This is a genomic window from Amycolatopsis sp. NPDC043889 (assembly GCF_056435645.1).
In genome coordinates, this window is the sequence record NZ_JBWKEC010000002.1 from 194,728 (window position 1) to 249,315 (window position 54,588).

45 protein-coding genes (1 of these 45 only partly in view) are annotated in these 54,588 nt (G+C 68.9%); 14 read left to right on the forward strand and 31 right to left on the reverse strand.

Annotation, left to right across the window (positions count from 1 at the left end; translation table 11 throughout):
* Window positions 1-898, forward strand: partial view of a polysaccharide pyruvyl transferase family protein gene (locus AC0685_RS06400; protein WP_478224621.1) — the 3' portion only. It extends 326 nt beyond the left edge of the window; only the last 898 of its 1,224 coding nucleotides appear in the window; its start codon lies off the left edge, out of view; its stop codon occupies window positions 896-898.
* Between the two features lie 159 nt (window positions 899-1,057).
* Here AC0685_RS06400 and AC0685_RS06405 read toward each other — a convergent pair whose 3' ends face one another.
* The 5 genes from AC0685_RS06405 to ald all read right to left on the reverse strand — a co-directional run bounded on the left by AC0685_RS06405 (window position 1,058) and on the right by ald (window position 7,125).
* Window positions 1,058-2,497: a sodium:solute symporter family protein gene (locus AC0685_RS06405; protein ID WP_478224622.1), complete on the reverse strand. Its 1,440-nt coding sequence runs from the start codon at window positions 2,495-2,497 to the stop codon at window positions 1,058-1,060.
* The gene (locus AC0685_RS06410) at window positions 2,497-2,709 is read right to left on the reverse strand and encodes a DUF3311 domain-containing protein (protein WP_037339284.1); all 213 of its coding nucleotides are present in this window, start codon (window positions 2,707-2,709) and stop codon (window positions 2,497-2,499) included. Before AC0685_RS06410 ends, AC0685_RS06405 begins: the two co-directional genes overlap by 1 nt.
* The gene (locus AC0685_RS06415; protein ID WP_478224623.1) at window positions 2,706-4,367 is read right to left on the reverse strand and encodes an amidohydrolase; all 1,662 of its coding nucleotides are present in this window, start codon (window positions 4,365-4,367) and stop codon (window positions 2,706-2,708) included. Before AC0685_RS06415 ends, AC0685_RS06410 begins: the two co-directional genes overlap by 4 nt.
* 113 nt (window positions 4,368-4,480) lie before the next feature.
* Complete coding sequence (gene pdxR, locus AC0685_RS06420; protein WP_478224624.1) at window positions 4,481-5,944, reverse strand: MocR-like pyridoxine biosynthesis transcription factor PdxR; 1,464 nt, start codon at window positions 5,942-5,944, stop codon at window positions 4,481-4,483.
* A gap of 65 nt (window positions 5,945-6,009) precedes the next feature.
* The gene (ald, locus tag AC0685_RS06425; protein ID WP_478224625.1) at window positions 6,010-7,125 is read right to left on the reverse strand and encodes an alanine dehydrogenase; all 1,116 of its coding nucleotides are present in this window, start codon (window positions 7,123-7,125) and stop codon (window positions 6,010-6,012) included.
* A gap of 178 nt (window positions 7,126-7,303) precedes the next feature.
* On the opposite strand from ald, the gene AC0685_RS06430 reads away from it, so the two are divergent.
* Window positions 7,304-8,014, forward strand: coding sequence for a TSUP family transporter (locus tag AC0685_RS06430; RefSeq protein ID WP_478224626.1), 711 nt, complete (start codon window positions 7,304-7,306; stop codon window positions 8,012-8,014).
* A 230-nt stretch (window positions 8,015-8,244) separates the two neighbouring features.
* Here the strand turns inward: AC0685_RS06430 and AC0685_RS06435 are convergent, their stop codons facing one another.
* Genes AC0685_RS06435 through AC0685_RS06475 form a run of 9 tightly spaced genes read right to left on the reverse strand, consistent with a single transcriptional unit; the run spans window position 8,245 to window position 18,613 of the window.
* The gene (locus AC0685_RS06435) at window positions 8,245-9,714 is read right to left on the reverse strand and encodes an isochorismatase family protein (RefSeq protein WP_478224627.1); all 1,470 of its coding nucleotides are present in this window, start codon (window positions 9,712-9,714) and stop codon (window positions 8,245-8,247) included.
* Complete coding sequence (locus AC0685_RS06440; RefSeq protein ID WP_478224628.1) at window positions 9,701-10,342, reverse strand: SRPBCC family protein; 642 nt, start codon at window positions 10,340-10,342, stop codon at window positions 9,701-9,703. Before AC0685_RS06440 ends, AC0685_RS06435 begins: the two co-directional genes overlap by 14 nt.
* The gene (locus AC0685_RS06445) at window positions 10,339-10,839 is read right to left on the reverse strand and encodes a (2Fe-2S)-binding protein (protein ID WP_340688410.1); all 501 of its coding nucleotides are present in this window, start codon (window positions 10,837-10,839) and stop codon (window positions 10,339-10,341) included. The genes AC0685_RS06440 and AC0685_RS06445 overlap by 4 nt, the downstream gene beginning before the upstream one ends.
* Complete coding sequence (locus AC0685_RS06450; RefSeq protein WP_478224629.1) at window positions 10,836-13,241, reverse strand: xanthine dehydrogenase family protein molybdopterin-binding subunit; 2,406 nt, start codon at window positions 13,239-13,241, stop codon at window positions 10,836-10,838. The genes AC0685_RS06445 and AC0685_RS06450 overlap by 4 nt, the downstream gene beginning before the upstream one ends.
* The gene (locus AC0685_RS06455; RefSeq protein ID WP_478224630.1) at window positions 13,238-14,104 is read right to left on the reverse strand and encodes an FAD binding domain-containing protein; all 867 of its coding nucleotides are present in this window, start codon (window positions 14,102-14,104) and stop codon (window positions 13,238-13,240) included. The genes AC0685_RS06450 and AC0685_RS06455 overlap by 4 nt, the downstream gene beginning before the upstream one ends.
* The gene (locus AC0685_RS06460; protein ID WP_478224631.1) at window positions 14,101-15,489 is read right to left on the reverse strand and encodes an MFS transporter; all 1,389 of its coding nucleotides are present in this window, start codon (window positions 15,487-15,489) and stop codon (window positions 14,101-14,103) included. Before AC0685_RS06460 ends, AC0685_RS06455 begins: the two co-directional genes overlap by 4 nt.
* A 34-nt stretch (window positions 15,490-15,523) precedes the next feature.
* On the reverse strand, window positions 15,524-16,795 hold the full coding sequence (locus AC0685_RS06465) for an FAD-dependent oxidoreductase (protein ID WP_478224632.1): 1,272 nt from the start codon (window positions 16,793-16,795) through the stop codon (window positions 15,524-15,526).
* A complete protein-coding gene (locus AC0685_RS06470; RefSeq protein WP_478224633.1) occupies window positions 16,773-17,570 on the reverse strand; it encodes a maleate cis-trans isomerase family protein in 798 nt (265 codons plus the stop codon). Before AC0685_RS06470 ends, AC0685_RS06465 begins: the two co-directional genes overlap by 23 nt.
* On the reverse strand, window positions 17,567-18,613 hold the full coding sequence (locus AC0685_RS06475) for a 2,5-dihydroxypyridine 5,6-dioxygenase NicX family protein (protein WP_016335108.1): 1,047 nt from the start codon (window positions 18,611-18,613) through the stop codon (window positions 17,567-17,569). Before AC0685_RS06475 ends, AC0685_RS06470 begins: the two co-directional genes overlap by 4 nt.
* Window positions 18,614-18,816: 203 nt before the next feature.
* On the opposite strand from AC0685_RS06475, the gene AC0685_RS06480 reads away from it, so the two are divergent.
* From AC0685_RS06480 to AC0685_RS06490, 3 genes are all read left to right on the forward strand, one after another.
* The gene (locus AC0685_RS06480) at window positions 18,817-19,317 is read left to right on the forward strand and encodes a MarR family winged helix-turn-helix transcriptional regulator (protein WP_465455551.1); all 501 of its coding nucleotides are present in this window, start codon (window positions 18,817-18,819) and stop codon (window positions 19,315-19,317) included.
* A gap of 83 nt (window positions 19,318-19,400) precedes the next feature.
* A complete protein-coding gene (locus tag AC0685_RS06485; protein ID WP_478224634.1) occupies window positions 19,401-20,066 on the forward strand; it encodes a HEAT repeat domain-containing protein in 666 nt (221 codons plus the stop codon).
* A complete protein-coding gene (locus AC0685_RS06490) occupies window positions 20,060-21,058 on the forward strand; it encodes a HEAT repeat domain-containing protein (RefSeq protein ID WP_478224635.1) in 999 nt (332 codons plus the stop codon). The genes AC0685_RS06485 and AC0685_RS06490 overlap by 7 nt, the downstream gene beginning before the upstream one ends.
* A gap of 635 nt (window positions 21,059-21,693) precedes the next feature.
* Here the strand turns inward: AC0685_RS06490 and bluB are convergent.
* Window positions 21,694-22,341, reverse strand: coding sequence for a 5,6-dimethylbenzimidazole synthase (gene bluB, locus AC0685_RS06495; RefSeq protein WP_478224636.1), 648 nt, complete (start codon window positions 22,339-22,341; stop codon window positions 21,694-21,696).
* A 21-nt stretch (window positions 22,342-22,362) separates the two neighbouring features.
* The gene (locus AC0685_RS06500; RefSeq protein ID WP_478224637.1) at window positions 22,363-23,196 is read right to left on the reverse strand and encodes an alpha/beta fold hydrolase; all 834 of its coding nucleotides are present in this window, start codon (window positions 23,194-23,196) and stop codon (window positions 22,363-22,365) included.
* 98 nt (window positions 23,197-23,294) lie between these two features.
* Between AC0685_RS06500 and AC0685_RS06505 the strand changes: the two genes are divergently transcribed.
* Complete coding sequence (locus AC0685_RS06505) at window positions 23,295-23,708, forward strand: winged helix-turn-helix transcriptional regulator (protein WP_478224638.1); 414 nt, start codon at window positions 23,295-23,297, stop codon at window positions 23,706-23,708.
* Here AC0685_RS06505 and AC0685_RS06510 read toward each other — a convergent pair.
* Window positions 23,690-24,112, reverse strand: a complete 423-nt coding sequence (locus AC0685_RS06510) for a hypothetical protein (protein WP_478224639.1) — start codon at window positions 24,110-24,112, stop codon at window positions 23,690-23,692. The genes AC0685_RS06505 and AC0685_RS06510 overlap by 19 nt on opposite strands.
* Complete coding sequence (locus AC0685_RS06515; RefSeq protein ID WP_478224640.1) at window positions 24,109-25,332, reverse strand: hypothetical protein; 1,224 nt, start codon at window positions 25,330-25,332, stop codon at window positions 24,109-24,111. The genes AC0685_RS06510 and AC0685_RS06515 overlap by 4 nt, the downstream gene beginning before the upstream one ends.
* 182 nt (window positions 25,333-25,514) lie before the next feature.
* Between AC0685_RS06515 and AC0685_RS06520 the strand changes: the two genes are divergently transcribed.
* The gene (locus AC0685_RS06520; protein ID WP_478224641.1) at window positions 25,515-25,958 is read left to right on the forward strand and encodes a DUF1345 domain-containing protein; all 444 of its coding nucleotides are present in this window, start codon (window positions 25,515-25,517) and stop codon (window positions 25,956-25,958) included.
* A 4-nt stretch (window positions 25,959-25,962) separates the two neighbouring features.
* On the opposite strand, the gene AC0685_RS06525 is transcribed toward AC0685_RS06520, so the two are convergent.
* Complete coding sequence (locus AC0685_RS06525; RefSeq protein WP_478224642.1) at window positions 25,963-27,573, reverse strand: helix-turn-helix domain-containing protein; 1,611 nt, start codon at window positions 27,571-27,573, stop codon at window positions 25,963-25,965.
* Window positions 27,574-27,775: 202 nt separating this feature from the next.
* Between AC0685_RS06525 and AC0685_RS06530 the strand changes: the two genes are divergently transcribed.
* A complete protein-coding gene (locus AC0685_RS06530) occupies window positions 27,776-28,954 on the forward strand; it encodes a phospholipase D-like domain-containing protein (RefSeq protein ID WP_478224643.1) in 1,179 nt (392 codons plus the stop codon).
* 282 nt (window positions 28,955-29,236) lie between these two features.
* Here the strand turns inward: AC0685_RS06530 and AC0685_RS06535 are convergent, their stop codons facing one another.
* Window positions 29,237-31,660 carry a glucan 1,4-alpha-glucosidase gene (locus AC0685_RS06535; RefSeq protein WP_478224644.1) on the reverse strand — a complete coding sequence of 808 codons (2,424 nt, stop codon included), beginning with the start codon at window positions 31,658-31,660 and terminating at the stop codon, window positions 29,237-29,239.
* A 144-nt stretch (window positions 31,661-31,804) separates the two neighbouring features.
* Window positions 31,805-32,389, reverse strand: coding sequence for a TetR/AcrR family transcriptional regulator (locus AC0685_RS06540; protein WP_478224645.1), 585 nt, complete (start codon window positions 32,387-32,389; stop codon window positions 31,805-31,807).
* A 99-nt stretch (window positions 32,390-32,488) separates the two neighbouring features.
* Between AC0685_RS06540 and AC0685_RS06545 the strand changes: the two genes are divergently transcribed.
* On the forward strand, window positions 32,489-32,896 hold the full coding sequence (locus AC0685_RS06545; RefSeq protein WP_478224646.1) for a DUF6463 family protein: 408 nt from the start codon (window positions 32,489-32,491) through the stop codon (window positions 32,894-32,896).
* A gap of 55 nt (window positions 32,897-32,951) precedes the next feature.
* On the opposite strand, the gene AC0685_RS06550 is transcribed toward AC0685_RS06545, so the two are convergent.
* From AC0685_RS06550 to AC0685_RS06565, 4 genes are all read right to left on the reverse strand, one after another.
* Window positions 32,952-36,248: a fibronectin type III domain-containing protein gene (locus AC0685_RS06550; RefSeq protein ID WP_478224647.1), complete on the reverse strand. Its 3,297-nt coding sequence runs from the start codon at window positions 36,246-36,248 to the stop codon at window positions 32,952-32,954.
* 398 nt (window positions 36,249-36,646) lie between these two features.
* Window positions 36,647-36,937 (reverse strand): hypothetical protein, encoded by a 291-nt coding sequence (locus AC0685_RS06555; protein ID WP_478224648.1) that lies wholly within the window; start codon window positions 36,935-36,937, stop codon window positions 36,647-36,649.
* A gap of 46 nt (window positions 36,938-36,983) precedes the next feature.
* Window positions 36,984-37,136, reverse strand: a complete 153-nt coding sequence (locus AC0685_RS06560) for a hypothetical protein (protein ID WP_478224649.1) — start codon at window positions 37,134-37,136, stop codon at window positions 36,984-36,986.
* Window positions 37,137-37,491: 355 nt separating this feature from the next.
* Window positions 37,492-38,070, reverse strand: coding sequence for a hypothetical protein (locus AC0685_RS06565; RefSeq protein WP_478224650.1), 579 nt, complete (start codon window positions 38,068-38,070; stop codon window positions 37,492-37,494).
* A gap of 546 nt (window positions 38,071-38,616) precedes the next feature.
* On the opposite strand from AC0685_RS06565, the gene AC0685_RS06570 reads away from it, so the two are divergent.
* A complete protein-coding gene (locus AC0685_RS06570; RefSeq protein ID WP_478224651.1) occupies window positions 38,617-38,796 on the forward strand; it encodes a hypothetical protein in 180 nt (59 codons plus the stop codon).
* Here the strand turns inward: AC0685_RS06570 and AC0685_RS06575 are convergent.
* From AC0685_RS06575 to AC0685_RS06585, 3 genes are all read right to left on the reverse strand, one after another.
* Complete coding sequence (locus AC0685_RS06575) at window positions 38,771-39,664, reverse strand: aminoglycoside phosphotransferase family protein (protein WP_478224895.1); 894 nt, start codon at window positions 39,662-39,664, stop codon at window positions 38,771-38,773. The genes AC0685_RS06570 and AC0685_RS06575 overlap by 26 nt on opposite strands.
* A gap of 224 nt (window positions 39,665-39,888) precedes the next feature.
* Window positions 39,889-41,013 carry an HAF repeat-containing protein gene (locus AC0685_RS06580; RefSeq protein WP_478224652.1) on the reverse strand — a complete coding sequence of 375 codons (1,125 nt, stop codon included), beginning with the start codon at window positions 41,011-41,013 and terminating at the stop codon, window positions 39,889-39,891.
* Between the two features lie 1,241 nt (window positions 41,014-42,254).
* Window positions 42,255-45,707 (reverse strand): indolepyruvate ferredoxin oxidoreductase family protein, encoded by a 3,453-nt coding sequence (locus AC0685_RS06585; protein ID WP_478224653.1) that lies wholly within the window; start codon window positions 45,705-45,707, stop codon window positions 42,255-42,257.
* 162 nt (window positions 45,708-45,869) lie between these two features.
* On the opposite strand from AC0685_RS06585, the gene AC0685_RS06590 reads away from it, so the two are divergent.
* Window positions 45,870-46,340: an Lrp/AsnC family transcriptional regulator gene (locus AC0685_RS06590; protein ID WP_340688386.1), complete on the forward strand. Its 471-nt coding sequence runs from the start codon at window positions 45,870-45,872 to the stop codon at window positions 46,338-46,340.
* A gap of 94 nt (window positions 46,341-46,434) precedes the next feature.
* Here the strand turns inward: AC0685_RS06590 and AC0685_RS06595 are convergent, their stop codons facing one another.
* A complete protein-coding gene (locus AC0685_RS06595) occupies window positions 46,435-47,406 on the reverse strand; it encodes a helix-turn-helix transcriptional regulator (RefSeq protein ID WP_478224654.1) in 972 nt (323 codons plus the stop codon).
* Between the two features lie 56 nt (window positions 47,407-47,462).
* Here AC0685_RS06595 and AC0685_RS06600 point away from each other — a divergent pair, with 56 nt between their 5' ends.
* Window positions 47,463-49,811, forward strand: a complete 2,349-nt coding sequence (locus AC0685_RS06600; RefSeq protein WP_478224655.1) for an excinuclease ABC subunit UvrA — start codon at window positions 47,463-47,465, stop codon at window positions 49,809-49,811.
* 513 nt (window positions 49,812-50,324) lie between these two features.
* Here the strand turns inward: AC0685_RS06600 and yidC are convergent.
* Both yidC and AC0685_RS06610 read right to left on the reverse strand, forming a co-directional pair.
* The gene (gene yidC, locus AC0685_RS06605; RefSeq protein WP_478224656.1) at window positions 50,325-51,104 is read right to left on the reverse strand and encodes a membrane protein insertase YidC; all 780 of its coding nucleotides are present in this window, start codon (window positions 51,102-51,104) and stop codon (window positions 50,325-50,327) included.
* Between the two features lie 66 nt (window positions 51,105-51,170).
* Entirely contained in the window at window positions 51,171-51,479 is a 309-nt protein-coding gene (locus AC0685_RS06610) for a DUF6412 domain-containing protein (RefSeq protein WP_478224657.1), read from the reverse strand.
* A 63-nt stretch (window positions 51,480-51,542) separates the two neighbouring features.
* Between AC0685_RS06610 and AC0685_RS06615 the strand changes: the two genes are divergently transcribed.
* Together AC0685_RS06615 and AC0685_RS06620 are read left to right on the forward strand one after the other, a co-directional pair.
* Window positions 51,543-53,162, forward strand: coding sequence for an ABC-F family ATP-binding cassette domain-containing protein (locus AC0685_RS06615; RefSeq protein ID WP_478224658.1), 1,620 nt, complete (start codon window positions 51,543-51,545; stop codon window positions 53,160-53,162).
* A 127-nt stretch (window positions 53,163-53,289) separates the two neighbouring features.
* On the forward strand, window positions 53,290-54,303 hold the full coding sequence (locus AC0685_RS06620) for a YdcF family protein (RefSeq protein WP_478224659.1): 1,014 nt from the start codon (window positions 53,290-53,292) through the stop codon (window positions 54,301-54,303).
* Window positions 54,304-54,588 lie beyond the last annotated feature (285 nt).

Sequence of the window (54,588 nt, forward strand, 5' to 3'; positions counted from 1 at the left end):
GCGGTGGGACGCGGGCATCGACCTCCTCGGCCGGACCGACGTGGTGCACCTGATCGGCGGCGGCTACCTCAACGCGTTGTGGCCCCGGCACATCGGGCTGATCGCGGGCGCCGTGGCCGCCGCACGCCGATCGGGTGCCCGTACGGCCATGACCGGGCAGGGCCTGACACCGTTCCCGCCCGGGGCGACCGACCTCCTCCGCTCACTCACCGACCGCTTCGACGTCGTCGACGTCCGCGACGACCCCTCGGCGGAACTGCTCACCGGCGCCGTCCGGACGTGCGACGACGTCTTCCTGGAACCGCCCGAGCCGAGACCCACCGCGCAGGCGCGCGAATTCGTGCTGTGCGTCCAGTCCGACATCGGCGCCTTCGAGCCGTCCGCGCTGGCCGCCCAGGTACTCGGCTTGCTGCGCGCGTGGGAAGTCCACCCTGAGCAACTCGCCGTCGTCGAAGGGATCCCCCGGGTCGACCGCGCCGTTCCGGCACTGCTGGAACACGAACTCGCCGGCGCGGAATTCCACCCGTTCCGCGACATCTGGCGCCACAGCCTCCCGCTGGCGCCCGGGCAGACCTGGATCTCCAGCCGGTACCACCTGCACCTCGTCGCCGCGGCGGCAGGCGCGACCGGCCTCGCGATGAGCGTGTCGCGCGGGTACTACACGACCAAGCACCGCAGCCTGATCGATCTCGGCTCGGGCTGGACGCCGTTCGACGCCGAGACAGGCGGGACGCCGGACCGGCCGACCGGTAACGGGTTCCCGCCGCACGTCGTCCGGCGGTCCCGGGACTTGAAACTCTCGGTCGCGAAGGCGGTGTACGGAAGTCCGGTGGCCGAGGCGGCACAGCCCGCGACGCGACGCCTCGCCCTGCGCTCATGGCGGACCCGGTCGAGCTAGCCGGATGATGCGTGATTGGAGCCGGATCTCGCGTGCTTGAAGCCGTAAGACACGCGGTGCGAGAGTTCCGCCTTCAAGCACGCGAGTTACGCCTCCAATCACGCGAGTTTCGCCTTCAAGCACGCGAGTTACGTCTCTGATCACGCGAGATCGTTCGTGTCACCGGCTGAGGGAGGGCACCGCCTCGGCGTCCGAGACGCTGTCGGCCGACCGCGCCACCGGAACCCGGGCCTTGTCCGGCGCCGCCAGGCTCCAGACCGCCACCACGGCCAGGTTCACCCCGAGTGACACCAGCCCCGCGTTGAAACCGCCGAACGTCGCGCCGGTGACGTACAGGACGATCGCGGTGAGCACCCCGGTGACCATCCCGGCGGCCACCGCGGCGGTCCGCACCCGACGCACGAACAGGATCGCGAGCCAGCCGGGGACGACCTGAGCCAGCAGGTTGTAGGTCAGGTTCAGGATGGTGAGCATCAACGTCGACGCGACGAGGGTCAGTACCGCCGCCAGCACCAGGAAACTCGCCACCGCGACGACCGTCCACCGCCGTTGCGCCGCGGCCGGGACGTTCGGCGCGATGTTGCGGCAGACCATGCCGCCGATGGTGAGCGCGGTCGCGGCGAGCACCAGCACGCCCGACAGCGCGGCCCCGGCGGCGACGAGGCCCAGCAGCCAGTCCGGCAGCAATCCCTTGGCTGTCACCATGAACACCGTGTTCGGGTTCTCCAGATCCGGATGCGCGCGCACGCCGTAATAGGCGGCCAGCACCAGGAACGGGTAGATCAGCATGTACATCGGCATCCACACGGTCGAACTCTTCACCGCGCGTTCGGAACGGGCCGGGAACACGTAGGCGCCACCGAAACCGAGGTAGAACACGATGCTCTGGAAGAGGATCGTCGTCATCGCGAACGTGAGTTCCGAACCGCCCATGGTGGTCTGTGCCGCGCTCAGCACCTCGGGTCCGCTGACCTTCGCGGTGCCGCCTGCGGCGATCACGACGGCCACCCCGACGAGCACGACACCGAGCAGCATGAAGAAATCCTTGAGGATCGAGACGAACGCGGGCGACCGCACCCCCGAGACGGCGATGTAGACGAACGCCACGATGCCGGCCAGCACCACGCACTGCACGGGATCCAGCGGCAGCCCCAGATTGCCGAGCACCACCTGGAGGCCGATGAACTGGTACTGCCCCCACGGGATCAACGCGATCAGCATCGTGACGCAGGTGATCAGCTCGAGCCGCCTGCTGCCGAAATGCCGTCCGAACACGTCGGGCACGGTCATCGCGTCGTACCGTTTCGCCGCCCGCCACACCAGCGGCGCCAGGAAGTAGCCCAGTGAGTACGCGAGCAGGATGTAGCCGAGGAACCAGATCCCGTAGCTCGCGCCGTGCGCGTAGATCCCGCTGGGGAACCCGATCATCGTCCCGATGCTGTACACCTCGCCGACCGCGAGGAAGTACACCAGCCACGCCGGGAACGACCGGCCGCCGACGAGGAACTCCGAGATCCCGCCACCGCGCGTCGACCGTCCCGCCCACACCGCGAGCCCGATCGAGCCCGCCATCACCACCGCCACGATCGCGATCAGCATCAGTCGTCCTCCGGGTAGTGGGCGCGGTCGAAGAAACGCCAGCTGATCCACAGGCACAGGGTGGTCAGCGGGCAGCAGCAGAACACCCAGAAGAACAGCACCGGAATGCCCAGCACCGATGCCGTCGATCCGGAGAGCAGCAGAATTCCCGCCAGCAGGGCGAAAGCGGGAACGAACAGTCCGATGAGGACACTTGGCCAGCTGCGGATCATCGTCCTGCCCCCGTCGCCTCGCGCCGCCAGACGACCTCGCCGCCGCTGACGGTGGCGTCCACGGTCAGCTCGCGGATCCGGTCCTGGTCGATCGTGGTCGGATCGCCGGACAGCACCGCGAGATCGGCGAGCTTCCCGACCTCCAGGCTGCCCTTGACGTTCTCCTCCCCCGCCAGATAGGCGGCGTCGATCGTGTAGCCGCGCAGCGCGGCGTCCACGTCCACGGCCTGTTCCGGGCCGAGCACCTTGCCCTGCCTGGTGATCCGGCGTACCGCACACCAGATCCCCTCCAGCGGCGGCACCGGGGTCACCGGCGTGTCCGAATGCAGTCCGAAGTGGATTCCGCGCGAGCGGGCCGAGACCAGCGGGCTGATCCGGCGCGCCCGCTCGGGGCCGAGGAAGACGTCACGATGCCGGTCTCCCCAGTAGTAGACGTGTTTGACGAAGAACGACGCGAGGATGTCGTGGGCGGCCATCCGGTCCAACTGGTCTTCGCGCACCGTCTGGCAGTGTTCGATCCGATGCCGCCTGCCGGTTCCGCTCGGTGACCCCAGCCGCGAGTAGCCGTCGATGATCGCGTCGATCGCCGCGTCCCCGTTGCCGTGCACGGCGACCTGCCAGCCCACCGCGTCGAGCGCCGCGATCCGGCGGCCGAGGTCGGCGGGTTCGAGCAGCATCATGCCGTGCTCGTCCGGGTCGCACGTGTAGCCCTCCGCGAGGCATCCGGTCTTGCCCTGGATCGACCCGTCCGCGACGATCTTGACGCCGGTCATCGCGAACTTGTCGTCCACGCGGGCTTCCGGAGCTTCCGGGTCGCCCTCGTCGAGGCCGGGAAGCAGGCCGTCGAACAGGTAGCCGCGCACCCGGACGCGCAGTTTCCCGGCCCGCCGCAACAACGCGTACGCCTCAAGTTCCGCCGCTCCGCCGATGAGGCCGATCCCGGTGTCGTGCACGGAAGTCACGCCGTTGGCGAGGTATTCCTCGTCGGCGAGCAGCAGGGCTTCGGCCAGTTCGCCCGCGCTCTGACCGGGCAGCCGGGACGTGACGAGGAAGGCCGCCGTCTCGACGAGCACCCCGGTCGGCTCGCCCCGGGCGTCCCGCACGATGAGCCCACCGGGCGGATCCGGGGTCTCGGCGGTGATCCCGACTTCGCGCAGGGCGAGCGAGTTCGCGGTGCAGAAATGCCCGGAAACATGGGTCAGGACCACGGGATTGCGACCGGAGACGGGGTCGAGGTCCGCGCGCGTCGGATGACGGCCGTCCGCGAGCAGTGTGTCGTCGTAACGGAAACCGCGGATCCACTCCCCCGGTCCGAGGTCCTTGGCCGCCTGGGCGACCCGGCCGGCGATGTCGGCGATGGTGTCGTTGGGCGGGCTGCCGGCGTCGACCGGCGCGGCCAGTGTCATCCCGAAGAACGCCGGATGGTTGTGGGACTCGACGAAGCCGGGGATCACCGTGCGCTCGGCCAGGTCGAGCACGGTCGTCTCCGGGCCGATCAACCGCGAGATCTCCCGTTCGGCCCCCAGCGCGGTGATCCGCCCGCCGGACGCGGCCAGCGCGCGGACCCGTCTCCCCGCCGCGTCCAGCGTGAGCACGGTGCCGCCGAGCGCGACGAAATCGGCGGCATTCCGGGGATCTTCTCGAACGAACTCCACCACACGGACCTCCTGGCGACGTGTCCTGGCTCACGAAGGATCCCCAGACAGTGCGGCACATCTGGCCGCCTGAACAGGTCCAGAACGCTCCGGTGCGGTGGTACCAGTTGCGCGGTTCAGCCGCCGAGCAGGTCGCGGCAGGCCTCGCCGAGCAGCCGGATACCGGGGTCGATGTCGCGCAACGGCACCGCCGCGAAACCGATCCGGAAGTGGTTGCGCGGCGGCTCGTCCCCGACGAAGAAGATGTCGCCGGGCTCGATCAGGACGCCGTCGCGCTCGGCGCGTTCCATCAGCGCCCGGCAGTCCAGTTCGGACGGCCCGGTCATCCAGAGACTGACCCCGCCCGGCGGATACGCCGTCTGCGTCCACGGCAGGTGTTCGGTGACCGCGGCGCAGGTCGCCTCCCATTTCCGCATCAGCTTCGTGCGGTACCGCCGCAGGGACCGGTGGTACTCGCCGCTGTCGATGAGCAGTGCCAGCGCCCGCTGGAGGTGACCGGGCGGATGCCGCAGCACGTACCGCCGGATCTCCCGCAGTTCCCGCACCAGCTCACGCGGCCCGACCAGGTACCCCAGCCGCAGGCCGGGTGAGAGGAACTTGGAGAAGGTGCCGAGATAGATCGCATCGCCGGTGCCATCGAGCGCCTTGAGCGCGGGCGTGGGGCTGCCGTGGTACCGGAACTCGCTGTCGTAGTCGTCCTCGACGAGCACCGTGCCCGCACTCGCGGCGAGGCTGAGCAAGCGACGGCGGCGGCCGATGCTCAACGTCGCGTTCGTCGGATGGTGGTGGCTCGGAGTGAGATAGAGCAGGTCGACGCCGTCGAGTGTCTCCGGCGGGCGCAGGCCGCTCTGGTCGACGTCGACGCCACGCAGCCCGGCGCCGGTGCGCAGGAAGATGTGCCGGGCGTCGAGATACCCCGGGTTCTCCATCGCCACGACGCTGTCCGGTCCGAGCAGGGCGCGGCCGAGCAGGTCGAGCCCCTGCTGCGAACCGACGGTGATCAGCACCTCGGCCGGGTCGGCCTCGATCCCCCGCGCGGTGAGCAGCTGACGGCAGATCAGGTCGACCAGCATCGGGTCGTCCGAACCGACGCTGTCCTGGAGGCTCGGGAACACGTGCGGCCGGTACAGCGCGTCGCGCAGGCAGCGGGTCCACGACCGCGCCGGGAACGCGGTGACGTCGACCTGACCGGCGAGGAACGGGTACGGATAGGTGTGCCAGTCCACGCGTTTCTCGATATGTGGCACCCCGGCGTCCGGATACCGGCGCACCCGCGCGCTCCAGTCGATGGCCGGGCTGGTGCCGCGCTCCTGCACCGCGCAATGTGGCCGCATCTCCGCGTTGATGAACAGGCCGCTGCGCTCCCGGCTCTCCACGAACCCCTCGGCGACCAGCTCCTGGTAGGCGAGGTTGATGGTGTTGCGGGAAACGCTCAGTTCGGCGGCCAGCTCCCGCGAACTCGGCAGCCGGTGCGCCGGGTCGAACGTGCCGATCGCGATGCCGTGCTCGATCGCGCGCCGCACCTGCCGGTAGAGCGGCTCGGCGGACGTACGGTCGATTTCGATCAACGTTCGCGGCAACGGCACCTCCCTTTCGGCGACGGGGCCGGGATCTGAACCTAGCTCCAGATCCCGGCCCGCACCACCTAGCCGAGCACGTCGTCCAGCGAAACCGAGCCGATTCCGAGAGCCTCGCCGACCGGCGCGGACGTCAGCCGCCCGTCGACCGTGCTGACCCCGCCGCGCAGCTCCGGGCAGCGCGCGAGGGCGCCGGCGAGACCGTTGTTCGCCAGCTCCAGCGCGTAGGGCAGCGTGACGTTCGTCAGCGCGTAAGTCGAGGTGTGCGGAACCGCGCCGGGCATGTTGGCGACGCAGTAGAACACCGAGTTGTGCACGGCGAACGTCGGTTCCGCGTGCGTGGTCGGCCGCGTGTCCTCGAAGCAGCCGCCCTGGTCGACGGAGATGTCGACGAGTACGCTGCCCGGCTTCATCCGGGAGACGAGGTCGTTCGACACCAGGCTCGGCGCCTTGGCACCGGGCACGAGCACCGCGCCGATCACGAGGTCCGCCTCGAGCACGGCCTCCTCGATCGAGTACGCGTTGGCCGCGGCGGTGCGGATCCGGCCCTGGTACATCCGGTCGGCGGCACGGAGCTTGTCGACGTTCTTGTCGAACAGGACGACGTCGGCCCAGGTCCCGGCCGCGCCGGCGACCGCGTTCATGCCCGCGACACCGGCGCCGAGTACGACCACCCGCGCCGGGGCCACCCCGGAGACACCGCCGATGAGCACACCCCGTCCGCCATTGGCGCGCATCAGCGTCTGCGCGCCGACCTGCGGGGCCAGCCGTCCGGCGACCTCGCTCATCGGGAACAGCAGGGGCAGAGAACCGTTCGGCAGCTGCACCGTCTCGTAGGCCACCGACGTCGTGCCCGCGTCCAGCAGCGCCCGTGTGCACGGCTCGCTCGCGGCGAGATGCAGGTACGTGAACAGCAACTGGTCGCGCCGCAGCCGGTGGTACTCCTCCGCGATCGGCTCCTTGACCTTGAGCACGAGGTCTCCGGTCGCCCAGACGTCGTCGGCGCTGTCGAGTACCTTCGCCCCTGCCGCGGCGTAATCCTCGTCGCGCACGGAGGAACCTTCGCCTGCTCCACGCTCGACGAACACCTCATGCCCGGCCGAAGTGAATTCGTGCACGCCCGCGGGCGTCACCGCGACCCGGTACTCGTGGTTCTTGACTTCACGAGGGACACCGATCTTCATCTCACGCTCCCGTCTGTTCCAAAGGCAATGACGCTGAGCGTGCGGCACGGCTGGAACGGCCAGAAGTGCCAGAACCCACGCGTTCGACGGGTCCAGTTCACCGCTCATAGCGTTGGACTATGACGTCTTCGCCGGATACCGGCTTCCGGCGTTCGCAAACCGGCTCCACAATGGACTTGTGGGAACCCTGGCCATGACCTCGCTGGCGGCGGCGGCCGGGGTGGTCGCCCAGCGCCTTTCCGGGATGGGGCTTTCCCTGCTGTGCGTACCGTTCCTGGCGCTGGCGCTGGGTCCGCTCGACGCCGTCCGGCTCACCCTGCTGCTCGGCTTCCCGGTCTATCTCGCGGTCGCGATCACCCATTGGCGGGCGATCAGATGGGCACAGGTCGCGTGGCTGACCGTGCCCGCGGTGGTGTTCACCCCGGTCGTCGCGCTCGTGGTCCGCGGTGTCCCCGCGCGGCCGCTGCTGCTCGCCGCGGGCGGCTGCTGCGTCCTGGCCGTCGGCGTGCTGGCCAGCGGCATCACCAGCAGACGGCTCGCGGGCAGGACAGGCGCTGTCGGCGCGGGCGTGCTGAGCGCGGCGATGAACTCCGTCGCCGGGCTCTCCGGCCCCGCCGTGGCGGTGTACGGGGCGAGCGCGGGCTGGGGCGCGGACGAGACACGCGGGACGCTGTCGATCTACTTCTTCCTGCTCGGCCTGGTGGCGTTGCCCAGTCTCGGCTGGGTGGAGGTGCCCATGAGCGTGCTCCTCGCGGTCGCGGTCGCCGCGCTCGCCGGCGACCTGCTGGGGCGGGCGCTGAGCCGCCGGGTCGGCGAACGGTCCGTCCGCTGGTCCGTTCTGGTGCTTTCGGCGGCGGGTGGCGCGCTGACGCTGGCGCACGCCGCCTGAAGGCGCGGCTCGGTCCCGACCCGCTCAACGCTGGCGTCCGTGAAGGGCCCCTTCACTACCCTCAGGGTAGTGAAGGGGCCCTTCACGGACACCGTCGGCCAAAGAAGATGCCGGTCCCGTTGGTCGTGAGTGGCGATTCGGCTTAGAACCCGAATCGCCACTCACGACCAACGGGACCACGCACCCACACTCACCGCCACCCGTTGCGAAAGCCACCTTCGCGACATGCTTCAGAGCAGCTTCCGCAACGCCTCCCGCAGCGCGGCAAGAGCGGCCTCGGGCTCATCCCAGAAGATCATGTGCCCCGCCTCCGGGATCTCGGCGAACTCGGCCGACGGATTGCACTCGGCCGCTTCAGCCGCACCAGCGGCGGTGACTACCGGGCTCGCGCCGCCGTAAAGGAAGTAGGTCGGAGCGGGCACCTTCGACCAGTCGTCGAAGAAGTCCTCGGATTCGAACCCGGCGTGGGTGGCGACGATCGCGGAGCGGGAGCACGAAGACAGCCAGCGGGCACGCAATTCCTGTTCCCGGCGCGGCCATCGCGGCCAGGACCGGGCCACCTCGTCGGCGTCGGTGCCCCGGCGGGCCTGCGCGAGTTGCCCGAGGAAGGCGTCGAGAGTGGTGGGATACGGCGCCCGTCCGGGACCGCTCAGCGGAGGGTCGGCCAGCACCGTGCCCCGAAGTGGCCGGGTAGTGGCGGCACGCGCGGCGATCCGCGCGCCCATGGAGTGTCCGAACAGGATCGGATCACGCAGCCCGAGTCCGTCCACGACCGCCTCGACGTCCGCGGCGTAGCTTCCCAGGTCGTAGTCGGGCGCGTCATCGGACAGCCCGCGCCCGCGGACGTCGAGCACGAGTGGCCGCACGAGATCGGTGAGTTCCCGTGCCACGAAGTCCATCGTGACCGCGGGGCTGGTGATCCCCGGCAGCACGAGCACCGGGACGCCGTCGGCGGGACCGTAGTCGAGCACGTGCAGCCGGACCGGGCCCGACGTCACCCAGCGGCTGGTCGCCGGAACGTCGCCGAGATCCGCCAAGGCGGGTTGACCGAGCGTGCGGCGATCCAGATCCGCGAGATACGCCAGGGCCTCGTCGAGATCGACGACGTCCGCGTATTTCGCTCGCAGGTCGAACAAAGCGGCATCGTGCGGTCCCTGCGCGCGGTCACCGCAGGCTTCCCGCACGACGAGCGTATTGAAGCCGGATTGGACGGCGTCGACGGCGGTCGCGCGGACACATCCCGAAGTGGTCGCGCCGCAGACGACGACGGTGTCCGTGCCCAGGCTCGTGAGGAGTGCCGCCAGCGAGGTCCCGTGGAACGCCGACGCGCCCTTCTTCAGGATCAGATGGTCGCCCTGCCTCTGGTCTAGCCGCGGGTCGAGGGCGACCGCTTCGCTTCCTTCGCGCAGCGCTCGCATCCCGGGCGCTTTCCGGAGCCACGCGACGGCGTCGCCGTCCGCTTCGGCGGGTGTGTAGGAGATCGCGGTGTAGATCACCGGCACGTCCCGCCGCCGGGCTTCGGCGACGAGAGCGGCGGTCGCGGTCACCTCGGCGGTGAGGTCGGCTCCGGACGGGAAGCCGGGTTCGGTGAACCCGCGGGTCAGGTCGACCACGACCAGGGCCGGGCGCGATCCGCGCGGCACGCTCGCGCCGAAACCGGCTCGGTCGTACACGCTGTCGAGACGTTCATCGACGGGCACGCTGCAACTCCTTGATCAGTTTGTCCTGAGTACGGATCCGGCCCAGCAGCCAGCCCTGGAACAACCCGAGGGCCGCGGCGGCCGCGATCACGCCGTAGAGTTTGACGTTGTCGGGAACCAGCATCGCCAGACCGTCGAGAGCCTCGCCGCCGCCGGCCGGAGCGGGTTTCGCCACCGGCGCGGGCCGCCCTTCCAGCTGGTCCGCGAGATTGCGGGCGAACTGGTCGAGCAGCCGGGTGGAGACGGCGCCGATCGCGCCCTTGCCGAATTGGGCGAGCTTGCCGCGGATCGACAGATCGGTGCGCAACTCGATGGTGGCGCCGCCGGGTGCCTCGCGCACGGTCAGCGTGACGTCGGCCTCCGCGTCACCGTTGCCGTGGGCGTCGGCTCCCCTGGCCACCAGCCGCAGGCTGCGGTCGGCGGGGGTGACGTCGGTGAACCGCACGGTGCCCGAGTAGGCCGCGGTGATCGGGCCGACCTTGACCTTGACGCGGCCGAGATAGGCGTCGTCATGCCGCCCGTCGAGGATCGCGCCCGGCAGGCAACCGGCCACCCGTTCGACGTCGTTGATCAAGGCGAAGACCGCGTCGGGTCCGGCCGGGACGGACAGTTGGTTTTCCAGGATCACGCTGTCGCCTCCTTCTTCGCGGCGTGGCACCGGCGGGTCGCGGTCGCCTCGATCGCGTCGACGATCGTCTGATAACCGGTACAGCGGCACAGGTTCGCCGAGACGGCCTCGCGGATCTCCTCGCGGCAGGCGTCCGGCCGCTGGGCGAGGAATCCTTCGGCCAGCATGAGGAATCCGGGCGTGCAGAAGCCGCACTGCAGACCGTGGTGCTCGCTGAAAGACCGCTGCAGATCGGAAAGTTCGCCGTCCTGCCCCAGCGATTCGACCGTGCGGATCTCGGCCGTCTCCGCCTGGACGGCGAACATCAGGCACGCCCGCACCGGCTCGCCGTCGACGAGGACGGTGCAGGCGCCGCAGACCCCGTGCTCGCAGCCGACGTGGGTGCCGGTGAGCCCGAGGTCGTGGCGCAACACATCGAGCAGGGTCTTGCGCGGCTCGACGAGGGCCTCGTGCGACTCGCCGTTGACGTTCAGGACGATCAGGTGCCGGTCGCTCATGATGGGACGCTCACTTCCTGGTGGATCTCCGCGTCGAGCGCGGCGAGCACGGTCTGCGGGTGGACCGGGGTCGTGTCGAGTTCGACCCCCGTACGGCGCAGCGCGTCGTTGATCGCGTTCAGCACCGCGGCCGGCGCGCCGATGGTGCCGCCCTCCCCCGCGCCCTTCGCGCCGTTTTCCGTGAAGGCGCAAGGGGTTTCGAGGTGGGTCACGGTGATGTCGGGGATCTCCGTCGCGGTCGGGACGAGGTAGTCGATGAAGCTCGCGGCCGACGGTTCCCCATTGCCCGCGTAGGTGATCTCCTCGAACAACGCGCCGGCGATGCCCTGCGCGATCCCGCCGCGGCACTGGCCGTCGACGACCTGTGGATGGATCACCACGCCGCAGTCCTCCACGCAGGCGTAGCGCAGGATCCGGATCTGGCCGGTGCCCGGATCCGCCTCGACGACCACGGCGTGCGTGGCGTTGGAGAACGTGCCGTCGCCGGGCACGTCGAAGCTCGCCGTGGCCGTCAACGTCGGTTCGACGTCCTTGGGCAGCAGATGACTGCGCAGGTAGGCCACGTCGGCGATCTCCTCGAACGACGCGCGCCGCTCCTGGTCGTCGATCTGGACGACGCCTCCGTCACCGTCGAGGCGGACGTTGTCAGGACTCGTTTCGAGCAGGTGCGCGGCGATCCTGCACAACAGTTCGCCCAGTTTCCCGGCCGCGAGGGACACCGCCGAGCCCCCGATCGTCACCGAGCGGGAGGCGAAGGTCCCCCATCCGTAGGCGATGCGCTCCGTGTCGCCCTGGCGGAGCTTGACCTGGTCGAGGTGCAGGCCCAGCCGGTCGGCCACGATCTGCGCCAGCGTCGTCTCGTGGGACTGGCCGTGGTTCATGGTGCCGCTGGTGACCACGACGGAGCCGGTGGTGTCCATCCGGATCTCGGAGATGTCGAAGCCGGGGACCACGGCCATCTTCCGCTTGGCGAAGGCGCCCGAGCCGTATCCGGTCCGCTCGGAGAAACAGCAGTAACCGATGCCGATGTGCCTGCCCTCGGCGGCGGCACGGTCCCGGATCTCGTACCACCCCTCGTCGCGGATCGCCGCCTCGGCGAGTTCGAGCGATTCGCGGTAGGTGCCGGGGTCGTAGGTGATGGCGTTGACGCCGGTGTACGGGAACTGCGTGATCACGTTGCGCCGCCGGATCTCGACCGGATCGAGGCCGAGTTCCCTGGCGGCGCGTTCCATGACCCGTTCGATCGCCATCACGTACTGAGGACGGCTGACCCCGCGGTAGGGCGCCGTCGGTGCCTTGTTACTCGCGATGGCGCGGGCACGAACGCGGTACTCGGGCACCTGGTACACGCTCGGCATCTCGGCCGACGCCATCAGCGGCTCGATACCCGCGGTGAACGGGTAACAGGAGTACGCGCCCATGTCGCAGACGACGTCGACGTCCAGCGCGGTGATCCGCCCGTCCTCGTCGAACGCCGCCAGCGTGCGGTAACGCTGTTCCCTGGCAAGGAATCCGGCCGTGAGCGCCTCGCGCCGGTCTTCGATCCATTTCACCGGCCGGTTCAGCCGCCGGGCCGCCGCCGCGACCGCGATCTCTTCGCGGCCGACGACGCATTTCTGACCGAAACCCCCGCCCATGTCCGGAACGGTGACCCGCACGGTGCGTTCGGGGACCCGCAGCGAACGGGCCATCGCCGTGCGCACCTGATGCGGCACCTGCGTGCACATCTGGACGAGCAGCTGGTCGTCGCGGTCGTCCCAGGAGGCGACCACTCCCCGCGTCTCGAGCGGGAGCGCGTTCTGCCGTCCGCTCTTCGTGACGACTTCGACCACGCGGCCGCCGCCCGCGCGGGCCGCCTCGAACGCCGCGTCGACACCGGGTGTGTCGAACATCGAGACGTCGACCAGCACGTTGCCGGGCGCCTCGTCGTGGACGAGCGGCGCGTCCGCGGCGAACGCCGACTCCTCCGACACGATCGCCCCGAGCGGCTCGTAGTCCACCACCGCTGCTTCGACGCCGTCCTCGGCGCTGTACGGATCGCGCGCGACGACCAGTGCCACCGGTTCGCCGGTGAACCGCACCTTCTCCCTGGCGAGGATCGGCATCGCGGTCGGCGAGAACTCCTCGGGCGGGCGGTCGAGCAGGGCGACGATGTCACCGAGATCGAGGTCGGCTGCCGTGTAGGCGGCGATGACGCCGTCGACCGCCAGAGTGGCCGACAGATCGATCCCGGTGATCGTGCCGTGCGCGACCGTCGAACGGACGAAGGCCGCGTGCAGCATCCCGGGCTGCTGGATGTCGTCGACGAAGCGGCCCCGGCCGGTGAGCAACCGGGGATCTTCGCGCCGGGGCACGGACGCGCCGACCCAGCGGCCGTTACGCCCGTCGAACCGCGGAGTCATCGCGTTTCTCCTTTCTCCCAGGCCTCGTGCAGCGCCCGGGTGACGAGGGTGCGCGCCAGCCGACGGCGGTAGGCGGCGCTCCCCGCCGCGTCGTCGGGCGGATCGATGGCCGCGGCCGCGGCCTCCCCGCACTCGGCGAACAGGTCCGGTCCCGGGACACCGTCGTCGAGCAGCGCCTCGGCCTCGGGCACCCTGACCGGCGCGGGCGCGACGCCGCCGAGCACGACCCGGCCCCCGTGCTCCGCGTCGATGCTCACGGCGGCGTCGACGATCGCGAAATCGCCGTGGCGGCGGGCGAACTCGGTCAGCGCGGCCCGGGGCGACGGGCGGGTGAAGCGCACCGCGGTCACGACCTCGTCCGGTTCGACGGCCGTGGTGTAGAAGCCGTGGAACATCTCCGCGGCCGGGATCTCCCTGGGCCCGCCCGGACCTTCGGCGACGATCACCGCGTCGAGCAGCAGGGCCAGCAGGCACCACTCCGCGGTCGCGTCACCGTGGACGACGCTGCCCGCCACCGTGCCGCGGGACCGGATCGGCAGATGCCCCACCCACCGCATCGCGCGGGACAGCACGGCGAAATCCGGTCCCAGCTCGGCGACCTCCACCGCCCGATGGGTGACCATCGCGCCGATCGTGAGGCTGGAACCGTTACGCCGGAACGAGTTCAGCGCCGGTTCCCGCCGCAACGGGCCCAGATCCACCAGCGCCGTCGGCCGGGCGAGCCGGAAGTTCATCATCGGCATCAGGCTCTGGCCGCCGGCGATGAGTTTCGGGTCCTCGCCCGCCGCGGCGAGTTCGCCGAGCAGGCCGACGGCGTCGGTGACGTCGTGGGCCCGGTGGTACCGGAACGCGGCGGGCTTCACAGAGCCGGCCTGGTCTCGGCGGCAGGCTCGGCCGGGTCGACGATCCGGTCGAGTTCGCGGCCGCGGGTCTCCGGCGCGCCCGTCATCATGAACACGGCCGCGGCCACCACGAGCACACCCAGCACGGTGAAGGTGAGCGGCAGCCCGAGCACCGGCCACAGCACGCTGCCGAACAGCAGGGGCGCGAAACCGGTGATCGCCCGGCTCGACGACGACGCCCAGCCGAACCCCGAAGCCCGGAGTTCCGTCGGGTACAGCTCGGAGACGTAGGCGTACATCACCGGGATGACCACCAGCGCGAACAGGCCGAACGCGCCGATCGCCACGACCGCCGCGGCAGGCGTGTCGAGCAGCAGGGAGAACACCACCAGCGACAGTGCGGTGAGCGGACCGGCGACCATGATGATCCGCTTGCGGCCGACCTTGTCGACCAGGAGCACGGCCACCGCGACACCCACGATGCCGGTCGCGTTCATGAGCGCGGTCGACGCGAAGGCGGCGATCTCGCCGAATCCCTGCGCCCGCAGGATGGACGGCATCCAGCTGAGCGCGGCGTAGTAGACCAGCATGACGCTGATGAACAGCGACCACGCCACCGCGGTGATCCGCGGGTTGAACGCCCACACCCGGCGCAACTGATCGAACGCGGCCGCGACCGCGCCACCGCGGGTGTCCTCGACCACCGCGGGCGGGACCGAGTAGGGCTCCGGTGTCGCGCCCGTGCGGCGCACGAGATCGTCGATCACGGCGCGTGCCTCCGCCTCGCGCCCCTTGCGCACCAGGTACAGCGGTGATTCCGGGACGCCACGCCGCACCCAGAACAGCAGCAGCGCCGGCAGGATCATCAGCACCAGCATCCAGCGCCAGTTCCCCTCGACCGGGAGCAGCAGCGTCGCGGTGACGGCGGCCAGCGTGGTCCCGATCGGCCACCAGCCGTCCATCGCGGACAGCACCCGGCCTCGATGGCGGCGCGGGGAGAACTCGCTGACGATCGCGTAATCGACCGGGATACAGCCGCCGAGTCCGATACCCGCCAGGAAACGCAGGGCAAGGAACGTCTCGACGTTCGGGGCGAACGCCCCGAGCACGGAGAACAGCGCGAACAGCAGCAGCGTGACACTGAACGCCCGTTTCCGGCCGATCCGGTCCGCGACCGTGCCCCAGGCGACCGCCCCCACGGCCATGCCGATCAGGTTCGCGGTCGCCACCAGCCCCTTCGCGCCGGCGGACAACCCGAATTCCGCCCCGACCAACGGGGTGAGGAATCCGTTCAGCGCGACGTCCCAGGCGTCGAACATGTAGCCCAGCCCGCCGATGAGGAAGATCTTTCCCTGCACGCTCCAACGCCAGGGCAGGTCCTGGACGATCTGATCACCAGTACGCATGAACCACTCCGATGCGATTGCCGGCCAGCGCGCCTCAGCGGGCGAACTGGTAGTGGATGGACTCGGTGTCGGGGTCGGTGAGCGGGCTGCCGTTCCACAGCCAGTCGTAGGACACGTCGGATTCGCCGTCGAAGCGCCGTAGCTTCTCGTCCCGTTCGCGCTGATCGGGACCGTCGGGCAGGTGATAGAAGTCCATGTTCTGCAGCGAGGCGTCCTGCACCATGCCCGCGTGCTTGGCGCGCCGGTCCACGTAGCGGATCAAAGCACCGTCGATCCCGTCGCGGGTGACGCGCCCCAGTTCCTCGGCCAGCACCGCGGCGTCTTCCATCGCCTGGGACGCGCCTTGCGCCTGATACGGCAGCATCGCGTGGCACGCGTCGCCGAGCAGGGCGACCCGGCCGTCGACCCAGACCGGGTCGCGACGGCGGCGGTACATCGCCCACACCGAGACGTCCTCGTCCTTCGCCTTGGCCAGCATCGTCGGTACCCGATCGTCCCAGTCGTGGTACTCCGCGGCGAGTTCGGCGGCGGTGGCCGGGCCGCTCCAGTCCTTGGCCACCGCTTCGGTGCACGGCACGATCGCGACCACGTTGAGGTACTCCCCGCCGCGGATCATGTAGTGCACCAGGTGTTTGTTGGGGCCGTACCAGATCGTGGAGTGATAGCGGTCGGCCAGGAAGCGGGTGGCCGGGTCCTGCGCGATGAGGTCGCCGGAGATCAAGGCCCGGTACGCCATCTCTCCGGAGAACGCGAGGGTGTCGTCGAATCCGGCGAGGTCGCGCACCGAAGACCGGATACCGTCCGCCCCGACCACGATGTCACCGGTGAACCGGCGTCCGTCGGCGGTGATCACGGTCGGCCGGTCCGGCACCGACCGGTCGAGGTCGACCACCCGCGCGCCGGTCGCCACTCGCACCACCGGACCGGGGACCTCCGGATCGAGGCAGGCGTCCAGCAGCACTCCGTGCAGGTCGGCGCGGTGGTAGTGCCAGTAGGGCGCGCCGTACTGGTCGGTCACGCGCCTGCCCAGCGCCAGCTGGGCGATGATGCTGCCGTCGGCCCAGCGACGGCGCACCTGGTCCTGCGGCTCGGTCCGCACCCGCTCGAGCCGGGCGCGCAGGCCGAGCCCGATGAGGATCCGGCTGGCGTTCGGCGCGGTCTGGATCCCCGCGCCGATCTCGCCCAGCTCAGGGGCGGCTTCGACCACGGTGACGCGCAGACCCCGTTGCCGCAGGGACAACGCGGCACAGAGCCCGCCGAGCCCGCCACCGACGACAACGACCTCAAACGACTGACTCGCGGCCATGCCCGCCTCCCGTCTTCGTCATAGCTTTCGCGCCACTGAGCAAGCTGCCGGCACCGGGCACCCAAGGCTCCACGCCGAGTTCCGAGAGGATCCGGAACGTCGTGGCCGTCGCCGCCGAGAGGACCGGGATCCCGATCTCGTCCTCCACCGGCTGGATCGCGGGCAGCGAAGGCATCTGGACACAGGCGGAGAGCACCAAAGCGTCCACATCGGACAGATTCAGTCTGCGGTGGTGCTCTCGCAGCCCGGCGGGATCCAGCCGGGCGACGGCGAGATTGTCCGCCACTTCGAGCGAAAGCGCGTCGGCGACCTCGAACCCGGCGTCCTCGATGTACTCCGCCACCGCCGTGGTCAGCGGCTTCATGTACGGCGTGATGATCGCGACCTTGCGGGCGCCGAGCGCGCTCAGCCCGGACAACAGCGCGCCGGCGCTGGAGACGACCGGTGACTCGCAACCCTCTTCGCGCAGCACGCGCGTGATGTCGTCCTCGGCGGTGCAGTGGTAACCGGGCCCCTGGGCCATGATCGCCACCAGGCACGCGGTGGCGACGACGTCGGGCCGCGCGTCGGCGAGTTCGGCCGCCGCCCGCCCGGCCTGGGCGTTCATCGCCCGCAGCTGTTCGGGTTCGACGTGCCGCATCCTGGCCCTCGCGGAGTGGAACACGAACCGGTCCCCCGGCTCGGCCTCCTCCCTGGCTCGCAGCATCCGCGGCAGCTCGGTCTCCATGGTGAGGTTCGAACTGGGGACGATCATCCCGATGTGGTGGTCGCTCATCGGCGGGCCGCCGGGCGCATCTCGGCGACGGTCAGCTCACCGTTGTCGACGATCAGTTCGTCGTCCAGGTAAAGGGAATTGCCGCGCATCGGGATGTCGAAGTGGCAAGGCGTGTCGTTCGGTCCGCCGAGCTCGTTGTTGGGGCCGATGGAGAACATGACGTTGCCGTAGAAACTCCGCAGCTCCATGCCCATCCCGCCGGGGAACTGGGTCAGGCCGTGCCAGTGCGCGCGCTCGTCGAGCCCCCAGCCCACGTGGCTCATGCCGTAGCCTCGCGGATCGTCGAAGCTCTCGATGTACGAGCGCAGCAGATCCGCGTCCAGCCCGGACGATCCGGCGCCGCCGCGGATGTCCCGGATGAACCCCTGTTCGATGGTGATCTCCACCGGTGTCTGTACGTAGGTGTTGAACGGCAGCAGCACATCCCCCGGCGAAAGCACGATCTTCCCGTCGACACCGTCGTCGGCCCCGCCGGTGAACACGAACGCCGCCGGCCAGTGGTCCCAGCGGCCGGGAGTGTCGGTGTAGCCGTATTCGGACAGCGTCGGGTACACGCCGAGCTGATAGGTGACGTCGGTGCCCGCCGGGCTGGTGATCCGCATCGTGCCCGCCTTGGCGAGAAGTTCCGCGCCGATCTCCACCCGCTCGCGCAGTTCCTTCGTCGGCATGAGCCGGGCCAGCAGCTCGGGCGGTTCGACGGCGGTGAGGATCCGGGTGCCCGCGTCCTGGATGGCGAACTGTTCCTTGCTGAACAACAGGAACGTGCAGTCGACCACCATGTCCACGCTCTTGAGCGCCTCGACCGCCAGCGGAATGTTCCCGAGCCCCGAGTCGCCGACCGCCCACGCCCCCGCGGCGCTGACCGGTGACGGCAGCCGCATGTGGTACGCCGAGGCACCCAGCTGCTGGGCGGCCCACAGGAACGCGTCGGCGTACTCCGCGCGCTCCCCGCCGCGGGTCAGCACCACCACGGTCTCGCCCTCGTGCACCCCCGAGAACGTCAACTGGCGCAAGCAGATGTCGTTGAACAGGTTCCGGTCCATCCTCGACCACCTCCATATTGATCCGAGCACGTACTATCCGGGTACGCAAGAGTTCAGCCGGACCTTCATCCGAACACGTACTATCCGGATACGCAAGAGGTGACCGTGGACAGATCTCGGCGGTCTGCCACTGAGCGACCGTCCGGACACGTAGGATCACCGCGGGGGCCCGGGCAGCGGGTTGGAGCCGACAAGGAGCAGCGATGGGTGAATCGGCGCGCACGGGCCGGCGCAGGGACGACACACCGGCCGTCACTCCCGCGCCGCCGTCGGACCTGCTGGCGGCTCCCGGCTACGGCGCCCGCAGGCTGTACCAGGCGTACCTCGCCGCGTGGAACCGCCATGTGGATCCGGTGTTGACCGGTCCGCAGTTCGCGGTCCTGTCGGCGGTCCGCGCCTATCCCGGCAGCGACCAGAGTTCACTCGCGGGCGCCGTCGCGCTCGACACCTCGACGATGGCCGATTTGTGCCGCAGGCTCGAACGGCGGGGGCTCATCCGGCGTGTCGAATCCCCTCACGACGCGCGGCGCAAACTGCTTTCGCTCACCGACGAGGGCAAGTCGGTCTTGAGCCAGGTGAACCGCCGCGCCCGCCGTCTGGACAAGGCACTCCTCGACGGCGACGACGACATCGACATGGCGGCTTTGCTCAACGCGCTGGGCGCCCGCTGGGAGCGGATCGCCGAGGTCGACAAGCTGCGCTGAGGCCGACACGCCGGGTTCCGGAGCTTGAGGGTTGACCTTGACATCGTGACAAGGTCTTCACTGAAGCGCAGGAGGTGGTTCCCATGAACCCGACCACGGACACACCGCTGCTCGACGCTCTCGGTGCCGAGGACTCGTCGACGCGGCTCAAGGCCGCCATGGCCGCAGGCACTCGGCCCGACCCGCGCTTCACCGACGCCCTGGTCGCGCGATGCGCGATCGAGCCCGACTTCTTCGTCCGCGACATGCTCACCTGGGCGCTGACCCGTCTCCCGCCGTCGAGCACGGTGCCCCGGCTCCTGGTGGAGCTTCGATCCGAGCGGGCGCAAGCACGGAGCCAGGCGTTGCACACCCTGTCGAAGATCGGGGACCGCGCCGCCTGGCCCGCGATCACCGCATCCCTGTTGCACGACGCGGACGACGAGGTGGCGCGAAGCGCCTGGCGTGCGGCCGTCATCCTCGTGCCGGAGGGGGAACGAGCCGGACTGGCCGCTGAACTGGCGATCGAGCTCGGCCGTGGTGACCGGAACAGGCGGCTGAGCCTCAGCCGGGCGCTCGTCGCGCTCGGGGACGCCTGCGAGCCGGCCCTGCGGAAGGCATCGGAGAGCCGCCATGACGCGGTGCGCGCGCACGCCTTCGCCACGGAACGCCTCCTGCTCGACCCGGAAGCGGGGTTCGACGTGACGGCGGACGAGGCGAAACGGATCATGGCGCTCGGTCCGCAAGGGGCCGGAGGATCGGCGTGCTGATCGGCGAGGTGGCGCGGCGTTCGGGAGTGAGCTCCCGGATGCTGCGCCACTACGACTCCCTCGGGCTGGTGCGGCCGACGGGACGCACCGTCGGCGGCTACCGGGAGTACCAGGACGAGGACATCCGCAGGATCTTCCATGTGGAGAGCCTGCGCTCACTCGGGTTGTCCCTGCGCCAGATCTCGCGCGCGCTGGAGGATCCGACCTTCACGCCGTCGACGCTGGTCGGCGATCTCATCCGTCAGGCGGAGGACCGGTTGAACCGGGAACGGGAGCTGCTCGCGCGGCTGCGTACGGTCGACGCGTCCGCCCCCTCGGACTGGCAGGACGCCCTTCGGATCGTGGAGCTCCTGAGAGGGCTCACTTCGCCTCACGCGGCGCGCCGCCAGCAGGCCGCCCTGAACCCCGCCGAAGAAATGCCGGTTCCCGCCGACCGGATCGCCGACGCGATCCTGACCGAGGCCGACCCGAACGTCGCCGGAGCCCTGCGCTGGGCTCTCGCGCGGGCGGGCGGCGACGGGGTGGCCGAGGTGGCGGCAGGACTGCACGCGGAGGACTCGGACGTCCGGCAGCGCGCGGTACTGGCGCTCGCCGAGATCCCTGGCGAGGAAGCGGGCAAGACGCTCACGGAGGCGCTCGGGGACTCCGACGCGAGGGTGCGCGGGCCCGCCGCGCTCGCCTTGGGCGGGAGGGGCACGACCGCGGCCATCCCCACCCTCGTCGGCATGGTGGTCGACGGCACGAACGACGTCGAAGCCGCAGAGGTCCTCGGCGCGCTGATGGAGCTTCCCGGCTCCGAGGAACGGATCATGGCCGCCCTGGCCGACGCGCTCGCGGCGCACACCGGGGATTCCGCGGTCCGGGTCCGCGTGGTCCAAGCCCTGGCGGAGATTCCAGGGGCCAAGGCGGGCGGCATGCTGGAGCTGCTGGCCGGGGACCCCGATCCGGCTGTCGCGCTGATCGCCTCCGCCCTCGCCGACCGGGACCGGTGACCCACTGGGGCGCCACAGATACAGGGCCTATAGAGGGACAAGGCAAACGTTGCGCGACCGCGAGGCCCTCTGCCACGTAGACCTTTTTTGCCGGTTTCGAGGCAGAGGGCGGCCTTCGCGCCCCATTCGTCCACAAGGGACACTTCATGGCGATTGAATGTCTGATTGATACCTATATGCAGGGTTCACGAGGGGGTCGTGAGTGGCGTTTCGGGCTCTAACCCGAAACGCCACTCACGACCCCCTCGTGAAAGCGCCTATCCGTGCATCAATCGGACATTGAGTCAGCGAAAAGTGTCCTTGGTGGACACTCAGGGGCGCAGTCGGCTCCCGTCGGCAAGGGCAACCGAGCGCGTGACCTGCGGCAACCCTCACCGCTTACGATCAAGACCCCCATTCAAGATCAACTTAAGCTATGCGGCATTGCGTTCTAACCTCAAATCGGGCACTTCCACCTCGAGAAGTGTCCCTTGTGGACGGTCGAGAAGATGTCAGCTCTCCTGCGTCCGGCCGCAGGCCGGCCACCCCTCGGCACGTGCTCCCCCACGCGGTACACGACCGCCGCGCAGCCGCACCATCAGACCATCGTCGACGGCCGGCCCCTGGCAGCGCGACCGTCCTTGACGAAACGATGATCATCCACCGGATACGTACCGTTCGTAGTGCAACACGGCGTCGAGCGGAAGACGTTCCCGCCAGCCGTGCCGCTCCAGATCGGGGACGGCGGGCAGGTCTCGCACCGGGCCGACGCACAACCACGCCACCGGACGGACGTTTCCGGGGAATCCCACCAAATCGCGCAGGAACTCTTCGCGGTAGAAGCTGACCCAGCCGACGCCGAGCCCCTCGGCGGTAGCCGCCAGCCAAAGGTTCTGAATGGCCAGGCACACCGAATACAGGCCGGCGTCGGCGATCGCGTGCCTTCCCAGCACGTCGGGCGCGCCGCGTGCCGGGTCGTAGCCGACCACGATCCCGGCGGAGGACTCGACGATCCCCTCGATCTTGATGTTCGCGAAGACACGGGCCCGCTCGACGTCCAACCGGTCTTCGAACACCTCGCGTTCGGCCAGCACGTGCTCGCGAAACCGCTTTCGAAGGTCCATATCGGACACCACGACGAAATCCCAGGGCTGGGACAGGCCCACACTCGGCGCGGCGTGCGCCGCGCTCAGCACTCGGCGCAGCACCGCTTCCGGAATCGGCTCGCCGGTGAACTCGCCCCGGGTGTCCCGTCGCCGGAAGATCGTGCCGTACACCGAACCGTCCTCTGTCTCACGCGTCATGTGCCTGATCGTGCCGGGGCCTCAGAGGGCGGCGAGGAACGGGGTCAGCAGGCGAAGCAGTTCCGCGGGCCGGTCCAGCGGGATGATGTGGCCACAGTCCTCGATGAGGTGTCCGGTGAGGTCGTCGGCGACGGGACGCAATTGCCGTTCCAGCGCACGACCGACCGGGTGGGCACCGATCGTCATGGTGGGCATCGTGAGCCTGCTGCCCGCCACCGCTTCACCGATCTGGCGGGCGGTGACCGGCAGTGCGCGATAGTAGGAGAAGGCGCAGCGCAGGGCGTCCTGCCCGGTGTAGGCGTCGACGAAGGCGTCACGGATCTCCGGCGGCACACCGCGTCCGAGCGTTCCCGCCGCGAGGAACCAGTCGATGTATTCCGCCTCGTGCCCGATCAGGACCTTTTCCGCGAGACCGGGAACGGCGTGGAAGCCGAACCACCACGGCCGCCCGCCCGCCAGGAAGTCCTCGGCGCCGGGCAGCGAACCCACCAGCGACTCCATCACGACGAGCCGCCGCACCAGATCCGGCCGCCGCAGGGCGAGCAGGAAGGCGACCGGCGTGCCGGCGTCGATGGCGACGACGTCCGCCTCGGTTTCGCCAAGGGCGTCGAGGATGCCTTCGGCGTCGGTGACCAGCGTGCTCGCGTCATAGCCGTCCACGGCGCGGGTGCTGTCACCGAGCCCACGCAGATCCGGGGTGATGACCCGGTGATGCTCGGCCAGCGGGCCGCTGATCTCACTCCAGAGCCGCCAGGTATGCGGGAAGCCGTGCAGCAGCAGGACCGCGGGCCCACTGCCCGCGATGGTCACGTTGACCTCGATGCCGTTGATGCCGATCCGTCGCAGCTGGGGCACGTCGCCTCCGTAGTGGTTACCATTGGTTACCAGAAAACCGTAGGTAACTTCCGGCGTGCCGCCAAGGCGGCACTTTCCCCACAGGTGGTGAGCTCCAGGTGACCTCCCGGCAGCCGCGCTCGACGACACGGCGCGGCGATCTGTTCGACCCCGAGTGCCCTACCCGCCGTCTGCTGGACCGCATCGGCACGAAATGGACGTCGATGGCGGTCAAGGTCCTCGCGGAGGCGGCTCCGCACGAGGTGCGTTTCGCCGAGCTACGGCGCAGGATCCCTGGCGTATCCCAGAAAATGCTGTCGGTGACCCTGCACAGCCTGGTCCGCGACGGCCTCGTCGCCCGCCGGGTCGAGCCCACCGTGCCGCCCCGCGTGCACTACCGGCTGACCGACCTCGGCCGGTCGCTCGACGTGCCGCTGGCGGCCCTCCGGAACTGGGCCGAAGAGCATATGGCGCGGATCGACGAGGCCAACGTGATGGCGGACGACACCCCGGCTCAGAGCGGCTCCAGATAGGACCTCTCGGACCAGTCGTCGTCTTCGTCGTCCCGGGGACGACGGTTCCGCGCGGGCGGGTCCTGCGCCGGCGCGGACAGCTTTTCCAGCTCCGCGACGGCGTCGTCGACGTCCAAAGTGGCCAGTTCGCCGACCTGCCGCTCCAAGGACGACCAGGCTTCGCCGGCGAGCCGCTGACGTTCCTCGGCGGGCAGCGCGTCGATGACCTGCCACCAGCCTCGCGCCTCCTGGACGAACTCGTCCAGTACCGGGCCGTGGGCCAGCAGTTCGTGCGGCCGCCGTCGCCCGGCGAGCACCTCCCCCGCGAAGTCCCCGGCGGCACCGCCGGTCGCCGCCAGCAGCCGCATGGCCGCCTGCCGCGCCCGCTCGCCCTGCTCGGAGCCGAAGAGCTCGTGTCCCGTCACAGCCGCACCCGCCTGCTCTTGACCGGGCACTCGGCGTCCCGGTGTTCGTAGTCCTGCGGCCACTGCGGCGGTTCGCCCATCGCGATGGTGGCTTCCAGCAGTTCGTCGAGCGTCTTCTCGCCCGCGAAGGCGTGTGCCAGCCCCAGCGCCGCACTGATCCAGGTCTGGATGATCCCGACGATTTCGTTGAACGACAGCACCAGGTGGATGATGTCGCGCAACTCGGGGTCCTTGAAGATGTTGACGAGCTTGCCTCGGCGTCCCAGCTCGGACAGCGCTTCGCTGATCACCTCCGCCACCCGGACCCCGCGCTCCAGCCCGAGTTTCTTGCCCTTGGTGAGGATCAGCAACGCGATGTCGATCGCCGAGCTGTAGCCGTGCCTGATCTCCTGCATCATGTGGTACGCGAGCTTCGCCAGTGCCTGGATAGCCCGGCACGCGCCATGGAAGTACTGGGCCAGCTGCAGCACGCAGGCGCGGTAATCGGCCAGCCAGTTCTTCGCCCGGTCGGCGGCCTCCCCTGCCCACACCCCCTGGATCCCGAACCGGCCCTGGTTGATGTTGGCCGCGATGTTCTCCAACCCGGTCGCGGCGTCGTGGTAGAGCACCGCCTGCTCCTGCAGCACGGTCCAGTCGCCGACGAGCAGGTCGGCGAGCATGGTGATGAAGTCCTTGTCGGCCCCGGTGAGCATCTTGATCACCTCGGCGACATCGCCCAGCGATCCCCCGAGATCGAGAAGCTTCTCGCGCTCCTGCTCGGCCTTCACCGGCCACCAGGTCGGGTCGGAGATGGCCGCCGGGTCGGGTCCGCCGTAACCGACCAGGACGGCGTCGCGGAACGCCGCGGCCCCCGCCGGGTCGCGCACCTCGTCCGCCGGGATCCGCGGGGCGTCCGGCTCCGGGTTGAGCCGGTCCAGCAACTCGGCCGCGTGTGCGTCCACCACGCCGTACCAGTGCGCGACGCACCGCAGCTCGTGCCCGCCGCCCGCGGCGAGATCGGCCGCGAACCGCGACTGGCTCAGCGCCGTGCGCTGCCACTCGTCCAGTTTCGGCCAGGCGGCGGCCAGGAACCCTTCGCCGCGTTCGGTGTCGAACCCGGCCCCGGCACCGACCAGCCGATCGAACCACTGCCGATAGGTGTCCGCGCCCGCGCCCGCCCGCAGGACCAGGTCTCCGAGCGCGCGCACCGCGGCCGGCTCGACCGAGAACCCCTGCCCCATTCGTCCCCCTCGTACTCCGGAAGTGTTCCTTCGACGCTCCCGAAGTCTGACAGGTTGCCATGAAATGTCACATCACTGGAACGGAGTACCGCGTGCGAAACTGGCCCGGTCGACGGCGAAAGGAGACCACGCTGTCTCGCCAAACGGCTCGGATCTGGCTGTCCGAGCGCCGCAGGAGCGGCTTGAGCGTCGCGTTCGCGCTGGTCATCGCCGCGTTGGCGGTCGTGTTCCGCGAGGACGTGCTGTCGATCGCGATGGTCGACGCGGGTGTTCTGGTCCTTCTCGCGTATCTCGTCGGCTACCTCGTCGTGACGGTGGCCGCGTTCGGCGCGGCGACCTCCGAGCAGATCCAGGACTGGGCACGCCGGGTGCGCGCGTGGAAGTCGCGGTGGCGCTGGTCGTCGTCGGGTGGATCTGTGTCCTGGTGTCGTTCGCGATCGCCTACCACGCCGACGACGTGGTCGAACGAGGCAACGCCCTGCGGTTCCCCGGCGACGTTCGGGACGACCGACGTGGACGTCGTCTCCCGGGAGATGCGCAGGACGGTGACCACCCACGCGGCCATCGCCTTCGTGTTCAACACGGTGACCGTGGCGGCGGTCGTGTCCACTTTGAACAGCGGCTGAAGCCTCAGCCCAGTTTCAGCAGGACCGGGCTGCCGGTGACGGTGACCTCGGCGCCGGGTTCCGCCGGCGTGACGGCCCCGTCGAGGTCTTCGACCGACGTGGTGCCCTGAGCCGCCGGGATCCGCTCTGACCGGTCGATGGTCCACCAGATCAGGAAGGCTTTGCCACCCTGATCGAAACGGCACTGCCACAGGTGATCGGGTAATCCGGCCGCGTGCCCTTGCCCGCAGGAATGGATCCGGCTGCCCGACAACCAGGTGTGCAGGCGTTCCACGTGTCGCGCCGCCTTGGTGTGCGGGCCGCCTGCGGGCTGCAGCACGATGGGGACCTTGGCGCTGCCCCAGTTGTAGAAGTACATGCGGCGGTATTGCGCGTAGAGGCCGGAAAGGAAGAACCGGACAGCGTGCTGGGCACCCCGATCGGCGTCGACGGGCCGCTGCCTGTTCACGTCGTAGGCAGAGCCGGTGCTCCACAACCTGATGCCGGCGCCGGCTTCATGCAACACCTTCTCGATCTCCTGTGCCAGCGGCAGCATCGTCTCCGGTGGCTCGGAGTCGTTGCGGGGAGCCAGTTTCATCGCGGCGGCGTCGCAATGGTCGTAGCCGCCGAGCTTGGCGAACCGCCGGAACCCCTCGAACGCCGCGGGATCCCAGAGCTCGCCCATGGACGGGCAGACCACGGTGGCGGCGGGGTCGGCGGACTTGATCACCTGGCTCCCCTTGCGCGTCATTTCCACCAGTCCGGCCATCGAACCGGAGAAGAAGTCCTGATGATTGGCCATGTCCCACAGCTCGTAGGCGTCGATCCGGCCGCGATACTGCTCGACCACGGCCCGCACGAAACGTTCCCAGTCGGCGAGGTCGTCGGGCGGGCCGGTGCGGGAGTCGTCGGTGTAGACGGATTTCGGGCTGCTCGGGCTCGCCCAGGACGGGGTGCCGCCGAAGGTCAAGGCCACCGGGAAACCGGCACCACGGGCACCGTTGACGAGCCGATCGAGCGTCTTCCAGTCATAGCTGCCGCGGGCGGGCTCCAGGTTCTGCCACCGGGTGCGTGTGTTCCACAACCGGACGGATCCGACGCGGAACGTCGGCATCAGCCCGGTGTTGGAGTTCGCCGTCACCCCGACGAATTCCGGATCGAGTGTGCGTGGCGCGCTCGTCCACATCGCCGCCTGGACGGCGGGTGCCGTGACCGGCGCCTGCCGGTCCGGCGGGTTGGCCACGGCGCCTCCGGCGAGCAGGACGGCTCCGAGGACCACGACGAGCGCGACATGGGTCAGCGGCCGTCCGCGAGCGGGCTCCGCCACGTCGATCTCCCGGATGACCGGCGGCTCGGACACGGGGGTTTCGCCCAGGTCCGCACGCTCCCACACCCGGTACAGCTTCGCGAGATCCTCGCGGCTCGCGCCGCACACCGTCGCGATCGCCTCGATCGGCGCGAACGTCGTGGGCACGTTCCTCCCGGTGCAGTAGCGGTGCACGGTCGACCGGCTCGAATGCACCTTGCGCCCGAGCTGTTCGTAGCTCAGCCCACTCCGCTGTTTGTACTCGGTGAGAAGTGCCGCCAGCGTGGCAGCCGCCTCACTCGCCATCCCGCTGCGCCCCCTCCGCGCCATGTCCTGGACGGATAACAGTGTCCCATCGCGGGCCATTCGCCGCGCGAATTCGCGAGATCACGTCTCCCGGCCCGGCGTCACCGCAGGTCAGCGGCGGAGTTTCGTCCCAGCGTCCCATCCCGGGCGGTTTCGCTTGCCACGATGGGGCCGCGCTGGGGAGCGTGGACCCGCCAGCAGATCCGGCCATGGGGAGGGAATCGGCATGCAACCGCACAGGACGACCGCGCTTCGAGGAGCACTGGCAGCCGCGCTACTGGTGGCGGCGACCGGCGTCCCGGCCACCGCCGCGCCGTCGCGGCTGACCACGCGCGCGGATTTCAACACACCGGGCGGCGGCCAGATCGTCCAGCACCTCGAAAAGCTGATCCGGGGCGCACCCGAGAACTCGACCATCAAGACCGCGCAGTTCCTCTTGCGGGACAAGCCGATCACGGAGGCGCTCGCGGACGCCGCGGAGCGCGGGGTGCATGTCCAGGTCCTGGTCGACGGACGGGCGACGGACCATCCGAACTACCAAGACCTGAAGAACCGGCTCGAGAAGACCGGCGACAAGAACTCGTGGGCGAAAAACTGCGAGAACGGCCGAGGGTGCAACGGCGGGAACGCGATGCACGACAAGTTCTTCCTGTTCGACCGGACGCTGGACGCGCCGTCGGTGGTCGCGACCGGATCGGCGAACCTCAGCGAGAACACGACGGGCGGCATGGGCGGCTGGAACAGCTACTACACCGACGTCGGGAATGTCGGCCTGTTCGCCAGGTACAACGACTACTTCGCCGACCTGCGCAGGGTCGCGGACGGGGGCACGGCGAACCCCGGCTACTACGAGGCCAATCCGCCCGTCGTCACCGGCAACACCAAGAGCTACTTCTATCCGCGGCTCAAGGACGCGGGGAACGACACCGTCGAGAACTCGCTGAAGGAGGTCGGCTGTTCGGCGGAGAAGTCCAAGATCCGCATCGGGGTATGGTCACTCACCCGGATGAAGATCATCGAACGGCTGCGAATCCTGGCCACCTGGGGCTGCTCCGTGGACATAGTGGCTTTGCGGATGACCAAGGGCTCCTGCGAAGCGCTGATGAAGGGGCAGCCGGACCGCGTGCGGCTGCGTGGCTTCAAGAAGGGGAACGAGGCAGGCATCCACGAGAAGAACATGATGATCGAGGGTGACTACCTGAAGCCGGGGACCAAGGTCGTCTTCACCGGCAGCCAGAACTTCAACAACCCGTCCCTGCACGAGAACGACGAGAACGTCATCCGGGTCTTGGACAACGACGGGATCTACCGGAGCTTCGTGCGGAACTTCGAGCAGGTGGCCCAGGCCGCCGACGAGGAGATCAAGTCGCCTGGGGACTGCGGGAAGATGGTGCCGACCGACTGATCCGGCCGCGGTTGATCCCAAGCCCGGTCCGTGAAGGCCTCCTTCCCTACCCTGAGGGTTGGCAAGGAGGCCTTCACTACCTTGGTGACTGCCACGGTAGTGAAGGCCCCTTTGTTGCGCCTGGCGCAACAAAGGAGGCCTTCATGTACTCGGGCGAGCACACGACACCGATGTGCGGGTGACGGTTTCACGTGACTGGACGGACGACTCGCGGGTGGCCGGGGATCACGCGAGTCGTGAGTGGTAAGGGCGGCCGGAACCGTCCTTACCACTCACGAGGACTCAGGGCCGCCAGGTGTCGTTCAACGCCATCGTGCAGCCGCCCGAAGCGGTGCCCGCCCGGTTGGCACCCGATTCCCACGTGACGGTGCCGCCCTCCTTGCGGATGTACTTGTACTGGAAGGCGACTCCCTTCGGCATCGAGACGTTCGCCGTCCACAAGGGATAGTCGGCCGACGCCATCGGGACGGCGTTCGCCGGGTTCCACGCACCGAGTTCAGGCCGGTCGCCGACGACGAAGATGTTCTGGCCCCACGAAGTCGTGGCGTTCACTGTGAACTTCGCCGAAACGGCCGAGCACGCCGCGCTGTACCGCTGCTTGACCACCGACGGCGTCTCGACCGGGGCACCCGCGTCGATCGAATGCGCCAGCCGGACGAACTGCGCCATCGACCAAGCCAGCGGCGTCGCCGAGCCGGTGCCTTCGCCGAAGGTGAAGCCACCGGTGCTTTGCCGGTCCCAGACCTGTTCCGGAATCAGGAAACCGGAATTCGCCGAAGCGGCCATGGCCGCCAGATGCGTCGTCGCCGGGCGGCCGTTGGCCAGTTCGTACTCCCCGCGTTCGCCGGTGAGCAGCGGCCACAGCCGTCCGACGCCGGCGCCGGTGTACGGACCACCGGAAGCGGTTTCGCCGTAGCCGTCGTGATTGTAGCGGTACCACATCGGGCCGTTGGGAGTATTCACCTTCAGCGTCGAGTCCACTTCGGACAGTGAAGCGGCGACATCCGGATCGGCGGCCGGTTTCACGCCGAGGCGGACGAGGTCCAGGAAGCCCGCGTCGATGATGGCGCGTTCGTCGTGGTTTCCCCCGCCGTTCTGCAGGAAGACGTTCTGGCCGTCGTTGGGATTGCCGTTGCCGTCGATGCGGTGGAAGTACCGGCCGTCGCCGAGCGGACCGGACGTGGTGAACGTCCAGGCGCTGACCTGCGCCTGCCACCGGTCCGCGGTTTCGCGGTACCGGGCGGCCGCCGTCGTGTCGCCGTTGCGTTCGGCGATGTCGGCGGCGCAGATCAGTCCGGCGATCTCCGCGGCGATGGTGGACGGCGAGTAGCCGCCGTTCTCCTCCCAGCGTTCCTGCGGGGTGGAGGGACCGTTCGCGACGAGGAAGTCCGCGGACTTCTTCACCTTCGCCCACATCCCCGCGTCGGACCGGCCCAGCTGCCACGCGAGCACGATCGGGAAGGCGACCTCGTCCATCTGCAGGCTGGTCCAGCAATTGGTGCCGTCGAGCCGGGTGTTCTGCGGGAACGAACCGTCCGGCCGCTGCTGGACGGTGAACAGGTAGTCGACCGAACGATGGGCCGCCGCCGAGTCGCCCGCCGCGATCTGCGCGGTCGAGACCTGGTAGAGATCACGGGACCAGACCGCGTGGTACCCGCAGTCCCCCGTGCCGTTCGCGTCTTTCGCCTCACCCCAGGGATTGGTGAGCGAGGCGACGTTCGCACCCGCGTAGGTCTTGTCCTCGTGGGCCTTGAGGGTCATCAGCGCCACGTTGTACTGCGTGGTCAAGCCGGCGCCGGTGATCGAACGGGGTACCGCGGCCAGTGAGGAGAGATAGCCGCTCCAGCCGGACCGGTACGCGGTGTCCGCCGCCCCGAAACCACCGGCGAGCGAGGCCGTCGCGTTCGCCGACGCGGCGCCGCGATCACCGCCGAACCCGATCGCGAGAGTGAAGGTGGTGTCGGTCCCCACAGGGATCTGCCCCAGCTGCACCAGGTTCCCGGGCGTCGAGGCCGAGTCGTACTGTGCGCCGAGAACGTGATCACCGCTCAGGTCGACGTAGCCATCGCTCGCGGTCCCGCTGTAGCCACTGGTCGCCTTGACGAAACCGGTGGAGGCGGCCAAGGCGCTGGACACCGGCCCGTCCGAAGCGACCAGCTGCCCGCCGGCGGTGGCGCCGGTGTCCCCCATCCCGCTGTTGTTCAGGGACGGGTTGTACAACGCGTACAACTGCAGCGGCCCCCCGCTGAGCACCTCGAACCTGGTCTGGATCAGCACGGTGGACCGGGCCGGATCGGCGGTGTGGGTCTTGGTGATCCGGTACCGGCCGTTGGTGGCGGTGTTGATCTGCCGGTAGCTCAGGGAACGCGGATCGGTGAGCACCAGCTGTTTGGTGGTGTGGTCGCGTTCCAGCTGCGTGAAACCGGCACCGTCGGACACCACGTACTGCAGGTCTTGGACGTTGGCGACGTCCACGGTCGGGTAATAGATCTCGTGATTGACGCCCTGGCCGAGGGTGAACCAGACCTTCGACGCCGCGTTGGTGGCGGTGCCGAAGCCCTCCTTGCCCCCGGTCGTCCAGGCCGCCCCGGTACCCGGTGCGCCGGGCGCGTCCGCCAGCGGTGCGGCACTCACCGGCGTGGACGCCAGGAGCGCCGCCGCGGTCAACAGCGCGACTGTCGCGCGACGCCGCTTCGGAGATTTCATGTCGATCCTTCCCACAGGCTTCATCGACGGCAGGATTTGTTGTTAGCGGCAACTTATTCGCTGACCGTCTTCACCGGCAGGGCCGATCGGAGTAACCCGGACCACTCGCGCTGGTGGTCCGGTCGAGGCGGCGCGCGCCTCGGCTCACGGACCGGCGAATCGACTGGGGTCGCTGGGCGGGCCGTTGAGAATGAGATCCGCCGCGCGGGCGAGGACCTGTTCACGAGTCCGGCCGTGATGGTCCGCGGCGAGGAAGTGGCTGCCGATGGCCGCACAGAAGGCGAGCAGGGCACGGGCTTCGACCTCGTCGGAGGAGGCACAGAAGGTGCTGATCCCGTCGCGGGCCAGCTGCATGCGCCGGTTGTCCACGCGCCGCAGGCGTTCGGCCACGGCCTCGTCACGTCGAGCCCAGTCACGAACGGCAAGGTCGATGGGCAGCAGCCGGCCACCGGAGAAAGTGAGCCGACCGGCCAGCCGGACCTTGTCCCGCGCATCGCACCCCTCCCGCTCGACGCGAGCGAGGATCTCGTCGACACTTTCGTACTCCCAGGCTTCCAGCATCGCCTCCAGCAGGGCCGCACGGTCGGCGAAGTAGCCGTAGAATCCGCCTTTGGTCACGCCGAGCGCCTTGGCCAGAGCCTCGACACGCACGGCGTCCACTCCACCCTCGGCGAGGGCCCGCAAACCTTCTTCGATCCACTTCTCACGCGGTGTGCGCAATGCGCCCATGCCGTGGCCCACCTCACCTCTCCACTGGTTGTACGCCGCCGTATAACCGGTCTAACCTGAACTTATACGCCACCGTATAACATGGGCTGGGGAGTTGACATGATCAAATGGGCAGGCTGGCTCATAACGCTGTTCGGCGCGGCGCACACCTTGGGCGCCCTCACGGTGATGAAAGCCGCTCGCCATGCCGGCACGTGGTTCAGCGGGACATTGTGGAGGGACGACCTCGCCGCCATGAACCCCGCGAACAGCGCCTTCTGGCTGAGCGCGGCCAGCTTCGGCGTGCCGCTCGTCCTGGTCGGCCTGACCGTGCTGTGGCTGGACCGGCGGGGCATCACACCGCCCTTGTTCATCGCGTGGGCATTGGGGATCTGGACCCTGCTCATCGCCGCGGTCCTCCTTTTCACGCCCTGGCCGATCCTCCTGGTCGCGACCGTTCTGCTGCTGCTCGGAATCCGCCGCGGCACCCGCCCTGGCGACCCAGCCCCGGCCCACGCCGGACGATGACGGGATCCGGCCCCGCCGCGAGATGCGACGGGGCCGGATCAGGGCTTTCGTGGGATCAGCCGACCGGACGCGGCTTCAGGTTCACCTCCACCGTGTTGCCGGGACCGGAGGCGACACCGCTGACGATGTCGTTGAGGAATCCACAACCCTGCAGCGGCGGCAGGGTGTAGGAGCCGGTGAGCTTGCCACCGGCCAGCGGGTCGAAGCCGGCCTTCGACTGGAGCGGGATCTGGGCGGGCGTCTTCGTCTGGCAGGCCGGGCTCGCCGAGACCGGGAAGCCGAAGACGCTGATCCGCGGCAGCTTGACCGTCACCGCCGAGGTCGACTTGAGCACCCCGTCGGCCAGGGTTCCCGTGGTCTTGCCCGCCGAAGCGAACTCGATCTTCGCCTTGACCGGGACGAACCCCCAGAGCGTGAGGTTCGCGCTCGTCGGGTTCAGCGTCAGGTCGGCGTCGAAGGTCCCGTTCGCCAGCGTGATCGCGGCGTTGATGCCGCCGCGCAGGTCGATCGGGCCCGCGAGCTTCTTCAGCTGCGTCTTGCCGGTCAGGTCGTAGCTGTACTTGACGACCGGGGAGGTGTTCGGCTGGGTCTTCGCCGTGACCGGCGTGCTGGCGGCCGACTTGTTCCCCGCGGCGTCCTTGGCGACGACGGTGAACGAATACTCCGTGTCGGCCGTGAGACCGTCCACGATCACGGAGGTGCCGGTCACCGACTTCACCAGCGCGGAGCCGTTGTAGACGTCGTACCCGGTGACACCGACGTTGTCCGTCGCGGCATCCCACTCGAGGCTCACGCTGGTCTGCGTGGTTCCCGTGGAGCGCGGGTTGCCCGGCACGCTGGGAGCCACCACGTCGGGCGCGGCCTGCGTCCGGACGGTGACGGCGGCGCTCGGAGTCGAGAGGTTGCCCGCCGCGTCCTTCGCGACCACGGTGAACGAATACTCGGTGTCCGGCGCGAGACCGTCCACAGTGGCCGAAGTCCCCGTCACCGACTTCACCAGCGTGGTGCCGTTGTAGACGTCATAGCCGGTGACACCGACGTTGTCCGTCGCCGCGGTCCACTCAAGGCTCACGCTGGTCTGCGTGGTCCCGGTGGAGCGCGGGTTGCCCGGCGCGACGGGCGCCTGGGTGTCGGGCGCGGCCTGCGTCCGCGCCGTCGCGGCGGCACTGGGCGCCGAAGCGTTGCCCGCCGCGTCCTTCGCGACCACGGTGAACGAATACTCGGTGTCCGGCGCGAGACCGTCCACAGTGGCCGAAGTCCCCGTCACCGACTTCACCAGCGTGGTGCCGTTGTAGACGTCATAGCCGGTGACACCGACGTTGTCGCTCGACGCGTTCCAGGACAGCGCGACACTGGACTGGGTGACGTCTGTCGTGGCGAGACCAGCCGGAACGCTGGGCGCTTCGGTGTCGGGGACCGTGGCGGTCCGGGCGGTCACCGCCGCGCTGGGCTCCGACCTGTTGCCCGCCGCGTCCTTCGCGACGACGGTGAAGGTGTACTCGGTGTCGGCGGCGAGACCGTCGACGGTGGCGTTGGTTTCCGTCACCGACTTCACCAGGGTGCCGCCGTTGTACACGTCGTACCCGGTGACACCGACGTTGTCACTCGACGCGTCCCACGCCAGGCCGACGCTGGAGGCCGAGGTACCGGTGGAGTGCAGGTTGCCCGGCACACCGGGAGCCTGCGTGTCGGGCGCGGCCTGCGTCCGCGCCGTGACCGCGGCACTGGCGGCCGAAGCGTTGCCCGCTGCGTCCTTCGCGACCACTGTGAAGGTGTACTCGGTGTCGGCCGTCAGACCGTCGATCGTGGCCTGCGGTTCCGTGACCGACTTGACGACCTCGGTGCCCTTCAAGACGTCGTAGCCCGTGACACCGACGTTGTCACTCGACGCGTCCCAGGCCAGCGTCACGCTGGTCTGGGTGGATCCGGTCGAGTGCACGTTCGCGGGTGTGGTCGGCGCCTGCGTGTCCGGGGCCTTCGCGGTCCGGGCGGTGGCAGGCGCGGTGGCGGGCGAGACGTTGCCCGCCGCGTCCTTCGCCTTGACCGTGAACGAGTACTCCGTGTCCGGGGTGAGACCGTCGATCATGGCCGACGTCCCGGTCACGGACTTGACGAGGTTCGCACCCTCGTAGACGTCGTAGCCGGTCACGCCGACCTCATCGGTGGCGGCGCCCCATGACAACGCGACGCTGTTCTGGGTGACTTCGCCGACTGTCACCGCACCGGGAGCCGAGGGCGGGGTCGTGTCCGCGGCCGCGGTGACGGTGAAGGTGTGCAGCACGTTGGCCTGGCCGTTCGCGGGAGTACAGTCCGCGACGAAGGTGCCGAGGCCGGTCTCCGCGCCGGAAGCCGTCAACGGCGTCATGGTGAGCACCAGATCGTGCACCGAAAGCGTCGCCGTCCCCGGCTTGTCGAACCGCAACGACGGCGCCGCACCGCTCGCGTTGACGATCAGGTCGTTGCCCGTCGGTGGGATCGGCTGCAGTGGGACGGCTGTCGGCACGCCGACCGCGAGATGTCCCTGCGGGCTGGAGACCAGCGAGGTGGCCAGCGCCGATCCCTTGATCTTCTCGGCGCCGACGAGCCGGAGCCCTTCGGTCGCGGTCTTGCCCGCGTTGGAGACGGCCGTGATGTCGATCCTGGGCGTGAACTGGCCGACCGGGATCGTGTCGGGCAGCGTAGCGTTGATGTCGACCGTGACGTCCTGGTTCCCGATCAACGGGAACGGGCAGCTGTAGACCTGCCGCAGCGGCGGGTGGTTCCCTGTGCCGACAACGGCTTCCGGGGTGACCGGCGAGCCGGTCACCGTGTAGGTCTGCAGGACGGTCTCGGCCCCGGCCGCCAGTGTGCAGTCCGAAGTGAAGGTGCCGAGACCGGTCGGGGTGCCGTCGGCCTTCAGCGGGGTCATCACCAGCTGGAGGCCGGTCACCGCGAGCGACGCGGTGCCCGGCTGATCGAACCTCAGCGCGGGCGCGCTGCCCGTCGCGTTGACGACGAGATCGTTGCCCGCGGGCGGGATGGGCTGGTTCGGCACGTCGGAGTCGACCTTCACCGTCATCGTGCCCTGGCTGCCGGGCATCGTCACGGTCGAAGTCGCCTTCGCGGTGCCCTTGATGGACTCGGCGCCGACGAGACGAAGGCCTTCCGTCGCCGTCTTGCCCGCGTTGGACACGGCGGTGATCTCGATGGCGGGAGTCAGTTTGCCGGTCTCGATCGTCGAAGGCTGAGTGGTCTTGATGGTGACCGAGACGTTCTGATCACCGATCAACGGGAATGGACACGAGTAATTCTGCGTGAGCTCACCCGGAGCCGCGGCACTGGTGCCCGACCCTATCGCGAGTCCCAGTGCCACCAAGGCCGCCGTGCTGACGACGGCGATGCCCCCAGTGGCCAGTCTTCGACTACGTCTTCTGTGTTTCACAGGTACCTCTCCAACACATGGACCACGCCCGCCGAAACCACCGGACAAACGATTAATGCCCGCTTTCGCGGGCTCTTCCCAGCGGGCGCGTGCACATATTCACGGGTATGCCACAGGGAATTAACACACCCGCGCGGCACGCCAGGCAAGCAAAATCACAGAGCCCGCGCGACCATTCTTCGTCTTTGTCATGCGCGGTCGATTCACCGTTCGCGAATCTGTCAGCCACGACCCCAAAACGTCCGCCGCCATCTCGGCGAGGGTGGTTACTGGCCAACATGGCCGCGATCAGGTCAAGGGAGAGGGGCCGCTCCCCCGGCTTCGCCCGCTCACTTGGCCGCGCGCCAGGGCGGCACCCAGCCGAGCCGTTTGCAGACCGGGTCGGGGTCGGTCAGGCTCCGGCGGTCGGAGAGGTTCGCCGACCGCGGTCCGAGGATCTGCATTCTGTCGACGACGGGCTCGCACATGGCGCGCCTCCGCGCGGAGATCCGTTCGCGAACCTGGTCGGCGCTCTGCACGCGGGTTTCGAGACGGCGCGCGGCCAGTGCGAACATCCCGGCGACCACCGCCGCGGAGACCGATGCGACCGCTGCGATCACGGCGACGACGATGGCGGACATGTGGTCGATCCAACCATGGATCGGCGGCGGGACACCGGCCGTCGCGTCAGGTGGTCGCGTCGATCGGCTCCCGGATCGCGGCGATGCCCCTGGCCACCCGGTACGGCGACTCCGTGCCCACGGAGATGCGGACATACCGGTCGCACGACTCTCCGTACGCGATGCCCGCCACCACGCTGACCGCGCTTTCCCGCAGCATTTCATGAACCTACGAGGAAATCGAAATCGCCCATGCGGCAACGGCATCACGCCACGAGGCGGCCACCAGGACACTCGAAGACGCCGATGCCCCGCGGCGAAGGCCTTCGAGCCTTTCGCGGCGGGGCGGGAAGACCAGCGCCTGGCCCGAGCAGTCTCGGCGCGTCGAGCATGTCATCCGGTACCGACGAACCACACTTGATCATCGCGACGTTCTCTCCGCGTTCTCGCCCGCCGCGTTGCAGCGAGGCAGCGGATTCGGGCCACCATTGTCCGGATACAGGTGCCACGACGTGATCCGACACCAAGACCGTTCCGAAGCCGACGTGAACGCCAAGCCGAATGCCCGTTCCGGCTCACGGATAGGAGCCGGGAGTGCATGCCCCGTTGGCCCAGTCCCTGAAGTTGACGCCGGTGAAGTAGATCCGCTTCAGGCACAGGCCGGATTTGGGTTCAGGTGCCGGCCAACCTTGCCCGCACGAATTCGGTCCTGGCACGGGCACGAAATCCCCAGACGTCGCTACGGAGTCCTCTACCGCGCCTGACCTCGCCAGCACCATACAAAGGTTGTAGTCAGGGAGGTCGAAGGGTGCGTCATAGACCTGATCGGGAGGTCGTCCGGTCCACTGTGTAGTGGCCAGGAGGTAGACGTCCTGCGGATTCAAGATCGTGCCACTGGGGATCTGGGCGAGCATGAACATTTCCGGCCCGTGGCGAACCAGCACGCTACGGCCACCGATGTCGACCGGGACGGAGTGACGATTTCCGATTTCGATGAACTCGCCGTACGGCGGACCGGCGGCAGAGATTTCGTGCAGGTGCCCGCCGAGTGGCTGCGCTTGCCTGTCAGGCATTGCCGGGGTCGAGGCGCCGGCGGTACCTGGCGCGAGCAGCATGACGCAGGCCACGGCAAGTGCGGCATATGCGCGTCCCATGACAGAACCCCCTAGATCTTCGGCACCCACGTGCCTTTCATCGATCAACTCTCGCGGACACTTTGATCCGGTGCGCCTGAACCGTTCCGGTACCTCGGGAAAGACTGGCGCCAAATCCAGTGAGCGTTCAGAAAACCGACAAGCATAGAGGCCATGTTCCGGGCCATCCTCAAACCCCTGGCCCCGGCGCCGGTCTCGGTGTGGTCCGGGTCGACGACCCCGAGCGGCTCCGCGAGATGTTCGCCTTCACCCGCGACACCAAGGCGCCCGTGGACGCGGACGATCCTCTGCTCACCGACTCGACGTTCACCGCGATACTGCGGGACACCCACACCGCGCTGAGCTTGCGGGACGGCTGGACGCACACCGAGTACATGCTGACCGGCGACCGGCGTCGCCCCCCGGCATCCTCGCCGGCGGCGCGGCGTGCGGTCACGATCTGGACGTGCGCCCCACCAGGTGGCGAGTGGCCGGGATCCGTTTCTGCTACGTCGACCGGCGCGACACGGCCATCGCGTCGAGTCCCCGGCGACGCTACCGTCCACAGTGGACCAAGCGGTCGACGTCGCCCGGCCCGGCGCCGTGGTGCCCCCTCCACCGAAGGGAACGGTCTGGGGCCGCGTCGCCTACGTCACCGCTGTCGCCGATCCGCTCGGCGAATGCGCAAGGACGCTCGATGCCGCCCAGGCGTCGCCGCGCATCACCACCGCGTGTTCAGAGGACTGAGGATCTCGCCCAGGACGCGACGCGCGTCCACGGCTTCCTCGTCGGCGCGGCCCCTCGTCCGAGCGCAGGTGACCAGCGTCTTCCACAGCGCCCAACCGCGCCCTCGCGCCCACGTCGCACTGTCGACCGAAAGTCGTTCGCGGAACGCCTCCCGGCCGTCGGCGGTCAGCAACGTCCAGGCGATGGCCATGTCACAGGACGGATCGCCGACGCCGCAGGTGCCGAAGTCGATGACGGCCGCCAGTTCCCCGCCGTCGAGCAGGAGATTCCCCGGCGCGATGTCGCCGTGGAACCACCGGTCCGCACCGTCCCAAGGGGTACGCAGCGCGGTCTTCCAGCTCTCGCGGGCCGAGCCGACGTCGATCTCGCCGTCCAGCGCCGAGAGCGCGCGCTCGGCCAGTGTGTCGTAGGTGCGCAGGGTGGCTCCACGGAACCAGTTGTGCTTACCTGGCTGAGGACCGTCGGCGATATCGACGTTCCGCAACGCCGCGAGGAAACCGGACAGGTCGAGAGCGAACCGGACCGGGTCGGAAATACGGTCCGCGCTCGCGGGCTCACCGTCAAGCCACCGGTAGATCGACCACGGGAAGGGATAGCCAGCGCCGGGGCGCCCCTTCGCCAGCGGGACAGGAACAGGAAGCGGGAGCCTGGGAGCCAGCACCGGAAGCCAATGCTGTTCCTTGTCCACCGCCAAGGCGTACTCGGCGGCGCTCGGCAGCCGCGCCACCATTGCGTCGCCGAGACGGAAAGTGAAGTTGTCCCAACCGGACCCGGCCACAGGCCGGACCGGAAGACCGGCCCACTCCGGGAACTGCTCGCCGATCAACCGGCGCACCTGCGCCACGTCGACGGTGATCCGCCGCGGCATCGGACCGAGATCCGGCGTGCTGCTCAAGACGACTTCCTTGCTCGATGGGCTCCCCACCAAGTCTCGTCATGCCGTCCAGCGGATATTCGGCGGACTCGGGCCCGGCGGATCACGGTCGCGCCGGCCGGGTCGCGGCCCGGCCGGCGCGACCGGCAGCGTGTCGTCCGTGCACACACGTGATCAGGCGGACGGCACGCTCATCGAACGGACTCACAGGACAGCGCTTAGCCGAGTGTCCAGTACACCGCGTGGGACTTCCCGGCGGCGTTCGAGGCGACTCCGACGACGCGGCCGTTGTCGGTGATCCGATATCCCTGGCCGCGGGTGCCGCCGGGCAGCGTGCCGAGCTGCCTGCGTTCCCCGTTCCGGAACCAGACCGTCGCCTGACTCCGGAAAGTGCCGGCCACGGTGCCCTGCGCGTTGACCGCTTCGGCCTCAGCGCCGAGACCGTCGTCGGGCAGGGCGGCGACGTGGCCGTCGAGGTCCCAGATCAGGGCCGATCGGCGAGGCGGGTTGAGGTACCCGGAACCGACGACGTAACCGGTGGGGCCGATCCCGTAGATCCAGACCGAGTGGGGGCTGGGCCAGTCCATGGGATGGATCACGCCGTCCCGATCCCACTTCGCCGGGACAGGGGGCCCGCTGCTGGTCTCACGCAGGACTCCGGCGGCCACGCCGTCCTTGTTGATCCGGCCCGCCCCACTGCTCACGCCCTGCGGCGCCAGCTCGGTGATCGGCCCGCCGTTCACCCACCGCACGGCTTGGTTCGCCGCGGAGCGGACGGCGCTTCCGGCTATGATGGTGCCGTCGCCGGAGATGCCCTCGGTCATGCTCCAGGTCTCGCCGGGCAACGTGCCCAGGTCGGTGGCCGCGCCACCCGAGTCCCAGCGGAACCCGTGGAACTGGTTGTCCGGCGTCAGCCAGTTCCCGATAACGACGCCGGTGTCGCTGATCGCCCACGCGGTGGCGTTGTGATAGCCGGGCGGAAGCTGCAGCGAGGTCGCCTGGCCCGCGGCGTCCCAGCGAACCGGCACGGCGGTGGTCGCGGTCAACACGTAACCGGCGGACGCCCCGTGACTGTTGATGTCGCGCACCTGTCCCTCGGTGCCGCCTGGCGTGGGCAGCGCCATGATCCGGCCGTCGGCGTCCCAGCGAACCGGATGGCTGCGTTTCGGGGTCGGGCCCGCCAACGACAGCCCGACCATCTCCCCTTCCTCGTTGACCGCGAGGACCGTACTCTCGTCGTCCCCGGGCAACGTACCGAGATCCACCGGCCCCACCGGGGTGGCCCGCGCGGTCCCCGTCACCGCGCCGGTGACCACGACAAGAGCCGCTACCAGCGAAAGCACCCGTCTTCGCGCAACTGGCACACAATTCCTCATCACGATGACTCCCCAATCTCGATCCAGTGGCGTGCGATGTGCGGACCCCCGGTGCGACAGTAGTGCACTCCCTTCACGAATAGCTTCCACGGCGATCGCTTTCCACACGAACAGCCGACTGGTTCCGTCTCAAGGTCGTTCCTCTGACCGACGCGAATATTGACAATCGAGCTCCCGTCTCGCCGAAACCCAGCACATTCGTGACACAAGAAGGGCGGGATACCCGGAAAACGTCGTCGGGAAATACAAAAGACCGACAGCATGATTCCGGTCGGCGACCCGCCCGTTCCCGAAGCAGTGAACCCATATCGGAAATCGAGCACCGCCGTGACACGCCACGAGGAAACAAATTTTTCCGTCTGCCAGGCGTAACCTTCGGCAATGCGTCGTACGGTTTGCCGACGATCGCCGTGGACGGGCCCGCCGACGAGGCGGCCGCCCGCCAGGCCCGGAGCAGGTACTCGCCCGCCGGACTCGCCGAGATATTGAGGGGTAGGGCAAAGGTGGCATGTTGCGAAAGCCTCTTTCGCAACGTCGTGGCGGCAGGGGTGGGCGGTCGTTCCAGGTGGTCGGCGCGTGAAGGCCCCTTCACGTACTTCATTCAGGCGATCTGAGCGGTGCCGCGGTGGGCTGGTGCGGGTGTGTCGACCGTCGGGTTCGAGTGGCACCGCCTTGATCAACGGAGGATGGGGGACGTTGAGCGTCCCGGATCTTCCGTTGAGCAAGGTCCGGGACGGGGGTCACCTCGCGTCGATGAAGGAATCGGGACGTTGAGTGTCCTGATTCCTTCATCAACGGTCCCGATACCCGCGGGGATCGTCGCCCTCCTGCGGGTCAGCAGCAGGTAGGCGAACACCGGCCCGTTCCAACCGTCCTTAACACTCACGAGCCCTCGCCACCTAAGCCACCTTTGCCCTACCCCTCAACAACACCCGGCCGGGGGTGCTGGAGACCATGATCTCCGCGTTGCACGGCGAGAGGTCAACGTCATCGCGACCATCGGCCGCGACCGGGAGCGGTTCGGAGCGCGGCCCGCCGGGGTGCGTATCGAGAACTTCTTTCGCCAACGACGAATACTGCCGTATGTCGACGTGCCGCTGGTGGTCTCACCGCTGGCCAGTTCGACATGGCCGCCCGGATCGCCGCGATGCCGGAACCGCCTCCGTCCTGGATCAGCTGCCGAAGCACGCGAACCTTCCCTGAAGCCGTCAGGTGCTCGCGCCGAGCCTGTCCCCCTGCACGAGTTCGGCGAGGAGCGCGGACTGTTCCCGCCGGTAAGCCTCGACGTTCGCGAGTTTGATGTCTTCGTATCCGCGAACGAGATCGGGCAGCTCGGCCAAGGCGAGGATCCGGCCGCGATCGGCGCCTTCGGTGTTGAAGGCGGTGAGGACCGTGTCGCGGTATTGGGTGATGAGTTCCCGTTCCACCTTCCGGACCTGTGCTTTGCCGAACGGGTCCCAGCGGGTGCCGCGCAGCTTCCGCGCTGCACGTAGTGCGACGAACACCGGGCGGAACTTCGGGCCGAGTGCGATCTTCCGTTTCATGCCCAGCGCGCGCAGGAAGGGCGGGTGCAGGCGGTAGGCGTAGCGGCTGCCCACGCCGAACTCCGCCTCGATCCCGGCGAGCACGGCCGGGTCGAGCGAGAGCCGCGCGACCTCGTACTCGTCCTTGTAGGCCATCAGTTTGTGCAGATTGCGGGCCACCGCTTCGGTGACGGCGGTCGTATCCCCTTCCAGGACCCGGACTTGTTCGACGAACTCGGCGTACTCCCGCGCGTACCGCACGTTCTGATACCGGACGAGTTCGGGGACGCGGATGTCGAGCAGCCGCGCGAGTTCCGAACCCGGCTCGGCGTGGACGAGCGCGCGGGCACGCAGCGCGGCGGTCGACGGGGCGGGGGTCGCGGCGACGGTGGGCGGGGCGACGGTGGCGTGCAGGGTGGCGGGGTCGGCGACGAGTTGCCTGCCGCGCCGGAACGCCTGGAGGTTGCCCGCGACCGCGACCCCGTTGAGCTCGATCGCGCGCTCCACGCTCGCCGCGTCCAGCGGGATCGCACCGGTCTGATAGGCGGCGCCGAGCTGGAGGATGTTGGCGAACTGGTCGTCGTCGAACAGGGTTTCCGCCAGCGCCCGCGCGTCGAGCGCCACCGTCCGCGCCGCGCTGTCGGAGATCGCCCCGCGCACGGCCGCCGCGTCGGGAAACGACACGGTGGTGTCGACGACCATCCGGCCGGTCGGGACCTCGGTCGTGGAGACCACCGCGATGGTCCGGCCGGGATCGGTCACCGACAGATGCGCCGGGTCGGCGCCGACGAGGACGTCACAGGCCAGGTAGAGATCGCATTCCCCGGCCGCGAGTTTCGGCGCCTGCGGCACCGGCTCGGTGGTGATCTTCAGATCCGAGACGACAGCACCGCCCTTCTGCGCCAGCCCGGTCATGTCCAGGGTCCGGACCTGCTTGCCCTCGATCACCGCCGCGGTGGCGAGGATCTGCGCGACGGTGACCACGCCGGTCCCGCCGACCCCGGTGATCCGCACCGTGACATCAGTGCCGCCGGTGGTCTGCGGTTGGGGCAGTTCCGCGGCGGTGATCTCCCCTGGCTTGCGGTGCTGTTTCCGGCCGGTCGGTATCACCGTCATGAACGACGGGCAGTCCCCCGCCAGGCACGAGTAGTCCACGTTGCAGGACGACTGGTGGATCGCGGTCTTGCGGCCGAACTCCGTGGCGACCGGCTGCACCGACAGGCAGTTCGATTTCTCGCCGCAGTCGCCGCAGCCTTCGCAGACGCGTTCGTTGATGACGACTTTGGTGGCCGGGGTGGCCAGCTTCCCCCGACGTCGTTTGCGGCGCTTCTCCGCCGCGCATTCCTGATCGTGGATGAGCACCGTGACCCCGGGAACGCGAGCCAGTTCCTCCTGCGTGCTCAGCACTTCGTCGCGATGCCGGACCTCGACACCGTCGGGCAGCCGCACCCGGCGGAACCGGTCTGGCTCGTCGCTGGTGATGACCACCCTCGCCACACCCTCCACCAGCAGCAGCGACGCCAGCCGGTCCACCGGCAGCCCGCCGACCGCGTCCTGACCCCCGGTCATCGCGACGGTCGCGTTGTAGAGGATCTTGTAGGTGATGTTCACCCCCGCGGCCACCGCCGCCCGCACCGCGAGACTGCCCGAATGGGTGAACGTGCCGTCACCGATGTTCTGCACGAAATGCGAGGCCGCCACGAACGGCTCCATCCCCAGCCACTGCGCCCCCTCACCACCCATCTGCGTCAGCCCGACCACATCCCCGACCTGCTCCGGCTCCATCAACAACGCCATCGCATGACAACCGATACCGCCGCCCACCACGGTCCCCTCGGGCACCTTGGTCGAGGAGTTGTGCGGGCAACCGGAACAGAAATACGGCGTCCTGGCCAGCAACGGCACCGAAATCCGCTCACGACGACGACGCTGCCGCCACGCCGTCACCGACGGGATCTCATGATGCTCACCCAACCGCCCGGCCAGCACCCTGGCGACGGCGTCCGGGTCGAGCTCACCGAGTTCGGTGCACAGGGTGCGGCCGTCCGGGCCGGTCTTGCCGTACACCGGCGGCGCGCCGACAGTGCCGTACAGGATTTCCTTGATCGCCGACTCCACGAAGGAACGCTTCTCCTCCACCACGACGATCTCGCTCAGTCCGCCGGCGAACCGGCGGACGATCGACGGTTCCAACGGATGAATGACGCCGAGTTTGAGGATCCGGATCCCGTGCCGGGACAACGCTTCGGAGTCCAAGCCGAGCAGCCGCAACGCTTGCATGAGGTCCAAATAGGACTTCCCGGCGGTGACGATGCCGATGCGGTCGGCGGGTCCTTCCTGGACGATCCGGTTCACCCCGCTCGCGCGCACGTATTCGACGGCCAGCGGCAGCCGTTCGGTGTACAGGCTGCGTTCAAGCGCCATCAACGTGGTGCCGAGCAGCCGGGAACTGGGCTTGTGCCGGTACGCGGGCAGCGCCAGCTCCGGCGCCGTCCACCGGGGGCGGACGTGGGCGGTGGACGCGGCGTCGGCCACGTTCGCCACCAGCTTCATCGACGACCACAGACCACTCGCCCTCGACAACTCCACGGCGTGCAGCCCGAAATCCAGCACGTCCTGCGAATCCGACGGAAAGAACACCGGCATCGCCAGGTCGGCCAGCGCGAGCTCAGACGCACACGGCACCGACGACGACTTCGCGTTCGGATCATCACCCACCAGCGCCACCGCACCACCCGCCGGATCCGTGCCCGCGAGATTCGCGTGCCGCAAAGCATCCGTCGCCCGATCCAGGCCAGGAGCCTTGCCGTACCAGAACCCGGTCACCCCACCCAGCGACGACCCCACCGACGACGTCAGCTGACTCCCCATCACCGCCGTCGCGGCCAGCTCCTCGTTCAAACCAGGGCGGTGCACGACGTCATGCTTCTCGAGCAGGACGGAGCGGCGGCCGAGCTCGAGGTCGTATCCGGCCAGCGGGGATCCCTCGTAGCCGGAGACGAACACGGCGGGCGAGGCCCCGGCGGCGCGGTCATGCCGCACCCGGTCGAACAACATCCGCACCAGGGCCTGGACACCGCTGAGATAGACGGTGCCGTCCTCCCGCAGATACCGGTCCTCCAACGTGAACTGCTCCACCAGACCTGCCTCCTTCGGCACCCCCGCGCGACGTCACGACAGGAGACCCGACCTCGCGGGCCGCCGCAACAGGCGGCAGTCTATTGGCGCCCGGCACGCAAAAAATCCGGCCCATCTTCTCCGGTGGCCGATATCTGTTGCGTCTGCGTACCATCCTGGCTTATGGCGGACCAGCTCATCGACGAGACCGATCGCGAGATCCTCGAACTGTTGCGGGAGGACGCCCGGCGCACGCTGGGCGACATCGGGGCCCGTGTCACGCTGTCGACCGCGGCCGTCAAACGCCGCATCGACCGCATGCAGGAGAATGGCGTCATCGTCGGCTACACCGTCCAGATCGACCACGCCAAACTCGGCTGGGCCATCGAGGCGTTCACCGAGCTGCGGTTCACCGGTACCACCAAGGTCGGCGAGATCGTCCGCACCACCACCCGGATGCCCGAGGCCCAGGCGGTGTTCACCATCGCCGGCGACCCCGACGCGCTCGTCTGGCTGCGGGTGCGGGACATGGGCCACCTGCAGCAGACCATCGACGAGATCCGGCGACACCACCAGGTGACGGGCACGAAGACGCTGATGGTGCTGGACTCCTGGACGCGGGGGCAGCAGTGGCCCCACCCGGAACACCCGTGATCCCAGCCGGAAGACACGGCCCCAGCGTGTTCGCCCTCCAATCACGCGAGTTCCGTCTTCAAACACGCGAGTCGCGCCAAAGCCACGGCGCCGGTCAGTCCCGTGGGCCGGGTTTCGTGCTCCCCCGCATCAACCGGTCCCCCGTTCGCGCGAGGTACTCGCCGAATTCCGCCGGTTCCTCCACCGTGAACCCGATGTCGGTGAGCAAGAGGACGACGGCCAGCCACTCGAAGGAGTCGACATGGGCGACATACCGGCACCTGTCGTCGCCCAGGGCTTCGAAACTCCCGTCGATCCGATGCAGACGGGCGGCGGCCTCCTCCGCGCCGACGTCCAGGGTCAGCGTGATCCGGAGCGATTTCGGGCTGTGAAAGCGTTCCTGTAGGTGGGCCGCGACGTCGTCGACCGGGAGCTCACGCGGCTCGAACGCCACGTCCGTCGTCCTCGGCCCGGCGATCCGGTCGAGCCGGAAGCTCCGCCAATCCCGCCTGCCGAGGTCCCACGCGTACAGGTACCACCGTCTGCCGAGCTGGACGAGGCGCATCGGCTCGACCGTCCTTGACGACGGGCCGCCCTTCGCCGTGTACGCGAATTCGAGGCATCGACGAGCCGCGATCGCCGCGGCGAGGACGTTCAGGACGTCTTGGGTGACCCGCGGCTGTTCACCGCTCCCGAACTCGACCGCTGCGAGCATTTCGTCGGTCCGCCTGCGCAGCGCCGCCGGCAGGACACGCCCGAGTTTCGCGGCGGCGCGGTCCGCCGATTCGGCGGTCAAGTCGACGCCGGTGCCGCCCGCCGCGGCGAGCCGCAGCCCGAGCACGGTGGCGATCGCCTCGTCGTGTTCCAGCATGAGCGGCGGCAGCGCGCTTCCCGCGACGAGCCGGTAGTTGCCGCCAGGGCCGCGGCTGCTCTCCACCGGATAGCCCAGACCGCGAAGGTGGTCGATGTCCCGGCGAAGCGTGCGCGGCGGGACTTCCATGGCCGTCGCGAGTTCGGCGGCGGGCCACGCCCGGCCGGACTGCAGGAGGGACAACAGCCGCAGCATCCGTTCCCGTGGTGCCGTCACGACGCCTCCCGTAATTGTGGCCGAAAACCGGCCACATCTCATCGTAGCCTCGGTTCATGGCGAAAGTTCAAGCAGACCGTGGCCGGTGGATCGCGGTGGAAGGTGCCCGGACGCACAACCTCCGCGACGTTTCGGTGCGGGTGCCGAAACACCGGCTGACGGTCTTCACCGGTGTATCCGGGTCCGGGAAGTCGTCGCTGGCCTTCGACACGATCGCGGCCGAAGCCGAACGCCTGGTCACCGGGAGCTATCCCGCCTTCGTGCGGAACCGGCTGCCCCAGCATCCGCCCGCCGACGTCGACCGGATCGACGGGCTGGTCTTCACCACGATCGTCGATCAGCGGCGGTTCACCGGCAACGCGCGGTCCACCGTCGGCACGGCGAGCGACATCGCGCCACTGCTGCGTCTGCTCTTCTCCCGCGTCGGCGAACCGAACGCCGGATTCTCGCCCGCCTACTCGTTCAACGATCCGGTCGGGATGTGCCCGCGCTGCGAAGGGCTCGGCGTGGTCGACGAAATCGATCTCGACCGGCTGCTCGACCGCTCGCTGAGCCTGCGCGAAGGGGCCGTGCGGTTCCCGACGTTCGCCCCCGGGACCTACCGGTGGAAACGGCTCGTCCACTCCGGACTCGTCGACCCCGATGTCCCGTTGGAACAATTGCCGTCGGCGAAGGTCGAAACGCTGCTGCACGCCGAAGGACTCCCCCTCGACTCCCCTGGCTCCGACTACCCCAAGCACGGTCTCTTCGACGGTATCGTCCCGCGGTTGCGCGACACGTACCTGCGCAAGACCCCCTCACGACTCACCGCCGAGGAACAGGAAGGGCTCGCCGGAGTCGTCACCCGCGGCGTCTGCCCGGAGTGCGCGGGAACCCGCCTGTCCGACGCTGCGCGCGGCAGTCTGATCGACGGACGGTCCATCGCGGACTGGTCGGCGCTGCCGGTCGGCGAATTGCGAGACGTCGTCGCGAAAGTGTGCGATCCGTCGGTGGCGCCGCTGCTGCGGGCGATCCGGGAACGCCTCGACGCCCTGGACTCGGTCGGTCTCGGCTACCTGAGCCTGTCCCGCGAGTCGAGGACGCTGTCCGGCGGCGAGGCCCAGCGCGTCAAGATCGTCCGCCATCTCGGCAGCGCGCTCAGCGACGTCTGTTACGTGTTCGACGAGCCCAGTACCGGCCTGCACCCGCACGACGTGCACCGTCTCCTCGAACTGCTGGCCAAGCTCCGCGACGCGCACAACACGATCCTCGTGGTCGAGCACCATCCCGCGGTCATCGCGGCCGCGGATCACGTCATCGACCTCGGGCCCGGCGGTGGTGACGGCGGAGGGCGGATCCAGTTCGAAGGCAGTCCCGGCGAACTCATCGCGGCGGGCACCGAGACCGTGCGGATTCTCGGTACCCCGCTTCACTTCCGGCAGCGGACGCGCACCGCGCGCGGCGCCGTGACGATCTCCGGCGCCCGCAGCCACAACCTGCGTGACGTCACCGTCGACGTGCCGCTCGGCGTCCTGACCGTCGTCTCGGGTGTCGCCGGTTCCGGCAAGAGCACCCTGATCACGGGTGAACTTCCCCGGCAGCATCCCGATTTCGCCGTCGTCGACCAGGCCCCGCTGCGCGGTGGCATCCGGTCCACACCCGCCACGGTGCTGGGCGTCGCCGAACCCATTCGCGAAACGTTCGGCAAGGCCACCGGGAAAAATCCGTCGTGGTTCAGCGCCAACGGCCGCGGCGCGTGCCCGGTCTGCAAGGGGAAGGGCGTCATCATCACCGATCTGGCCTTCCTCGACGACGTCCAGACCGGCTGTGACGCCTGCGGCGGCACCCGGTTCAACCCGGACGCGCTCGCCGCGCGCTTGAACGGCCGGACCATCGCCGACGTCCTGGCGATGAACCCGGCGGACGCCGCCGCCCTGTTCGGCGAGCGGTCCGCCACCGGCAGGCGGTTGCGCTGGCTGGACCGGGTCGGGCTCGGCTACCTGACCATCGGACAGAGCCTCGACACCTTGTCCGGCGGCGAACGGCAACGGCTGCTGCTCGCCCGCCATCTCGCCGACGCCGGCCCCGCGGAAGAACTGCGCCTGGTGCTCGACGAACCCACCGCCGGACTGCACGGCAGCGACGTCGACCGGTTGCTCGCCCTCTGCGACGAACTCGTCGACGGCGGCGCGACACTCGTCCTGATCGAACACGACCAACGGGTGATCGCGCACGCCGACCACGTCATCGACATCGGGCCGGGCGCGGGAGCCGACGGCGGGACAGTGGTGTTCGAGGGCACGCCGTCGGCACTGGCCGAGGACTCCGCGTCGATCACCGGGCGTCATCTGCGAACGCGTTCCCGGCGCCGGACGGCGCCGGGAACACCCACCCGCCCGGGAACAGTTCCCGGGCGAGCGCGATGATTCCCCATCGGGCTTTGCCCGGCACGCCGGTACCGAACAGTTCTTCGCTCGATCCCGTGTGATCTAGGCGACCAGCTCGCACTCCTGGTTCGCCTTCATCGCCTGGTCGAGCCGGGCACCTTGCCGGTCTCGACCGCGGGCACGTGCGTAACCAGGTCGACCCCGCTCAGGTCGAGGGCGGCCTTGGCGTATTTCACCCGCCCCTCGGCGGCAGGGTGCGGTACTCGGTCACTTTCCCCTGGAGTTCCCGGGAGAAGGCGAGCTCTGTCGTACCCCTAGGCCAGGCTGTAGACGACCAACCGCATGTCCTTGACCGCACCGCAGTACCCGCCCACCCAGGAGACCAACGCCGGATCCGGGCTGCTCGAAGACGGCGAGCGCCACGATCACCCGAATGCACGCTGTCATCCGGCTCTTCCTCCGGCAGACCGTAAAGCTGCGCGGCGGGACCCGTCCCGGCGGGAGGACGAAATGACCTGGTCGGCTACGACACCGAAAAGAACCGGTTCGCTCTCACCTGGCTTCCTCCCTGTCGACGATCCTGGTGAGGAAATACTGCTGTCCCAGCGTCCACACGTTGGTGGCCAGGAAGTACAGCAGCACCCCGATCGGCACCGGGAAGAACGCTCCCGAGACCAGCATGCCGATCGGCGCCAGGTACATCATCAGCTTGGTGATCCCCGCCGCCTCGGGGGCGGTCGCGGTCTGCCGGGTGAGTCCCGAGCGCATCGAGAAGAACGTGGCCAGGCTCGCGATCAGCATCAGCGGCACCCCGACGGCGATCATGTGGACGTGATCCGTGCCGAACGCGGCCAGCTCCCCCGCCGGTTGGGAAAGCCAGTTGCCGAGCTTCGCGCCGAAGAGGTCGGCGTTCAAGAACGACCGCACCCCGGCGTCGTCGAACACGTGGTTCGACTGCGCGCCCGGGGTGAAGTCGCGCAAAACCCAGTACAGGGAAAGGAACACCGGCAGCTGGATCAGCGCCGGGAGACAACCGCCCAGCGGGTTCGCACCGGTTTCGGCGTGCAGTTTCCGGATCTCTTTCGTCATCCGCTGGCGATCCTTCCCGTACTTGTCCTTGATCTCCCGCATCCGCGGAGCCAGCGCCTGCATGCGGCGGCCCGCGCGCAGCGCGGCGAGGGCAGGTTTGACCAGCAGCAGGCGCAGGGTGAAGACGAGGAAAACGATGGACAGCACCCAGGCCACACCGGAGTCGGGACTCGAAAAGACGCCGAAAACCTTGTGCCAGAACCAGAGAATGGCGGAAACGGGGTACAGGAAGACATCGAACATGACCAGGTCACTCCGTCGGTCGAAGGGGTATGGGCAGGAGTGACTGCCTCACCTTCGGACGGAAGGTCAGGCAGTCGCGATGCCCAGTGACGGAGCTCGGGGCCGGACGCGGCCACGCGCGTCGGGATCGCGCAGGCTCAGGAACAGCTGCGCGCGTTCGCGCAGGCTGATGGCGCGCACCCGCATCGCGGCGGCGGCCGGTTCCAGGCGGAAGTGCGCCGCCAGCGCGAGCAGGACGGCGGCGAGGGACGCGGTCAGGGCGGCGGCCAGGCCCAGCGGGTTGATCCCGCCGACGACCGGGAGCACGACGAACAACCCGGGCAGGAACAGCGCAAGCACCAGCTTGAGCCGCACGCCGAAGTAGGTTCGCTCCACGTCACCGACACTACCGGAGATATCGCGTTGCGTGATTCCCGGCGGCGCGGGCAGTCTGTCGAAATGGGTCACGTCGAGGTCGCGCACGTCGAGTACCACCTGCCCGACGGACGACTGCTTCTCGACGATGTCTCGTTCCGGGTCGGGGAGGGCAGCGTCTGCGCGCTCGTCGGCGCCAACGGGGCGGGCAAAACGACGTTGCTGCGGCTGATCTCGGGGGAACTGTCTCCCAGCAGCGGCTCGGTGACCATCAGCGGCGGGCTCGGGGTGATGCCTCAGTTCGTCGGCTCCGTGCGGGACGAACGGACGGTGCGGGATCTGCTCGTGTCGGTGTCGCCGGAAGCGCTCCGCGCCGCCGCCCGCGCGGTCGACGAGACCGAACTCGCCTTGATGGAACGCGACGACGAAGCGAACCAGATGGCGTACGCGCAGGCGCTCGGCGATTGGGGCGACGCTCGCGGCTACGAAGCCGAAGTCGTGTGGGACAAGTGCACGACGGCGGCGCTCAACCTGCCGTACGAGAAGGCGCGCTGGCGCGAGGTGCGCACGCTGTCCGGCGGCGAACAGAAGCGGCTGGTGCTGGAGGCGCTGCTTCTCGGCGGATCCGGCGTCCTCCTGCTCGACGAGCCGGACAACTACCTCGACGTCCCCGGCAAGCAGTGGCTGGAAGAGCGGCTGCGTGAGACCCAGAAGACCGTGCTGTTCGTTTCGCACGACCGGGAGCTTCTCGCGCGGGCCGCGAACAAGATCATCAGCGTCGAACCCGGGCCCGCCGGCGGCGACGTCTGGGTGCACGGAGGCGGCTTCGGCGGCTACCACCAGGCCCGCGCGGAACGCTTCGAACGCCTCGAGGAACTCCGTCGCCGCTGGGACGAAAAGCATGCCCGGCTCAAGAAACTCGTGGCCGACATGCGGCAGTACGCCGCGCGCAGCGACGAGATGGCGTCGCGGTATCACGCCGCGCAGACACGTCTGCGGAAGTTCGAGGAGGCCGGAGCGCCCGCCGCTCCCCCGCGCGAACAGAAGATCACGATGCGCCTGCGCGGCGGCCGGACCGGTGTCCGCGCCGTCACCTGCGAAGGGCTCGAACTCCGCGGCCTGATGAAACCCTTCGATCTGGAGGTCTTCTACGGCGAACGGGTCGCGGTGCTCGGTTCGAACGGCTCCGGCAAATCACATTTCCTGCGACTGCTGGCAGGCGAGGACGTCGCGCACGACGGACTGTGGAAACTCGGTGCCCGCGTCGTCCCCGGCCACTTCGCGCAGACGCACGCCCATCCCGAACTGCTCGGGCACACGCTTGTCGACATCCTCTGGACCGGCTACGCGCGAAGCCGCGGTCCCGCGATGAACATTTTGCGGCGCTACGAACTCGACGGCCAGGGCGACCAGCGGTTCGAGAAGCTGTCCGGCGGCCAGCAGGCGCGGTTCCAGATCCTGCTGCTGGAGATCGGCGGCGCGACGATCCTGCTCCTGGACGAACCGACCGACAACCTCGACCTCGCCTCGGCGGAAGCGCTGCAGCAGGCGTTGGAAGCCTACGAAGGCACCACGATCGCGGTGACGCACGACCGGTGGTTCGCGCGCTCCTTCGATCGGTACCTCGTGTTCGGCTCGGACGGACACGTACGCGAAACCGCGGAACCGGTGTGGGACGAGCGGCCTGTGCAACGCGCCCGGTGACACACTCGGGCCAGGAAAGGCGACACACCCGCGGGAGATGCGCCCAGCGGTTCCGCCGTGTGTTTGAATGCCGCCGCACCGCGTGCCGACACCCGAGTGCCCGCATCGTCCCCAGGCTGGAGTTCTCGTGAAGGCCGCTGCAATCCCCTTCGCCATCGCGGCCTTGTGCTGCGCGGCGTTCCTCGTGAGCTTCCTGCGCGACCGACGCCGGCTGCGGAACGGCTTTTACCTCTTCTTCGCGCTGCTGTTCCTCGGCGTGACCTTCATCGCGCTGCTCGCCTCGGTGTCGCCCGAGGCGGCGGGGTTCGTCGCGGTCGGCGTGATCCTGATGATCATCCCGACGGTTCTGGCGCTCACGGTCTTCCTGATCTGCAACGGGATCACCATGCTCCGCCGCGAGGGACGGCGGCTGGCCAACGTCCTCTCGCTGCTGACGGGGCTCGGCATCTGCGCGCTGATCGTCTTCAACGCGACGGTCACGCAACTCGCCTGGGAGCCGCTCGACATCGTCCGGGGCATCCTGAACGGAATCGTCGTCTACTTCTCGTTCCTCTTCGTCTGCTTCCTCCTGTACTCGGTCGTCTACGGCCGCATCCGCACCGAAAAGGGCGTGGACTTCGTCGTGGTGCTGGGTTCGGGCCTGCTGGACGGGCACCGGGTGCCGCCGCTGCTGGCGGGCCGCCTGAACCGGGCCAAACGCGTCATCGACGCCGAAGCCCGGCGCGGCCGGGAGCCGATGGTGGTCACCTCGGGCGGGCAAGGACCCGACGAGGACCTGCCGGAGTCCCATGCCATGGCGGGCTACCTGGTCGAAAACGGACTGCCGAGGGAGCGGATCCTCCTCGAAGACCGCTCGCGGACGACCTTCGAGAACCTCACCTTCAGCACCGAGATCATGAAGCAGCGGAAGGCGGACTACCGATGCACGGTGGTCACGAACAACTTCCACGTGCTCCGCGCCGCCCTCATCGCCCGCCGCGCCAAGGTGAACGGTCAGGTCATCGGATCGCCGACGGCCTGGTACTTCTGGCCGAGCGCCACCCTTCGCGAATTCGTGGCCATCCTGGTGGACCACAAGTACAAGAACCTGGTCTTCTGCGGGCTCATCGTGCTTTCGCAGGTCTCCCGTGCCTTTTCGTGAGTGGGTACCGTGTCTCAGGTACGTACTGCCAGGTCTCGTGAGTGGTAAGGACGGTTATTGAGGGAAAGGTCAAATGTGGCGTTCCGGAGTTGGCGGCAGGAGCGGGACTCGCCGACCAGGCACCTTTCCAACTGTTCATAACGGACTTTTTCCACGGTGACAGCGTCCGACTTGGGTTATTTGCACGGTTCGGCGAGGGGGTCGTGGGGGGGGGTTTTGGGTTTTCCCCCCAAACCCCCCCCCCACCCCCCCCCTCACCCCCCCCCCCTCGAAACCACCCCCACA

Excerpts from the sequence above, each read along its gene's own strand:
- AC0685_RS06405 (WP_478224622.1), bottom strand. The coding sequence starts at position 2,497 with ATGCTGATCGCGATCGTGGCGGTGGTGATGGCGGGCTCGATCGGGCTC.
- AC0685_RS06410 (WP_037339284.1), bottom strand. The coding sequence starts at position 2,709 with ATGATCCGCAGCTGGCCAAGTGTCCTCATCGGACTGTTCGTTCCCGCT.
- ald (WP_478224625.1), bottom strand. The coding sequence starts at position 7,125 with ATGAAGATCGGTGTCCCTCGTGAAGTCAAGAACCACGAGTACCGGGTC.
- AC0685_RS06445 (WP_340688410.1), bottom strand. The coding sequence starts at position 10,839 with ATGAGCGACCGGCACCTGATCGTCCTGAACGTCAACGGCGAGTCGCAC.
- AC0685_RS06450 (WP_478224629.1), bottom strand. The coding sequence starts at position 13,241 with ATGACTCCGCGGTTCGACGGGCGTAACGGCCGCTGGGTCGGCGCGTCC.
- AC0685_RS06460 (WP_478224631.1), bottom strand. The coding sequence starts at position 15,489 with ATGCGTACTGGTGATCAGATCGTCCAGGACCTGCCCTGGCGTTGGAGC.
- AC0685_RS06465 (WP_478224632.1), bottom strand. The coding sequence starts at position 16,795 with ATGGCCGCGAGTCAGTCGTTTGAGGTCGTTGTCGTCGGTGGCGGGCTC.
- AC0685_RS06470 (WP_478224633.1), bottom strand. The coding sequence starts at position 17,570 with ATGAGCGACCACCACATCGGGATGATCGTCCCCAGTTCGAACCTCACC.
- AC0685_RS06475 (WP_016335108.1), bottom strand. The coding sequence starts at position 18,613 with ATGGACCGGAACCTGTTCAACGACATCTGCTTGCGCCAGTTGACGTTC.
- AC0685_RS06480 (WP_465455551.1), top strand. The coding sequence starts at position 18,817 with ATGGGTGAATCGGCGCGCACGGGCCGGCGCAGGGACGACACACCGGCC.
- AC0685_RS06485 (WP_478224634.1), top strand. The coding sequence starts at position 19,401 with ATGAACCCGACCACGGACACACCGCTGCTCGACGCTCTCGGTGCCGAG.
- bluB (WP_478224636.1), bottom strand. The coding sequence starts at position 22,341 with ATGACGCGTGAGACAGAGGACGGTTCGGTGTACGGCACGATCTTCCGG.
- AC0685_RS06515 (WP_478224640.1), bottom strand. The coding sequence starts at position 25,332 with ATGGGGCAGGGGTTCTCGGTCGAGCCGGCCGCGGTGCGCGCGCTCGGA.
- AC0685_RS06525 (WP_478224642.1), bottom strand. The coding sequence starts at position 27,573 with ATGGCGCGGAGGGGGCGCAGCGGGATGGCGAGTGAGGCGGCTGCCACG.
- AC0685_RS06530 (WP_478224643.1), top strand. The coding sequence starts at position 27,776 with ATGCAACCGCACAGGACGACCGCGCTTCGAGGAGCACTGGCAGCCGCG.
- AC0685_RS06535 (WP_478224644.1), bottom strand. The coding sequence starts at position 31,660 with ATGAAATCTCCGAAGCGGCGTCGCGCGACAGTCGCGCTGTTGACCGCG.
- AC0685_RS06540 (WP_478224645.1), bottom strand. The coding sequence starts at position 32,389 with ATGGGCGCATTGCGCACACCGCGTGAGAAGTGGATCGAAGAAGGTTTG.
- AC0685_RS06545 (WP_478224646.1), top strand. The coding sequence starts at position 32,489 with ATGATCAAATGGGCAGGCTGGCTCATAACGCTGTTCGGCGCGGCGCAC.
- AC0685_RS06555 (WP_478224648.1), bottom strand. The coding sequence starts at position 36,937 with ATGTCCGCCATCGTCGTCGCCGTGATCGCAGCGGTCGCATCGGTCTCC.
- AC0685_RS06560 (WP_478224649.1), bottom strand. The coding sequence starts at position 37,136 with ATGCTGCGGGAAAGCGCGGTCAGCGTGGTGGCGGGCATCGCGTACGGA.
- AC0685_RS06565 (WP_478224650.1), bottom strand. The coding sequence starts at position 38,070 with ATGGGACGCGCATATGCCGCACTTGCCGTGGCCTGCGTCATGCTGCTC.
- AC0685_RS06575 (WP_478224895.1), bottom strand. The coding sequence starts at position 39,664 with ATGCCGCGGCGGATCACCGTCGACGTGGCGCAGGTGCGCCGGTTGATC.
- AC0685_RS06590 (WP_340688386.1), top strand. The coding sequence starts at position 45,870 with ATGGCGGACCAGCTCATCGACGAGACCGATCGCGAGATCCTCGAACTG.
- AC0685_RS06600 (WP_478224655.1), top strand. The coding sequence starts at position 47,463 with ATGGCGAAAGTTCAAGCAGACCGTGGCCGGTGGATCGCGGTGGAAGGT.
- yidC (WP_478224656.1), bottom strand. The coding sequence starts at position 51,104 with ATGTTCGATGTCTTCCTGTACCCCGTTTCCGCCATTCTCTGGTTCTGG.
- AC0685_RS06615 (WP_478224658.1), top strand. The coding sequence starts at position 51,543 with ATGGGTCACGTCGAGGTCGCGCACGTCGAGTACCACCTGCCCGACGGA.